Below are 53348 nucleotides of genomic sequence, written 5' to 3'. Positions count from 1 at the left end.
GACGCTGGCGCCGCTGGGGCTGGCGCGGGCGATCGACTTCCGCGGCGAGGCGGAAAGCGCCGCGCTGGCCTACGCCCTCCCCGGCGTGGCCTACCACCCGCTGCCGATCGAGCCGACCGTGGTGCAGCGCGCCAAGGACATGGCGCTGGCCAACCGGCAGATCACGCCCGCCATCGCCGTCGCGCTGATGCAGGACACCTACCGCGCCTTCGTGTCCGACAACGCCGCGCAGTTCGCCGCGCTGTTCGAGCACCTGCTGCAGAGCGACGCGCCGCTGGTCTTCCACTGCACTGCGGGCAAGGACCGGACGGGGTTCGCCGCGGCGCTGATCCTGCTCGCGCTCGGCGTGCCGCGCGACGTGGTGATGCAGGACTACCTGCTCACCAACAGCCTCTACCAGCCGCCGGCCCATTTCACGGGCACTGCGCCGACGGAGGTGATGAACGTGCTCTGGCGCGTGCAGGAGGCGTTCCTGCATGCCGCGCTGGACGCGGTGGACCAGGACCACGGCGGGCTCGACCTTTACCTGGCGGCGCGCCTGGGCGTCGGCCCGGCGGAGCGGGCGCGGCTGGCGCAGATGTACCTGGGCCCGGCGGGCGGATGAGCGCGGCGGCGGCTCCATGAAAAAAGCCGGCATGCGCCGGCTTTTTTCATGCCCGGGGAGCCCGGTCTCAGACCGTGGCGTCCTTGAGCTTCTTCAGCGCGCGGGTCTTGATCTTGACCGATGCGGGCTTGGCGGGGAACCAGCGCTCCTGGCCCGTGAACGGGTCCTTGCCGAAGCGCTTCTTCTTGGCGGGCACTTGCTGCAGGCCGATCTTCATCAGGCCGGGCAGCGTGAATTCGCCGGAGCCCTTCTTGTGCACCGAGCCCAGGATCGTGGCTTCCAGCGCAGCCATCACGGCCTTGGCGGCCTTCGGCTCCACGCCGGCCTGCTCGGCCAGGTGCGCGATCAGCGAGGTCTTGGTGAACGTGGCCTTCAGGGGCTTGAGTGCTGCGGGCGTGGCCTTCGCGGATGCGGGTGCTGCCTTGGGGGCAGCAGCCTTCTTCGCGGGAGCAGCCTTCTTTGCCGGTGCCGCGGCCTTCTTCACCGCGGGAGCGGCCGCCTTCTTTGCCGGGGCGGATGCGGCTTTCTTTGCAGTTGCCATGGTTGGTTTTCTCGTGTTGACGTATTGAGGATTCCAGACGGGCTGGTCGGCGGATTCTATGGCGTTTGCCCGCCTGTGGCGCGGGTTGCACACGCTTTTGGGTCTGCAAGGTGCGCGCGGCCTCGCCCGCGCGGCCTTCGGGCACGCATGCGGGGCCTGCGAAAAGCCTGTAATGGTTGCGTGGATGCAGGGGCTGGCCGCGTTGGTGGAGCGGCGCAATCGCGTTAAGCTGCCACCCACGGGCGCCCGCACGGAACGGTGCCCCGGCGCAACGCAGCGGTATGTTCCGCCCCACCGAAGGAGCCCACGCCATGAGCAGCAACGACAGCCATTCCACGAGCAGCGACACATCTCCCTTCGGCTTCGGCCGGTTCGTGCCGGGCTTCGATTTCCTGCAGAACCTTGCCAAGGGCGCGGCGGCGGGCATGCCGCAGATGCCGCCGCTCTCGGGTTGGGTAGCCCCCACGATCAGCGTGGAAGAGCTGGAAAAGCGCATCAGCGAGCTGAAGGCGGTGCAGTTCTGGCTGGACCAGAACTCCCGCGCGCTCACGGCGACCGTGCAGGCGCTGGAAGTGCAGAAGATGACGCTGTCCACGCTGCAGGGCATGAACGTGGCGATGGGCGACATCGCGAAGGCGTTCACGCCACAGGTCTCGCCGTCCGCGTCCGGGCCGGCGGCGCCGCGTCCCGATCCTTTCGCGCGCGCTCCCCGTGCCGCACCGGCCGAGCCCGCGCCGCCCGTTTCGGAACCCCCCGCGCAGGCTCCGGCGGCATCGGGCCGCGATGCCGAAGGCGACGCCGGCGCACCGCCGCCTGCCGCCGCGCCGGGCGTGGTGGACCCGATGCAGTGGTGGTCCGCGCTCACGGGCCAGTTCCAGCAGATCGCCGCCAATGCGATGAGCGACGTCTCGAAGATGCCTGCGATGGACGCCACGCGCGGCATGGCGGCGGAAGCCCTCAAGACGGCCACCGATATGGCGACGCAGTTCGCCACGCAGGGCATGCAGGGCATGCAGGACGCCGCGCGCCAGGCCGCGGAGGCCGGCACCGGGGGCGCGCGTCCGGCGGGCAAGGCCCGGGACGGCGGCGCGGCCCGCAGCGCGAAGCGCCCGCCGTCCGCGGCGGCTCCTGCGCCGCGCGCTGCCGCCGCCAGGTCCCCTTCCGCAAAGTCGCCGGCAGGCGCTCCGCCTGCAGGCGCCCGCCGCGCCGCCAGCCCCAAGCCCGGGCCGAAGGGCCGTTCCTGACGGGGCGCTGCCTTCGGCTGCGACAGCGGACCACCGATTCTTCCGACCATGAAACTCTTTCCCAACGGCCATGCCACCCACCCGCAATGGCGCATGGCCGCCGCGCTGGTGCTGGCGCAGCTGCGCGCGCAGATGGCCCTGCCGCATTACGCCAGCGCGCCCACGCTGGGCGTGCTCTACATCACGGACCACTACGCGGATGAAGCGGAAGCCCTGCTCGACGTGCTTGCGGCCGGGCTGCCGGAAGTGACCGACTGGAGCGGCACGGTGGGCGTGGGCGTGGCGGCGAACAATGCCGAGTATTTCGACGAGCCGGCCCTGTCGGTGATGCTGCTGGACCTGCCGCAGGACCAGTACCGCGTGTTCTCGGGCGTGGCGCCGCTGTCGCGCGAAGGTGCTTCCGCGGGCGGCTTCGTGCCGCACACGGCATTGGTGCACGCCGACGGCGAGACGCCGGACCTCGCCGAGCTGATCGCGGAGATGTCGGACCGCACCGAGTCGGGCTACCTGTTCGGCGGCATCGCGGCGAGCCGCGGGCGCAGCGTGCAGTTCGCGGTGGGCGGCAACGGCAACATCGCGGGCCAGGGCGCGTCGCGGGGCGTGTTCGGCGGGGGGCTGTCGGGCGTGGCGTTCGGCAGGGGCGTGGGCATGCTTTCGCGCGTGACCCAGGGGTGCCAGCCGGTCGGCCCGTTCGCGCAGATCACGCGCGCGCAGGACAACGTGGTGCTCGCGCTCGACGGCGAGCCCGCGCTGGATGTGCTGCTGGGCACGCTGGGCATCACGCTGGAAGGCGATCCGCAGCCCGCGCTGCGCGCCCTGCGCGCGACACTGGCCGGCCTGGTGGACGAGGGCTCGCAGCCCATGGGGCGCACAGGCCATTTCGGCACGGACGTGCGCGTGCGGCATCTCGTGGGGCTCGATCCGATGCGGCATGGCATCGCCCTCGCCGACAAGGTGGAGGAGGGCATGCGCCTCGCGTTCTGCCAGCGCAACGTGGCCGCGGCGCGCGCCGACCTGATGCGCATCTGCGCGGAGATCCGCGAGGAGTTGGCGCCGGAGCCGCAGGAGCCCGCGGCCACCCCGCCGCCGTCGCACGCCGGCGAGCGCGCGGCGCTGATGCGGGCACTGGCGAATGCCACCGACGGCATGCCGGAGCGCACGATCATGGGGGCCATCTACGTGAGCTGTTCGGGCCGGGGCGGACCGCATTTCGGCGGGCCCGGCGCCGAAATGCAGATCGTGCGGCACGCCCTGGGCGACGTGCCGCTGGTGGGGTTCTTCGCGGGCGGCGAGATCGCCCACCACCGGCTCTACGGCTACACCGGCGTGCTCACCGTATTCACCTGCGCGGGGCCGGGCGAAACGTAAGCCGAGCCCGGGTGCTCAGGCCAGCGCCGGCACGGCGGCGCGGCCCCGCGGCATGCCCGCGAAGGCGAAATCCACTTCGGGCACGAGCCCGCTCACGATGCTGGCGATGGCGCGGCCCGAGCCGCAGGCATGCGTCCAGCCCAGCGTGCCGTGGCCGGTGTTGAGGAACAGGTTGGGCAGCTTCGTGCGGCCGATGAGCGGCACGTTGCTCGGCGTGGCCGGGCGCAGGCCCGTCCAGAACCGGGCCTGCGACGTGTCGCCCGCGCCGGGGAACAACTGCTCCACGCGCTTCACGATGGCCTCGCAGCGCACCGGGTTGAGGTCGCGGCCGTAGCCGTTGAGTTCGGCGGTGCCGGCGATGCGCATCACGTCGCGCGCCGGCTGGCCGCCCCGGGCCGCGCGGGTGTAGCGCGAGAAGACCAGCTTGTATTCGTCGTCCGTCAGGCTGACCTCGTGGGCGGCGGAGGCATCGCGCACGGGCAGCGTCACCGAATAGCCCTTGGCCGGATAGATGGGCAGGCGCAGGCCCAGCGGCTCGGTCAGCAGGGGGCTGAACGAGCCCATGGCCAGCACGTAGGCATCGCCGCGCACGCGCTCGAAGCGGCCTTCCTCGTCGGTGATCTCCACGTGGTCGATGGCCCCGGACGTAGTGCGCAGCGCGGTGATGTGGCAGCCCATGCGGAACCGCACGCCGGCCTGTTCGGCCCGCTGCGCCAGCGCGCGCGTGAAGGCGTTGGCATCGCCGGATTCGTCGGCGTCGGTGTAGGTCGCGCCCGCCAGCCGGGAGCGTATGGAGGCCAGGGCCGGTTCGATGCGCACGGCCTCGTCGGCGCTCACCACGCGGCGCTCGCAGCCGAGCTGGCGCATCTGCTCGGCCGGTGCAAGCGCGCCGTCGAATTCCTTGCGGCTGGTGTAGAAGTGCAGGATGCCCTGTGTGCGCTGGTCGTACTGGATGCCGGTGTCGCGGCGCAGCTGCTGCAGCGTTTCGCGGCTGTAGGTGCCCAGGCGCACGATCTGCTCGATGTTGTGGCGCGTGCGCGCCGGCGTGCATTCGCGCAGGAACTGCAGGCCCCAGAGCCACTGGCGCATGTCGGCGCGCAGGCGGAAGAGCAGCGGTGCGTCCTCCCGGCCCAGCCATTGCAGCAGCTTGAGCGGGGCGCCCGGGTTGGCCCACGGCTCGGCGTGGCTCACCGAGATCTGTCCGCCGTTGGCGAAACTGGTTTCCGCGCCGGGCGTGGCCTGGCGGTCGATCACGGTCACTTCGTGGCCGAGTTGCTGGAGGAAATAGGCCGAGGTGGTGCCGAGCAAGCCGGCGCCGAGGACGATCACGCGCATCTTCAAACCTTTCGAGGGTGAAGCGCCGGGCGCGTGCGTGCAGGCAGCTATGGATTCAATAGCGTGCAGCAGGCGCGTGGCCCGGCTGCCGCTCCCCCTGTCCTTGGTACCTGAGAGATTCACCCCGAGGCCAACACGGCGCAGGGCTTGCTCCTTCGGTGCGCCACAGGCTGTGGCGGCTCTCCAGACGGCATTCGATGGTGTGCAGTACGGTACCTGAGCGTGTATGGGAGTTTGCGCCTTCGGTGGAACGCCAGCAGGGCTGGGCCGTTCGCTCTCCTGCGGGGCGGATCGTAGCAGCGAAACCGCGCCGCGCAAAGCGCCCGGCGCGGCCGCGGGTTCAGCCGGCCTGCGGGAAGACGGCTTCGCCGAGGTTCAGCATCAGCCGGTTGGCCCAGGCGAACAGGGCGGCGGCGTGCAGCGCGTCCAGGATCTCGAGGTCGGACAGGCCGGCCTCGCGCAGCGGCTGCAGATGCTGCGCGCCGAACGTGCCGGGCGTGCGCGTGAGCGCGGCGCTGGCCTGCACGATGGCGCGTTCGCGCGCGTTGGTGCCGGCGGTGTCGGGCTCCTGGAAGATCTGCGCCATCACGTCGTTGCGCTTGGCCAGTTGCTCGAAGCGCTGGGCGTGGACGGAGGCGCAGTACACGCAGCCGTTCACGCGCGAGACCACGGTGCTGGCGACTTCGCGATCGGCCCGTGCAAGGCCGCCGGGCGCATACATGATGGCGTTGAAGGCCTGTGAGCGCTCGGAGAGCACGCGGGGCTGGTGCGCCAGCAGCAGGTAGAAGTCCGACGTGCGGGCCTTGGGATGGCTGAGGTCGAGCACCGCGTTCTGCTCGGGGGTGGCCGCGGCGGGATCGAGCACGGGCAGCCAGGCCTTCCAGTCCAGCGTTTCGCTGGTGTAGCCGTTTACGCGCAGCGGCTCGCCGGGCGCGGGCAGGTTGGCGGGATGGACGAAGGGGGCGGCGTCCGCCGGCTGCGCTGCGGCAGCGGCCGGCGCGGCGCCGGCTTCGCCCAGCTGCGCCAGCGCGGCCACGCCGGCCACCACGCGCAGCTGGTAGGTGACGAAGCCGATCAACTGCGCGAGCAGCACCGTGTCCGGCACCGTGAGGCCCGCGGCGGGCAGTGCCTGCAGGGCGGCCTGGTCGCTTTCTGCGGGATGCGTGGCGAGCGTGCGCGCGAAGTGCACAACGGCCTGCAGGCGTGCGTCCGCGATCGCGGCCTCGGGCGCATCGACGAGCGCCTGCACGCCCGGCGGGGGATGCAGGGGCTGGAGGGCCGCGCGGTAGTGCGCCGCCAGCGCGGGCAGGCTGCTCACGCGGGCGATGTCGTGCGCCACGGCCAGGCGCTCGGCCTGCGTGAGGCCGCCGGGCAGGCCGGGGCCGAAGAGGGCGTCCTCGCAGCCCTGCGTGGCGGTGGCGACCTTGTCGCGCTGGTGGCGCACGGCGTGGGCCGCGCTGCCGGGGGCGAGGCCGGCGATGTGGTCGATGGTGTCGCGGGATGCGGTGGCTGTGGTGGTGGCGGCGGTGTCGGTCATGGGCAATCCGTTGCGGTGGGGCAGGAAGAGAGGGCGGGGCGGCCGGTCAGCCGGGCAGGACGCGCCGGGCAGTGTCCGCGGGCGTCCATTCGTCGCCCAGCAGTTCGGGCTCGGCATAGGCCTGCAGCACGCCGAAGTGGTAGTCCACGTCCTCGCGGTAGAACAGGCTGGCGAGGCCGGTCGCCAGCCGGCGCGCGCCGTCGCTGATGGCGGGGATGTCGCCCGAGACGGTGCCGTGCGACAGCGCGGCGGGGTAGCAGAAGCAGTGCACGCGCTCCAGCCCGGGGCAGTCGCCGGGCAACTTCTCTCGGAACTCGAACACGGGGCCCAGGTCGGGCGAATCGGCCAGTTCCTGGTCTTCGTCGCCCGGCGGCGGCGTGTAGCGCGCGCCCCAGGTGCGCACGTGGGGTGCGATGGCCGCGAACTCGGGCTTCTGCGCCCAGTCGATGGCGAAGCCTGTCGAAACGATCAGGAAGTCGAAGGCGAAGCTGCCGTGCGGCGTGGCGACATGCAGCGCGCCGTCGGCGGCCGGGTTATCCCGCACGCCCTGTACCGGGCAGCCCAGGTGGAAGAAGGCGTTGGGGTGGCGCGAGACGCGCAGCGTGCTGCCATGCGGCGGCGGCACCTGCGTGGTGTTGATGTAGTGGCGGATGCGCCATTTCCAGGCATCGGGCAGGTCGTGGTGGCCGTGCGTGAGGCCGGCCACGCCCGAGCCCTTGGATTTGTTGATGCGGGGCAGGTCGGGGCGGCGCACCAGCAGGTCCACGCTGGCGGCGCCGCATTCCAGCGCCGTGGCGGCGCTGTCCATGGCGGACGAGCCGGCGCCCACCACGCCCACGCGCAGGCCGCGCAGCGCGGCGTAGTCCAGCACATCGGACGAATGCGCCCAGCGGCTGCGGCCTACCCCCTGCATGAAGGCCGGGATCTGCGGACCGCCCAGGCCGTCTCGGCCCGTGGCCAGCACCACGCGGCGTGCGAACCAGGCAGTGGTACCGGCCCCGGTGCGCACCTGCACCTCGACCAGCCCGTCCCCGCGCGGCTGCACGGCGGTGACGGCATGGCCGTTGCGCACGTCGGCCCGGGTGACGCGGCGGTACCAGCGCAGGTAGTCCATCCACTGCATCCGCGGGATCTTGTCGAGCACGGCCCAGGCGTCGTCGCCCCACTGGGCCTCGAACCACGCGCGGAAGGTGAGCGAAGGCACGCCCAGCGCCGGGCCGGTCAATTCCTTGGGCGAGCGCAGCGTTTCCATGCGCGCCGTGGTGGCCCAGGGCCCTTCGTGGTCCTCCGGCGCGCGGTCCAGCAGCACCGCATGGATGCCCTGCTGCGCGAGCGCCATGCTGGCCGCCAGCCCCGCCTGGCCGGCACCGATGACCAGCACGTCGATGACCGGCCGGCCCGCGTGCGTGCGCTGCGGCAGCCAGGCCTTCGCGCGCCAGTTGAGGGTCAGCAGGTCGTGCTGCAGCCGCTGTTCCAGCGCGGCCAGCCCGGCCGCGCCCGGAGGAGAGGAAATAGCCATGGAAAGATCGTTGCAGTAAGCGATGGGGTAATGCAGGTGCTGCCATGGGATTCGATGGCAAAGCTAGTTCGCTTCGTAACGGCGCCTGAAACCGGCGCGGCCCAAAGCCAGCGACCCCCGCGGAACTGGCTCTGCCAGGCCGCTGGGGGTGCCCCCCTTCCCGAGGCGCGCAGCGCCACGAAAGAAGGGGGGAGCGGCGCAAGCCGCTCAGGGGGTTGCCCTCTAGTCCACGCTGATTTTCGCGTCCTTCACCACCTGCGCCCACTTGGAGCGGTCTTTGTGGACGGTCTGGGCGAACTGCTCCGGCGTCTCGATCCGCACCGTGTTGCCCTGCGATTCGAAGCGCTGTCGCACCTCGGGCTGCTCCAGCACCTCGCGCAGTGCGGTGTTGAGCTTGCGCACGATGGCCGGGTCCGTGCCCTTGGGCGCGAAGATGCCGAACCAGATGGAGCTGTCGAAGCCCTGGGTGCCGGGCAGGCCGCTCGCGGCGATGGTGGGCACCTCCTTCACGGCGGCCACGGGCTTCGCGGTGGTCACGCCCAGCAGGCGCACCTTGCCGGCCTTGTAGTGCGGCAGCACGGTCTGCACCTGGTTCATGATGCAGCAGGTCTCTCCGCGCACCACCGACGTGATGGCCTCCGGGCCGCCCTTGTAGGGCACGTGCACCATGTTCAGGCCCAGGCGCGCGTTGAATTCGGCGAACGCCATGTGGGTGCCGGCGCCATTGCCGGTGGAAGCGTAGTTGTACTTGCCGGGGTTCGCCTTCACGATCTCGACGAATTCCTGCAGCGTCTTCGCGTCGATCACGTTCGGGTTCACGGTGAGCACGTTGGACACGTCGATGAGCGTGCCCACGGGCACGAAGTCGGCCTCCACGTCGAAGGGCAGCTTCTTGTAGAGCGCGGCGTTGCTGCCGTGCGTGGCCGCGGTGCCGAAGGCCAGCGTGTAGCCGTCCGGCTTCGCGCGGGCGACGTACTCGCTGGCAATGTTGCCCGCGGCGCCGGACTTGTAGTCGATGATGACCGGCTGGCCGAGCTTCTGGCTGAGCGGCTCCTGCACGGAGCGGGCCACCACGTCCACGCCGGAGCCGGCCGGGAAGCCCATGATGAGCGTGACGGGCTGGCGCGGCCAGTCGGCGGCACCGTGCGTATCCGCCGCGAGGGCAGGGGAGGTGGCGGTCCAGGCCGCGGCGGCGAGCGCGGCAGCACCCAGCCAGGAGAAGGAATCGGAAAGACGGCGCATGCGAGGGTCCCAGGAAAGAACAGGATCCCTGCCCGGACAGGGCCGCCCGGGTGGGGCGGTCCGGTGCGATGCAAGGAATGCGCCATTGTGGGCAAGGCTTCATGCCCGCCCGCCCATATGGTTATGGCCCCCGGCGCCGGCCGGGCGGCAGGGAGATCAGTGCCGGGACGGGTTGTCGGGCCGGCGGTCGTAGCGGTTGGGCACGCCGTCGCCGTCGCGGTCCCAGCCGCCGCGGCGCATCTCCCAGCGGTCGCCCTGCTGCACCCAGCCCGGCTGGCGGTACACATAGCCCGGCCGTGCGCGCAGCCAGTGGCCCGGGACCCAGACGTGCCCGCGGCCTCGCCATTCCCAGTGGCCCTGCTCCCAGACCATGCCGCGGCGCGGGGGTGGCACGCGCTCGTAGCGGGGCGGGGGCGGTGCGGACCAGCGTTGTTGCAGCACCACGGGCGCGGGCGCGACGTACTGCGGGCCGGATTGCACGATGACCGTGGCGCTGGTGGCGGAGTGCGCGGAGGTGGTCACCGTGCCCATGGCGGCGGCCAGCGCGAGCGAGGCAGCCGAGAGGGACAGGGCCTGGCGGTGGGTCATGGAAGTCTCCTGGAAGGCTCGGAATCCCGGTGCCGGGCCGGGTCGGCCCCGGTGGTCCCGGTCATCCATGGCCCCATGCTCGCCGCCGCGCGTCAACGCCTTGTCGCCCCGGTGTCGCCGCCGTGCGAAGCGGTGTGTGCAGGTGTTTCCCGTCCCGCCCCGCGTCCGGGCGTCAGCGCAGCGCACCCAGTTCCGGCCAGATGGAAGCCCAGTCGTGCGGGCGCAGGTCCTTGCGCGTCACCTGGCCGCCCGTGGCCTGCTCGATGGCCACGCAGTTGAGCGGGGAGGGGATGCGCCGCGCGTAACCGTGCTGCCACTGCCGGATCTGCGCATCGCTTTTGATCGGCGAGCCGTACTGCGCCATGCGCAGCCGGAGCTGGCGGACGCTCAGGGCGCCGTGCTGTTGGAGGTATTCGTGCAACGTCATGTCCCGCCCCGTGGAAAGTAGCAATTGCTCTGGATTCTATTTTTGCAAAGTAGCAGAAGCAACCGTAGCGTGTGCTACTTTCCGCACCATGGACGAAACCGCGTTGCAACTGTATCGGCGCCAGCGCCTGGATGAGGCGATTGCCCATCTCACGGCGGGTAACGTCACTGCGTTCGGCCGCCTGCTGGGGTACCGCGACGGGGCTTTCGTGCGGCAGATGCTGTCGGGATCGCGCGCAGTGTCGGACAAGACGGTGCGGGCGATCGAGACGCTGCGGGGCATGCGCGCGTGGTTCCAGTCGGAGGGCGGGCCGCCCCTGCAGGCCGGCGAGCAGGACACGGCCTATCCGGCCGGGCAGGCCGGCACGGGCGGGGACGCCGTGCTGGTGCTGGAGGTGCGCCGCCAGCAGGACCTGGGCGGCGGGCGGCAGGGCCCCGAATCCGCCTGCACGGCGGACGCCGGCATGCGCACCGTCGCGCTCACCCATGAGTGGCTGGAGCGCCGGAGCCTGCGTGCGCGAGACCTGATAGCGGTCGCGGTCAGCGACGACAGCATGCAGCCGTCCCTGCACCCCGGGGACGTGGTGGCGGTGGACACCCATGAGCCATCGCCGGCCGACGGGCAGGTGTTCGTGGTGGACTACGAGGGTGCCTGCCTGGTGCGGCGGGTGGTGCGCGACAGCGGCGCGTGGTGGCTGGCGGCGGAGAACGCGCTGCGGTTTCCGCGCAAGCAGCTGACCACCCCCTCCGCGCGGCTCGTCGGGCGGGTGGTCCACGTGCACAGCGAGACGCTATGAGCCGCCCGCGGCGGCCCCGCCGCCGCGGGCCTCGGGCTGTCTTCAGCCGGGGATGCTGCGCAGCGGCAGGGTGCCCCTGGCCGTCCACACACCCTGGCGCAGCTGCTTTTTCGTGTAGAGGCCCCGCAGGTACTCGACCTGGTAGTCCTCGTGCGCCGGAAGCTCCGCGAACTGGAAGTCGGCCGGGTCCATGAGCCGGGTGGTGTTCGTCGCGGCGTCGTAGCGGCCGATCTGGAAGATCGGCTCCTGCAGGTGCTGGAGGTGCGACATGCCGTCGGTGAGCATGACGAGCGCGCCGTCGGCCACCGCCACGGCCTGCGGGACGATGGCCATGCCGCAGGAGGTGACCAGCTGCAGGTCCAGGGCCCTGGCCTGCGGCCCCAGCGTCTGTGCCACGGTGTTCATGGCGTTCGCCACCACCTGCATGGCGTGGTCCAGGCAGACCTCCAGGCCGACCGCCATCTCGTCCCAGAAAACCAGGTTGTCCAGGTTCTGGTCCGGGTTGAGCTGGAAGCTGTAGGTGGTGGTGGGGTCGAGGTTGGCGTGCCAGTCCTGGGGCGGGCCGTCGATGTGGGAGATGTAGTGCTTCTCCATGAGGATGTAGGGCACGCTGGCATCGAGGCGGGCGCGGCTGCCGCGCAGCATGATCGCGGTATTGAGCAGGTTCATGCGGTGGTCGTCCCGCATCGGCAGCACCGAGCAGACCGTGCCGGCGACGATCACCCAGTCGCGGAACAGCGTCGAGCCCTGGACCACGGCGTAGAGCACTTCGGCCAGCGCATAGCGTGCGTTTTCGGGGTAGGAGCCGAAGCTGGTGTCCCTCAGGAAGCGGTCGCCGGTGGATTCCTCCCGGGAGGCCTTGCGGAAATAGAACTCCGGGGCGATGAACACTTTCAGCGTGCGGCCGTCCTGCATGCCCTCCACGTTCTGGAAGGTGGTGGCCGTCCAGTACAGCACATTGACGAGGCGCTGCGCGCGCGCCTGCAGGTCCGGATCGTCCAGCCGGACGCGGGGTGCGCCCGAGCGGGCATCCACGTTGCCGGGCGGCGTGGGGTAGAAAGTCGGCACCATGTAGCTCAGCGGCAGGACCGAGGTGTAGCCACCGGTCGGCGGGATGTCTTCGATGGTGATGGGCACGTGAACCTCTCTCTCTCTTCTGGGGTGGTGGGAAGGCCGGGGTGTGGCGTGCTCCGCGCCGCGTCATGCGGCCTGCTTGAGCAGCCAGTAGATTTCCTTGACGGTCTGCAGGGCGATGGCCTGGTCCTCCGCGGGCACCTGCGCCAGCGGCAGGCCGCGGGACACCGACAGTCCCGGAAAAACCTCGATGGGCACGCCGTTCGTGTCGGTGGACAGCGGGCGGGGTTCGGGCACGCCGGCGAAAGCGTGGCGCAGCAGCGAGACGGCCATGCCCAGCGCCACGAGCGCGAGCAGCGCGAGCACCGTGACGAGCAGCTTGATGGGCGGAATGGGAATCTTCCGGATCAGGCTGGCGATGAACATCACGGCCATCAGGGCATCGATGTTCAGCGGCGAATTCAGCACGTGCACCATCTCCGTCTGCACCAGCAGGCCGGGCTGCTGCAGGAAATCGACGGCATAGCGGCGCTGGCGCACGACCACCGGCACCGGGACGCTGCGCGTGCCCAGGGTGTTGTCCTCGGCCTGGTAGGCGACGCGACTCCAGCCCGGCGAGATGGCTTCGGGCGCGGACAGCCGCAGCCATCCGAAATCGCTGCGCGGCAGGTCGATGTCCCCGGCCGGCGCCTGCACGATGAAGAAGCCCGCAGGATTGCCGGTGCCAGGCCCTGCCGCCTGCCGGCAGGCCGCGGGAAAGGCGACCACCACCACCTGCTCCGGCAGCGGGCGCCATGCGGGTTCTGCGCGCGCCATGGGCAGCTCGGGTGCGGGTCAGCCGGCGCGGCCCCGCGCCATGGTCGCTTCGTAGAGCGCCAGGCCCTGGACGATCGCGGCGGCGGTGACGGCGAGCGATCCGAAGATCACCGGGGAGGGCTGCTCGCTTCGCAGGGCCTGCGCCATGAGCGCATAGCCCGCCTCGGCCTCCGGCAGGGCGGTCGCGTTCAGCGCGGCGGCCGCGGCCAGGGGCGCATCGACGATCGAGCCGGAGGCTGCCATGTCAGAGGCCCGGGGCCGCCGGCAGGTTGTAGAGCTTGCGGATGCGGTCCAGCACCTTGTTGTTCTCTTCGGTGATGATGCGCATCTGCTCGTCGGCATTGCCCTCCACGCCCAGCAGGGCGATGTTGGTGGCCACCCTGGTCATCGATTCGGCGATGTCCTCCACGGCCTTGCCCAGTTCCTCGATGGATTCCGGCGGGTTCATGCTGTCTGCTCCTTGTCTGCGGTGGTGGCGGCTGCGGCCGGGGCGGGGGCCGGCTTCCAGCCGTCGGATTCGGCCATGCGCGTGACCACGGAGGAATTCACGAACCCGATGCATTGCGCGAAGCTGCCGGGGCCGTGCACGACCTCGTGGTCGTCTTCGATCGTGCTGGATGCGAGCACCGAGAGCACGCCCGTGCCCTGGTTGCGGATCACGTAGCAGGCTCCGCTGTCCAGCGCGGCGCTGAAGCCGCTGCGCAGCCGGCCCTCGATCTGCTGCATGAGCAGCCGGTTGTGCTGCTCCATCGGCGCCACGGTGCGGGAGAGGGACTCGTCCATGCCGCGCTCCTCAACGGGTGGGCAGTGCGCCGAGCACGGCCTTGAGATCTGCCAGCGCCTGCGCAACCTCGCCGCCGCTGAGCACCTCCGTGCCGGAGCGTGTGGCGGCGGGCTGCAGGTCCTGCACCTGGTTCACCGCCTGCGCCAGGATGGAAAGGTGCAGCCGGTTCATGGCGTCCTGCCGGGCCACCTGGTTCTGCGCGCTCAGCTGGTTGCTCGTGACCTGGTTCGCGTAGGCCTGGCTGGACAGGGCCGACGGTTGGTGGGCGGTGGCCATGCCCGACAGGGCCACGGCTTCGATCACCGCGGCAGGCAGGCCGTCGCCGCCGGTGATGTCCTTGATTTCAATGCGTCCCATGTTTCCTCCCTCGTCGAGAAAATGCGGGGCGGCACCCGGGCCGCCCCGCCTGCGCCGCCGGTATTACCGGCGGATGCGGGTCACCTGGATGACCACCCCCGGCTTCTCGATGCCGATCTGGATGTCTTCCTTGGCGATGTTGCCCGGGATCAGGATCGGCGTGGCCCCGGGCGGCACGACGAGCATGCCGTCCTGCACGCGCAGGCCCAGGTCCACCAGCGCCTTGAAGTCCTTCAGCAAGCCCTTCGGCGGGATTCCGCCGGGGGAGCCCATGAAGGCCTGCAGCACGCTCTTGAGGTCGGCGATGGTCTGCGCGAGCTCGTTGCTCGTCAGCACATCCACCGCGGAGCGCGCCTCCAGCGGGCCGATGTTCGCGATGGTGTTGGTGGCCTTGGCCACCAGCGGCAGCCCGAGTTCGCCGACCGCGCGCTGGTTCGACACCGCGTTCTGCTGCCCCAGGTTGCTGGTGCTCACCACGTTGGAATAGGCGAGGTTCGACAGCATCGCCGGCTGCTCCGAAATCGCTTTCAGATTGCCGATCGCCACCGCGCTCACCACTTGTTCGTCAAGCATGTTCTGCCCTCCGTTTCAGGCCCTGCGGCGCAGGGCGTCAGCCCTTGAAGGCCTGCAGCGTGGCCTTCATGTCGGCGATGGTCTGCGCCAGCTCGTCGTTGGTGAGGATGTCCACCGCGGAGCGGGCTTCCAGCGGGCCGAGGTTGCTCACCGTGTTGGAGGCCTTGGCCACGATGGAGATGCCCAGCTCGTTCATGGCCTGCTGGTTGGCGACCGCGTTCTGCTGCGACAGGTTGGTGTTGGCCACCGTGTTCGAGTAGGCCAGGTTGGACAGCATCGCGGGCTGCTCCGAGATGGCCTTCAGGTTGCCGATGGCGACGGCGCTCACTACTTCTTCGTTCAAAGCCATGGTTTCTTCTCCTCGTTGGTCAGGTTGTTGAGATGTGACATGGCGGCTTGCCTACCGCCGCCCCGGAATGGGGAGGATGGCTTGCGCCCGGCCGGGGGCCGTGCGCGAACGCATGCGTTGTCCGGGCCGCGCGGCCGGTCAGCCGGCGGGGCTCCGTCGGTTCTGCATCATGTCCATGTCCCGGATCAGCTTCTCGATGTCCCGGGTCAGCTGGTCGATCGTGTCCTGGTTCTTGCAGTTGTCGATCATGGCGATGCTCTTGGCGGTGGCGGCCATCTGCACCTGGTTCATCGCCTGCTGCTGGCTCAGCGCGATCTGCTGCTGCATGTTCTGGTTGAAGATCTGCTGCGCCAGCGCGAGGTTGGCCAGGATCGCCGGCTGCTCGCCGATGGATTTCGCGTTCGAGATCGCGATGGCCTGTATGACATCGGACGGAAGCGAATCTGACATGGAGCCCTCCAGTGGTGTGGTGTGTGCCGCGGTGTGGCCGCGTGTTGGATGGCATCTTATTTTTGGGCGCCGTGGCCCGGAAGTATCGTTACGGTTAAGCCCGCCGCCGCGTTACCGTAACCGTGCGGGCCCGGCGCAGCGGCGCCGGGCCGGGCGCTGCACGCCGCCCACGTAGCACCGCGCGTATCAGCGCTGCCACGGCTGCCGGCCGGGCCCGTCCCGCTGTTCCTCGATTCGTGCGAAGCTTTTCGCGGGGAATAAGAACGAACAGACGAATGAGGGAGCTGACTGTGAAAGACGGTAACGAGGACATCAGGGAGGAGGACGTCCGCGCCGCATGCGATGCGATCGTGCGGAGCGAGTCTTTCGCGAAGGCACACCGGATGCAGCGGTTGCTGCGTTTTCTGGTGACGCAGGCGATCGCGGGCGACAGCCGCAACACCAGCGAGTACGCCATCGGCATCGAGGTGTTCGGCCGGGACCCGGCCAGCTTCCTGCCGTCGGAGGACCCGATCGTGCGCGTGCAGGTGGGCCGCCTGCGGCAGCGGCTCGACACCTACTACGCGGGCAACGATCCGCCGCACGGCATCGAGATCCATATTCCCGTCGGCACCTACATGCCGGTGGTCCGGCGCCGCGGCGCCGCGCTGCGCGATGCGGGGTTCGCACACCTGCTGATGCTTCAGCCGCTGCACTGCATCGCCGAGCGGATGGACGGGCAGGCGTTCGCCTACGGCCTGCACGAAGAGCTGCTGGAACAGCTCTACAAGTCGTTCGGCGACGTGCTCATGGCGTCGGGGCCGCCGCTGGCAACCGTGGCCGCGGCAGGGCCGGCGGCGCGTTGCGCGCAACGCCTGGTGGCGCGGCATTCGATCGAAGGCAGCGTCCGCATCGATGCGGAGCGCATCCGCGCGTCGATACGGCTGGTGGACTCCTCGCTGCGCCGCATCACCTGGGCGCGCAATTTCGACCGCTCCGTGCAGCTGGGCATCGAGCAGCAGGAGGAGCTCGCCGCCTGCATCTGCAGCGCGCTGCGCCAGATATTCCGGCGCTGAGGATCAGCGCCGCATCGCGGTGAACGCTTCGAACTCCCAGCGCCGCATCGCCAGCAGCACCGTGTAGCCCTCGCGGTCGCGCTCGGGCATGCGCTGGTCGGCGAGGTGCTGCTGCGCGAAGTCGTGCGCCACCCGCTGCAGGCGCTCCTGGAAGGCGGGGGCGAGGCTGCGGCCGATGGCGCCGTGCACCATGAGAACGCCTTCGCCCGGGCCGTCGAAGCCGCCCGAGAAGTAGTCGAGCAGGGCATGGTCGCGGAAGTAGTGCATTACCGGGCCGTGCGCGCGCCAGCGGAACGTCTTGGCGAGCTTGAGGCGGTAGCGGTTGAGCGGGCGCAGCTCGATGATGCCGATGCGGTCGAGCTGCGCGAGGTACTTGACGCCTTCCGCGTCCGAGAGCCGGTAGGTACCCAGGATCTGCTCCAGCGTCCACTGGCTCAGCACGCAGATGGCCATGAGCAGCAGCTTCTTGTCGGCCACCACGGCGCGCTCCTGTTCCAGCGAGAGCTGGTCGAGCAGGGGCTGGCTGTCGGCCACGCGGCGCGCGAGGTCGGCGAAATCCAGCCGCAGGGCGCGGCAGATGGCGTCGATGCGCGACAGCGGCATGTCGCCCCGGGCCAGCATGCGCTTGACGCTGGATTCGGCCATGCCCAGGGCCTGCGCGAGGTCGGCGTACGTCATGTGCGCGGCCTTGAGTTCCTTCTTGAGGGCGATGACGAGGTCGGCGGTGGTGCTCATGGGTATCGATTATGGAGACTGCGGGTGGCCGGCGGCAGTGCTGGTGGCGCTGGGCGATGCTGCAGGCCGGGCGCGGCACGAAACTGCCCGGCACATCCACTGCACGCGCCTTCCATGCACTCCCTCGCTTCCTCACGCTGCACCGCACCCCTGTCGCCGTCCCGCCGCGAAGGCATGCTCTGCGCCGCCCTGCTGGCCGGCGTGGCGCTGGCCCTGGCGGGCCCGGTCGTTCCGCCCGGGCCGCAGGCGTACGCGTATGCCGACCAGCGCACGCTCTGGGGCCTGCCGCATGCCATGGACGTGCTCACCAACCTGCCGTTCGCCTTGCTGGGGCTTTTCGGGCTGGCACGGCTGGCGGCCCGGGTGCGCGAGGGCGCGCTGCGCGCGGCTGGCGCGGCAGCGGCGGGCCTGTTCTTCGCGGGGCTGCTGCTGACCGCCGGGGGCTCGGCGCTCTACCACTGGCAGCCCCACGGCATCACGCTGCTGGCGGACCGCGCGGGCATGCTCGTGGCGTTCGCCGGCATGCTGGCGCTCGCGGCGGACGAGCGCATCGGCGCGCGGGCCGCCGCCCTCCTAGGGGCTACGGTGCTGGCCGGCGGCGCGGCTGCGCTGCGCACCTGGGGTATCACCGGCGATCTCTGGCCCTGGGCCGTGCTGCAGGGCAGTGGCATGCTGCTGCTGCTGGCCCTGGCGGCCGATGCATGGCGGTGCCGGCGGGCCGGCCGGGCGCCGCTGCCGGGGCGGCTGGGTGTCTCCCTGGCCGCGGTGATCGGCTGGTACGGCCTGGCGAAACTGCTGGAGGCCGGCGATGCGGCGGTGTTCGCCGCCACGGGGCACCTGGTGTCCGGCCACAGCCTCAAGCACCTGGCCGCGGCGATGGCGGCCTGGCCGGTGCTGGCGGCGCTGGCCCCGGGCCGTTATTTCGCGCGCTGCGAGCGCGGCACGCCCTGGCGCGGGCGCCGCGAAGGCACAATGCCCGCCGGCGCGAAGTCGAAATGACGCGATTTCCACACACTCCCCAGGAGCAGGGCATGAGCCAGGAACAGATCCGCATGGCGGCGACAGAGTTTTCCTCCCCTTCGGGCGGCGGGCACGAGAGCCATCCCAACCAGTTCGCGCTGCTGCGCCAGCGGCGGTTCGCGCCGTTCTTCTGGACGCAGTTCGCCGGGGCGGCGAACGACAACCTCTTCAAGTTTGCCTTCACCGTGATGGTGACCTACCAGCTGAGCGTGTCGTGGATGCCACCGTCGATGGCGGGGCTGGTGATCGGCGCGCTCTTCATCCTGCCGTTCCTGCTGTTCTCGGCCACCTCGGGTCAGCTCACGGACAAGATCGACAAGACGCGCATGATCCGCTTCGTGAAGAACCTGGAGATCGCCATCATGTTCGTGGCGGCCTGGGGCTTCGTGGCGGCCAGCCCCGTGGTGCTGCTGGGCTGCACCTTCCTCATGGGGCTGCATTCCACGCTGTTCGGCCCCGTGAAGTTCGCCTATCTGCCGCAGGTGCTGTCCGAGCGCGAGCTCACGGGCGGCAACGGCATGGTGGAGATGGGCACTTTCGTGGCCATCCTGCTCGGGCAGGTCGCCGGCGGGCTGCTGGTGGCCATGCCCGGCGTGGGCCATGCCTGGGTGGCGGGCGCCTGCGTGCTCGTCGCTCTCGCGGGGCGGGCGGTGGCGCAGTTCATCCCGAGCGCGCCGGCCACCGACCCGGGCCTGGTCATCAACTGGAACCCGGTCAGCGAGACTTGGCGCAACCTGAAGCTGGCGCATGGCAATCCGGTGGTGTTCCGCTCGCTGCTGGGCATCAGCTGGATGTGGTTCTTCGGGGCGGTATTCCTCTCGCAGTTCCCCAGCTTTGCCAAGGAGGTGCTGCACGGCGACGAGCACGTGGCCTCGCTGCTGCTGGTCGTGTTCTCCGTGGGCATCGGCATCGGCTCGCTGCTGTGCGAGGTGCTCTCGCGCCGGCAGGTGGAGGTCGGCCTGGTGCCCCTGGGCGCCATCGGCATGAGCGTGTTCGCCATCGACCTGTACTTCGCCTCGCGCGGCCTGCCGCCCGCCCCCGCCATGGGCCTGGGCACCTTCCTGGCGCAGCCCGCGCACTGGCGCGTGATGGCGGACCTGCTGCTGCTGTCGCTGTTCGCCGGCCTCTACAGCGTGCCGATGTACGCGCTCATCCAGATGCGCAGCCAGCCCACGCACCGCGCGCGCATCATCGCGGCCAACAACATCCTGAACGCGCTCTTCATGATCGGCAGCTCGGTCATCGCGGGCGCGCTGTTGTCGGCCGGCTGGAGCGTGCCGCAGGTGTTCCTGTTCACCGGTATCGCCAATGCCCTGGTGGCCGGCTACATCTTCCTGATCGTGCCGGAATACCTGCTGCGCTTCGTGGCCTGGGTGCTGTCGCGGCTGGTGTACCGCTTCCGCGTGCGGGGCGATGCGCACATCCCTGCGCAGGGCGCGGCCGTGCTGGTTTGCAACCACGTGAGCTTCGTCGATGCCGTGCTGCTCATGGCCGCGAGCCCCCGCCCGATCTATTTCGTGATGGACCACCGCATCTTCCGCGTGCCCGTGCTGGGCTGGCTGTTCCGGCTCGCCAAGGCGATCCCCATCGCTCCCCAGAAGGAGGATGCCGCCATTTACGAGGCCGCCTTCGAGCGTGCGGCGCAGGTGCTGCGCGAAGGCGACATGCTGGCCATCTTCCCGGAGGGCGGCATCACCCGCGACGGGCAACTGCAGCCCTTCAAGGGCGGCATCATGAAGATCCTGGAGCGTGCGGCGGCCGAGGGCGTGCGGCCTCCGGTGGTGCCGGTGGCGCTCACCAACCTGTGGGGCTCGTTCTTCAGCCGGGTGGATGGCGCCGCGATGGCGCGCCCGTTCCGTCGCGGCCTGTTCAACCGCGTGGGGCTGAACGTGGGCGCAGCGGTGCCGGCGGAGGCGGTGCAGCCGGAACTGCTGCAGGCGCGAGTGGCGCAATTGCTGGACCGGTGATGCAGGACGAAGACAGCGCCGCGCTCGCGCTCGCGATGCACATCCTGGACTTCCTGCGCGGCATCGGCCTGCCGGTGCGCGAGGCGCCGCTGCCCGACGGCTCCTTCCTGCCCGGCGTGCGCATCGAGCGCGGCGGGCTCTGCGTGGACCGTGCGCGGCTGGCGTGGCCGGGCGACCTGCTGCACGAGGCAGGTCACCTGGCGGTGGTGCCCGCCGCGCTGCGCGCGGGCATGGACGATGCGCTGCAGGATCTTCCGGCCGTGGAGCATGGCGGCGAGATCGAGGCCACGGCCTGGGCCTGGGCGGCCTCCTGCCACCTCGGGCTGGATGCCGCCGTGCTGTTCCACGATGGCGGGTACCACGGTCAGGGTCAGAGCCTGCGTTTCACCTTCGGCATGGGCGTGTACCTCGGCCTGCCGGGACTCGTCGCGGCGGGCATGGCGCTGTCGCCCGCGCAGGCCGCGGCGCAGGGAGGCGAGCCTTACCCGCACATGCAGGTCTGGCTGCGCCCCTGAGCCGGGTTGGAAGGTTTCCCGGCCGCGACAGGGCTCATTCCGCGCGGATATTGGCGCGCTGTGCGATGGCACGCATGCGTGGCAGTTCATCCTCGATGCGCGACAGCACCGCATTCGCGGGTTCATAGGCGGGCTCCAGCCCGCTGGCGATGAGCTTGCTGCGGACTTCGGGCGCCGCCATCGCCTCGCCCAGGGCCTCGTGCAGCCTGGCCCTGGCGTCGGCCGGCAGTCCGCGCGGCGCGACGATGGCCAGCCCGGAGTCCGCCGCGAAGCCCGGGAAGCCGCTTTCCGCCACCGTGGGCACGCCGGGCAATTACGTCGCGCGCGTGGCGCCCATGACCGCGATGGCCTTGATCTTGCCCGCCTTCAGCTGCGGCAATGGGCGTGCGCTTGACCGCGGCGGTCACCTCCGCCAGGTTGCGGGCCGGCACATCGCGGTGGGCCAGCAGCACGAGCGGCACGCGCGCCACCATGCCGATGGGTTCGTAGCTGCGCAGCGATCAGCAGCGTGTAGCCGTCGGCCGGCGCGTTGGCGACGAAGGCTGCCCCCACGAGGGTGCCCGCACCGGCCTTGTTCTCGACCACCAGCGGCTGACCCAGGCCGTCGCCCAGCGGCTTGCCGATCAGCCGGCCCACGATGTCCACGGCCCCGCCGGGAGGTAAGGGCACGACGAGCTGGACGGGCCTGGCAGGGTAGCCCTCGGCGTGCGCGGCAGGCCAAGGGCCCGATGCCGCGATGGCCATGAGGAGTGCGGCACCGGTGCACCGCAGCGCCGGCAGGTACATCGTCATATCGGGGCTCTTTCCGGCGGGGAACGTGGGTCAGGCGCGGGGCCCCGGCGGGCTCAGCCGTTGCGAAACAGGAAGCTGTAGGCGTTGAGCGCCGGCACGCCGCCCAGGTGGGCGTAGAGCACGCGTGAGCCTTCCGGGAATTCGCCGTTGCGCGCCATGTCGATCATCCCGTGCATGGATTTGCCCTCGTACACCGGATCGGTGAGCATGCCCTCCTGACGCGCGCACAGGCGGATGGCTTCCAGCGTGCCCTCGTTGGGCAGTCCGTACTCGGGGCCGCCGTAGCGCGTGTCGAGCACGACGTCGGCGTCGGTGATCTCACGGCCCAGTTCCACGAGTTCCGCCGTGTTGCGTGCGATGCGCAGGACCTGCTCGCGCGTCTGCTCCGGCTTGGCGGAGGCGTCGATGCCGATCACGCGGTCCGCGCGGCCGTCGGCGGCGAAGCCCACCACCATGCCGGCCTGCGTGCTGCCGGTGACCGAGCACACGACGATGTAGTCGAACTGGAAGCCCAGTTCCTTCTCCTGCTGGCGCACTTCCTCGGCGAAGGCGACGAAGCCCAGGCCGCCGCGCGGATGTTCGGAGCAGCCCGCGGGGATGGGGAAGGGCTTGCCGCCGGCGCGGCGAACGTCCTCCATGGCCTGCTCCCAGCTGGGGCGGATGCCGATGTCGAAGCCCGCGGCGTCCAGCCGCACGTCGGCGCCCATGATGCGCGACATCTCGATGTTTCCCACGCGGTCGTACACCGCGTCGGAGTAGTTCACCCAGTTCTCCTGCACCAGCACGCACTTCATGCCCAGGTGGGCCGCCACCGCGGCCACCTGCCGCGTCTGGTTGGACTGGATGCCGCCGATGGACACCAGCGTGTCGTAGCCGCCCTCGATCGCCTCGGGGATCAGGTATTCGAGCTTGCGGGTCTTGTTGCCGCCGAACGCGAGGCCGGAGTTGCAATCCTCGCGCTTGGCGTACAGCTCCACCTTGCCGCCCAGGTGCGCGGACAGGCGCTTGAGCGGATGGATGGGCGTGGGGCCGAAGGTGAGGGCGTGGCGGGGGAATTTCTGCAGGTTCATGGATGCGGAGCCAGGGGCGGAAAGATGGGCGGGAGGCGGGCCGGGGCCCAGGTCCGGCGTGGCCTCCGAGGCCGTGCGCCGTTGACTGCATCGTAGGAAAATGCGCGGGAAACAGGGTTGCAAATACAGTCGAAAAATCATTCGAAGAATGCATGGATGACTGCAGAATGTATTGCTTCATTTCATGAAATCGAATATGTGCGCAACAAAATTACGCAGGCCCGGCGCCGCCGCCGAGCTGCCGCCCGCACCCCCGGCCCCGCAGCCGGCCGATGTCGACCGCACGGACCGCGCCATCCTGCGCGCGCTGCAGCGTGATGCGTCCGTGTCGAACGTGGCGCTGGCGGCCAAGGTGCATCTCAGCCCGCCCGCCTGCCTGCGCCGGGTGGAACGGCTGAAGCGCCTGGGCCTGATCGACCGCACGGTCGCGCTGCTGCATCCGCGCGCGGTGGGCGCGGGCATGCTGGTGATGATCGGCGTGGTGCTGGACCGCTCCACGCCCGAGTCCTTCGCCGCATTCGAGAAGGCCGCCGCGCAGATCTCGGGCTGCATGGAGTGCCACCTCGTCACGGGCGAGTTCGACTATTTCATGCTGGTGCGCACGCGCGACAGCGACAGCTTCAACCGCCTGCACGCGGAGCAACTGCTCTACCTGCCGGGCGTGCGGCAGGTGCGCTCGTTCATGGCACTGCGCAACGTGGTGTCCACCACGGAGCTGCCCCTGGCCATCTGACGGCAGCGGCCGGCCGCCGCTGCGCCGTCGTCAGGGCTGGCGGACCATGTGCGGGTAGATCAGGCCGTAGCGGCCCGCCAGGCCCGCCGCGACGCCGGGATTGCTGAGCTTGATGAACGCGGCGCCGGTCACCGGCAGGCCGGCGGGATCGGGGATCTGCAGCGTGGCCCAGCCGGACTGGAAGCCGTTGCGCAGCGGGGCGCGCGCGACGGTGCTGGACAGCGGGGAGACGCCGTTGAAGGCCGCCACCGACACGGCGCCGCACAGGCGCGGCACCAGGGGCAGCGCGGAGGGGATCGCGGCGCCGTTCGTGGACACGGAGGCCTCGCGCGAGAACACCAGGAACGACCAGTTGCCGTTGGTGCTGCACACCTGGTTGCCGGACACCGCCGTGTTGTCGGAGTGGAAGAACTGGTCGCCCGTGCCGGCCGGCGGCACGATCGAGAACGTGCGCGCACCGGCCGCGTAGTCCATGGCCACGCTGTAGCGCTTGGTGGGCATGGCGAACACCCAGTCCGTCTGCGCGGTGATCGAGGATTCGAGCGCGTACTGGTTGCGCACCTCGCGCGCGTTGAGCAGTTCCGAGACTTCGGTGGCCGTCCTGCGGGCATTGGCCTCCGAGGCCGCCAGGTGGTAAGGCGTGGAAAGGTCGGGCAGGTCGTAGGCGCGCGCCTGGATCACGGCGCTCAGGGTCGGCACGGTGGACGTGCCGTCGATGTCCTTCTGCCGCGAGGCGAAGCCGGCCGACACCAGCAGCGGGTCCGCCGTGAAGCGCTCGGGCTGGACGATCGCCTGGTCGGTGGGCGGAAAGAGCACGTAGTTGCCGCGCCCCGGCTGGCCGGCCGCATTCACGGCCTGCAGCGTGGTCATCGGGGAAGAGAACGTGGTCGCGCCGGGCACATCGATGATGTACCAGGTGCCCCCCACACTGCCCGATGGCGTGGCGAAGCCGCGGGCGGCGGCGGTGGCCTCGTCGCCAGCGTCCTGCTGCAGGGCGGCATCGATGGCCGAGCCCGTGCACGGCGCCGCTTCCGACACCTGGCGGATCGCCGTGAAGAGCGCCGAGCGCTCCTGGCCGCTCGTGCCGTACACCGCGGCCGAGGGGATGTCGGCGGCGACGATGGCTTCGATGGAGCCCTCGCGCGTGTGGCTGGCGCGGTCGGCTGCGCCCAGGGCGGGGTCGAGCCGGTCGGTGCCGAACGGCTGGGAGACCCCGGCCGCGAGCTGCGGCGACGTGCAGGAGCCGTCCGCGGTGGTGATCTGCGCGCGGCCGTCGGTCCCGGCCGTGATGGCCCCGGTCCACATGTCGCCGGGCGAGAGCAGCAGCGTCATGGTGAGCAGGCTGTCGCCGTTGGCAGCGCCGCGCACGCGCAGCTTGATGGCCTTGCCGTTGGAGAGATCCGTGTTCGCCAGGTGCAGCACGGTCATCTGGCCCTGCTGCGCGGTGAAGTAGGGCACCAGCAGCACGTGCCCGAGCTGGTTGGTGGCGGGCTGCAGGGCGACCGCATCCGTCGCGCCCAGCTGGGTGCGCGACGGTGCGCTGCCGGTGCCGGCCACCACGCCGGCCAGGGTGGGCGCGGCGAATCCGCAGCCGCAGAGCCATAGAACACCCGCGGCGCGGGCGAAGTTCGGTGCGGGCATGGGCTCCTCCTTGGGTCTTGTCCGATGGAAAGGCTGCAGCCTAACCGATGGGATCGGGGTTGACCATGCCAGCCGCCGGCCGCGCCTGCAACTCCTGCAGCGTCTTCAGGGATGGGCGGCCATGTGCGGATACATCAGGCCGTCGCTGGCGGCTACGCCGGGTGCCGCAACGGGATCGACGAGCTTCGTGAGCGAGCCGCCGATCACGGGCATCCCTGCAGGGCCATTGATGGTCAGTTTCGACCATCCCGAGGTGTCCGCCGAGGGAACCTGGCTGCGCAAGAGCGCCACAGAGGCCGCCAGCATCGATGGCACCCTGCTGCCTTCTCCGGCCGGGGGCACGGCCGAGAAGTTCATCTGTCCCGACGCATAGTCCAGCCCCACGCTGTAGCGCTTCGGCCGCCGGACGGCGTGGCGGACCCGGTGGTCGCGGCCGTACGCTCGTCCGTGAAGTCCTGCAGCAGAACTTGTTCCACGGCCTCGCTGTCGCAGCGGGAAACTCCCCGTCGCTCCATAAACCGCCATTCTGACGGCCAGCCATCCCGGAGCGAGGGCCGGGTCGAGACGGTCCAGTTGGTGTCGTCCGATGTCGTGATCTGCGCACGCCCATCGGGCCCGGCCGTGATCGCCACCGTCCATAGGGAGGCGGATGGAAGATTTCGTAAAAAAGTATCGCCTGGCGAGACTTGTATACCTAGCGAACCCTAACAAGTCTCGATATTTGCAGCTTTCCCCTAGTCCTTCGGCGGTTGAGGCGGCGGGGATTTTGCTGGCTTGGGTGGTGTGTTCAAGAGCCGCCGCAGAACATCCTGTTCTTCCCTGGAAGATGCCGGAGCTAAAAATTCTTTCATCTTTGGTTGTTACCTAGGTTATGATCGGCCCCATGAAGATTCCTGAGCCCGTAAAAACCGCAGCGCTGACGCACTGGAATGATCTGTGCGCCCGCCGTGATTCCATCGTCTTGGAAATCAAGGAGCTTGAGGAATTCATGAGGGGGCATGGGATTCTGACCCATGCCAATGAGAACGTCGAGCGCCCTGACGCTGGGCAGTCGTTTTCTTCTGTTGTGAGGAGTATCGCTGCACAGATGATTGTCCCGGGTGCATACGTGAAGACCGAGGAGATCTACGAAGCGGTGAAGGCGAGCGGGGTAACTATGCCGCCGCGAGAGGAAGGCAAGCCGGACACGGCACGTATCACCCGTATTCTTTCCAGCTCAGGGGCGTTCAAAGGTCACAAGAGCAAGGGATGGTCCGTAAAGAGCGAACCCTCGGAAGAGTTGCGATCTTCCGAGGGTTCTAATGCAACAACGTCTGAACAGGACGACAACATCTGAAAGGAGCCGCTATGAACCACGTTTCCACTGACGTGTCGCGGTCGGGGATCGGATCCCGACCATCAGTGGTCAGATAGAACACATTTCACCCACACCAACCCACATCAAGAAAGGAGGATGCTATGTCCAGAAAGGCGGATGCTATGCGGCGGACTTTCAGTCTCTAGCGTTGCGAACTAGAGACGGGTAAATTTTCGCACTTAAGGCGTGGCTTGTCCACGCCTTTTGCTTTTGTGAGACAGCATTTATCAAGCGTAGGCGCCCTTGCGCGAGGAGAAGAATGCGGTCACAAGCGCAACGGCAAGAAGGCCGAAGAACCATGCCAGGCTAACGCCGTCCATAAGGAAGAACGCCAGCACCGGGGATAGTGCGAGCGTGGGGACGGAGGCCAGTCCTCCAAGGAACGCGCCAATCAATCCCCATTTCTGGTAGCCCAGCGCGATGGCTAGGAAAACCCATTGGGCGACGGCAACTGTGAGAACGATCTGAGATGTCCTGAGAAGGAAGCGGTTCATGGTTTCTGCTTTGACTGGCACTATAGGGTCTGGCACTATAGGGCTAGCGAACGCATCATGACAAGGTGCAGTCCGCAGAAATCCACTTCGGCAAGCAGCTCAAGTTGCTCAGGGCCAACTGCGGCATATCGCAGGAGGAGCTAAGCCATTTGGCGGACGTGCACACGTCCTATGTCAGCAAGTTGGAGCGGGGCACCAAGTCCCCAACGCTGGGCGTTATTCTTCGGATGGCGGCAGCGCTTGGGGTCTCAGGGGCCAATCTCATTGACCGGGTCGAAAGATCCATCGCCGAGCATGCAGAATGACCAACGACGTAGAGAAGCAAGAGATATCGCCTGAGGTGAAGCGCTTCTATGAGCATGTGCTTTCAGCCGGCCCGCTGATGTGCACCAAGGAGCTTGAGATGCTCCATGAGAAAGCGGAAATGCTTGAGCGCGCACACCGGCCGCACAAGCCGGCGTCACCTAGAGATCAGCAGGGCCAGGACGTCATTGAATGACGGGAACTGGCGTGCAACTAACCCGCCGATAGGTCAGTCGCTTCCCTGAGATCGCCTTAAGCACGATGGCGGAGCGCATTGCGTCATCGACGCCCAGGGCAACGCGGTTGTTGTACCTGAAGGCGAATTCTTCGCTGTAGCGCTGGAGGTGCTTGGGCGCTACATGGTGGAACGTTCCAATGAGCCCGCGCTTGAACAACGAGAAGTAGCCTTCTACGGTGTTGGTGTGGGCCTTGCCGCGGACGTATTCGCCCTTTGAGTGGTTGACCTGTTCGTAGGCGGCGAAACCGTGCTCTCGCTTAAGAAGGTTGTAGCGCGGGCTGGAATCGGTCATCAGGTGGGTCGCAGGATGGATCTGTGACTCAATCACCAGCTTGAGATTTTGCCCAGTCACACTCGGCACGTGGAAGGTGCGAACCTTGCCGCCACGTTCAACCAAAGCAACAACCTTGTTGGAATCCTTGAGGGCGCTGCCTGGCTTGCGGTCGCCTGACTTCTTGGCTGCCGTCTTGGAGCCCGACTCAGAACCCCAATAAGTCTCGTCCGCCTCAACGACTTTTCCCTCGCCGCCCATTGGGCCGGCTTGTTGTTCGGTCATTGCTTCGCGGATGCGATGCGCCATGAACCATGCGGTTTTATAGGTGACGCCTAACATTCGGTGCATCTGGTGCGCACTAATGCCCTTCTTGCTAGAGCACATGAGGTGCACAGCCTGGAGCCAAACATTAAGCGGTACCTTGGATCGCTCGAACACTGTCCCAACCGTCACAGTGAATTGGTCATAGCAGTCCCTGCACTTGTAGAGGCCGGGACGGTAAGACTTACCCACCAGGGCAAGAGGCTCCCTCACCGACCCACAGTGAGGACAAACAGGTCCGTTCGGCCAGCGCAGCCGCTCAAGATGGACGCGTGCGCGGTCCGGATCTTGGAAGTGCGGTTGGTTGAGCGAAGAACTGGACATGATGTGCCTTCCTATTGAGAGCCGATCATCCCACACCTGTTAGGGTTTGCCAAGTATACAATTCTCGCCTGGCAATACCTGTCGTCCGAGCCGCTGCCACTGCGTCGCTTCGTGAAGCCCGCCTGCCGGCGCGTTGCCCATGATGCCGCCCATGTTCCACCACGGGCCGCAAGCCCCCGCTTCCATGCCGCGTCCTTCCGCCTCCTCCCCATCGTCTTCCATTCCCCTGGTCCAGCGCGATACGGCCGCCTGGCAGCTGCAGGTCTGGGTGTCGTTCGGCATCGCCGCGTTCTGCTGCGCCGTGGGCCTGGCCTGGCTGCCGGGCGAGCGGCTGGAACAGATCTTCATGGTGATGGGCTACGTCTTCTGTCTCTCCGCGGTGTTCATGCTCGCCAAGTTCGTGCGCGACAACCAGGCTGCCACGCGGCGCGGCGTAGGCGATACGCCGCTCTTCAAGCTGGTGGTCTGGGGCGGCTTCGCCGTGGCGGTGGGGCTGACGGGATGGGGCCTGCTGGACATGGATATCTCCCCTGCCTACAAGGCCTTCCTGGGCGTGAGCTGGCTCTACCTGCTGACCACGGCATTCACGCTGGCCAAGATGCTGCGCGACCGCCACGAGGCCGACCTGGCCGAAGCACGGCTGCTGGGCCGCCGCGAAGCGATGCAGGCTCCGGTCGCGGCCTCTCCCCTGCATCAGGCACCCACTGGCGAAGCGCGTCCTGACCGCGCCGTGAACTGAACCCGGGAGACCGCTGCCATGTCGCGTTTTTTATACCGGCCCTTGCTACTTCGGGTCACAACTTCCCAAGGTGTGTGGGGGGCTGCGCGTTGGCTGGCGGGGCTGGCCCTCGCCAGCGCCGCCATCGTGCCAGTGCCGCCAGCGTGGGCGCAGAGCGAGGCTTCCGCCGCGCTGTCGATGCTGCCCGTGGCGTCCGTCGTGGGAACGGCGTCCGTCGGATCCGCGGCAGTCGGCGCGGTGGCCACCGTGCCCGCGGCGCTCTCGGTGGCCGGCGCGGTGCTCACGGTGCGCGCCGTGGAGGCGTCGGCAACGGGCACGGTCTATGTGCTGGAACGTGCTTCCGACGGCGCCCGCGTGAGCGTGGAGGCGGCGGGCCGCGCCGCCTCGGGTATCGCGGCGGGCGTGGGCACCGTCGTCACCTGCAGCGTCATTGGCACGGGCGTGGTGCTGTCGGCGGCGGGGGAGGTCCTGGCCTTCGTGCCCAATGCGCTGGGCCGGGCGCTGCTGCACAACGAGCGGTTGTGAGCGTGCCGGCCATGGTCCATTCCCGCACCGTCCTGCGCGCTGCCGCCATGGGCGCCGCCCGGCTCCTGCTGGCCGCAGCGCTGGCGATGGGCTCCACCGCGCACGCCGGCCGCTCCTGCGAGGCGCGCAAGACCACGCCGCAGGCCATCGAACGCGGCATGCAACTGGCCGAGCGCACCGCGCGGGCGCTCGACGCTGAGCACCAGCGTTCCGGCGCGCGCGTCGTGCTGCTGGCCCGCGCCGGGCAGGACCTGTCGAAATACGGCGTGCATTACTCGCACATGGGCTGGGCCTACCGCACGCCCGAGGGGGCCTGGCGCGTGGCGCATAAGCTCAACGACTGCGGCACTGCGGTGGGCTCCCTCTACCGCCAGGGCCTGGGCGAATTCTTCCTGGACGACCTGTGGCGGCACGAGGCCGTGTGGCTGCTGCCCGCGCCCGAGGCGCAGGCGCGGCTGGCCGCGGTGCTGGCCGGGCGCCCGGGCATGCTCGCGATGCACCAGCCGGCCTACAGCATGGTGGGCTATGCCTGGGGCACGCGCTACCAGCAGTCCAACCAGTGGGCGCTGGAGACCCTGGCGATGGCCATGGAGCCCGGGGCCGTCCGCACGCGTGCCCAGGCGCAGGCCTGGCTGCGTGCCCGGGGGTACGAACCCGCCGTGCTGCGCATCGGGCCGCTCACCCGGCTGGGCGGGCGGGTCACCGCGGCCAACGTGGCCTTCGACGACCATCCGCCCCGCGACCGCTTCGCCGACCGCATCGCGACCGTCACCGTCGATTCCGTGCTGGCGTGGCTGCCCCGGGCCGGGCTGGGCTCGGACGTATCCACGCTCGCGCTGGACCGCTCTCCCTGAGCACCGCATGATCGGTGCCCTCTTCGAACGAATGGATCAACCAAAGGAGTCCGACATGGGCAAATCCCTGCGCCTGTCCGAAAAGTGGTTCCGCCGCGGCCTGTGGCTGGTGTCGCTGGTATTCGCCAGCTTCCTCATCGGGCTGGGCGGCACGCTGGTGGGCGACCTGCCGCGCGTGGAAGCGCCGCTGCAGCTCGATGATTTCCTGGACCGGCCCGCCGCGGAGGCGCTGCGCAACGAAGTGCGCGCGTCCGACGGGGCCGAGCGGCAGGCGCAGGCGGCGCTGGAGCAGGCCCAGCTGCAGCGCAGCAAGGCGCGCAGCGAGAGCCAGGCGGCGCACGAGAGCTTCAACAACTGGATCGCCACGCGCAGCGCCACCCAGCAGTCGGAGCACAACCCCGAAGTGGTGGCCCGCACGCAGGAACTGGATGCCTTGAAGGCCCGCGAGCGGCAGGCGCAGCGGGCGGTGGAGGCCCAGCAGCAGGCCGCGCTCGATGCCCGGCAGGCCGCGGCGGCCGCGCGCCAGCGCCTGGAGCAGATGGAGGCGGCCGGCTACGAACGGATGCGGGTGGCCCAGCGCAAGGTGGAGTTGCGGGTGTTCCTCTACCGGCTCGCGCTCACGCTGCCGCTGCTGCTGGTCGCGGGCTGGCTGTTCGCGAAGAAGCGCCAGAGCACGTGGTGGCCGTTCGTCTGGGGCTTCATCTTTTTCGCGCTGTTCGCGTTCTTCGTCGAACTCGTTCCCTACCTGCCCAGCTACGGCGGCTACGTGCGCTATGCCGTGGGCATCGTGGTGACCGTGCTGGTGGGGCGCTACGCCATCCTCGCGCTGAACCGCTACCTCGAGCGACAGCGGCAGGCCGAGGCGCTGCCCGACGCGCAGCGGCGCGAGGAACTGAGCTACGACGTCGCGCTCGCGCGGCTGGCCAAGGGCGCGTGCCCCGGCTGCGAACGGCCCGTCGATCTGAAGAACGAGGCCATCGACTTCTGCCCGCACTGCGGCATCGGGCTGTTCGACCGCTGCGGAAACTGCCGCACGCGCAAGAGCGCCTTTGCGCGGTTCTGCCACGCGTGCGGAACCGGCAGCATGCGGACCGCAGGACAGGCGGCCGGGAAGCCGTAGGACGGATGGGGAAAACGGCGAAGGAAGACGGCTATAAATGATAAAAATAAACAATGAAATAGGGGAATACAAAAGAATGGTTCCACGTAAATTGATGTTTTCTTGAATAATTCGGGCCTGACTGCATCAATTTTTTTCTTTTCTCTCCAAAGACTGCCCCATGTCCACCCTGCCTGACTCCGCTTCCAGCGACATGCTCGTCCCCTTCGCACAAGCCATCCGGGCGCTGCAGCCTTTCATCGAACTGGATGCCCGGGGGCATGTGGTGGCGGTGCATCCCGGGTTCCTGGAGATGAGCCAGCATTCGCAGGAGGACGTGGTGGGCCACCACTACCGCGCCTGCTTCCCCCGTGCGGCGGAATGGCTGGACGCCTGCTTCGCCCCGAATGCCTCCGAGCCGGTACAGACCGTCACCGGCCGCCATTTCGGCAGCTGGAAGCGGAACTGCGTGACCCGCACGCAGGCCTTCATGCTGCGGGACGGGGACGGTGCGCCGAGGCAGGCCATGCTGCTGCTGGAAGACGTGTCGGACCAGCGCGCCGCCCTGCGGGAGCACGAGGGCCACATGAATGCCATCAACCGCTCCATGGCCGTCATCGAGTTCGACCTGAAGGGCCACGTGCTCAAGGCCAACCGGAACTTCCTGGACACCTTCGGCTACTGCGCCGAGGAGATCGAGGGGGTGCACCACCGCATCTTCTGCGACGCAGAGCATGTGCGCAGCCTCGAGTACCGCGAATTCTGGGAGCGCCTGGCCGCCGGTGAATTCCAGAGCAACGAATACCGCCGCATCCGCAAGGACGGGCAGGACGTGTGGATCCAGGCGTCCTACAACCCCATCCTCGACGAGGACGGCCGCCCGGTGAAGGTGGTGAAGTACGCCACCGACATCACCGAGGCCAAGCAGCGCCATACCGAGAACGCCGGCCGCGTGGAGGCCATCGGCCGCTCCACCGCGGTGGTCGAGTTCGCGCTCGACGGCACGGTGCTGGCGGCCAACCCGCTGTTCCTCGACACGATGGGCTACACGCTGGACGAGGTGCAGGGCCGGCACCACCGCCACTTCTGCCAGCCCGAACACGCCGCAAGCCCGGCCTACCGGGACTTCTGGCGCAAGCTGGGCGACGGCGAGTTCGAGGCCGGCGTGTACCGCCGCGTGGCCAGGGACGGGCGCGAGGTGTGGCTGCAGGCGTCGTACAACCCCATCTTCGACGGGGAGGGCCGGCAGGTGAAGGTCGTCAAGTACGCCATCGACATCACCGCGGAGCAGATGCGCAACGCCGAATACGAGGGCAAGGTCAACGCCATGTCCCGCGCGCAGGCCGTCATCGAGTTCGACCTGGAGGGCAACGTGCTGCATGCCAATGCCAACTTCCTCGACGCGATGGGCTACACCCTGCGCGAGATCGTGGGGCAGCACCACAAGATGTTCTGCGAGCCGGAGTTCGTGCGCTCGTCGGAGTACCGCGATTTCTGGGCCCGGCTCAGCCGCGGCGAGTTCTATTCGGGCCTGTACAAGCGCATCAGCAAGCACGGCTATCCGGTGTGGATCCAGGCGACCTACAACCCCATCATCGGGCCCGACGGCAACCCGGTGAAGATCATCAAGTATTCCGTGGACGTGAGCGACCAGGTCGAGCGCGAGCAACTGGTGCAGAGCCGGGTGGCCGAGATGGGCCGCTCGATCCAGCAGCTGACGGAGACCATCGGCGAGATCGCGCGCACCACCCGCCACTCCACCGAGCTGGCTGCGGTGACGCAGGCCGAGGCGCGGCGCGGCAGCCAGACGCTGCTGCGTTCGCTGGAGGCCACCAAGGCCATCCAGGAGTCATCCGACGACATCAACGCCATCGTGCAGGTGATCGGCGACATCGCCAACCAGACCAACCTGCTGGCCTTCAACGCGGCCATCGAGGCCGCGCGGGCGGGAGAGCACGGGCTGGGCTTCTCGGTCGTGGCGGACGAAGTGCGCAAGCTGGCCGAGAAGTCGTCGCAGGCGACGCGCGAGATCACCAAGCTGATCGCCGAATCGGTGGGCCGCGTGCGCCAGGGAGGCGACATCTCCTCGCAGGCGGCGGAGAACTTCGAGCGCATCGTGCAGGGCGTGGACCAGACGACCGCATCCATCGCGGGCATCCACACCGCGACCGAGGCGCAGACCGCCGCCACGCGCAGCGTCGCCCAGCTGCTGCATGAACTGACCCGGGTCTCGATGCGTGCCGGCGTCGATCCGGCGGGCGCTGCGACGCCTGCGGCGCGGGTGGGTGCGTGACGGCCGGCGCGGCGGTTCTGCACTTCGGCGTCGTCCGCGCCGCGGGCCAGGACATTGCCATCGCTTCCAGCGAACTGGTCGAGGCGGTGGACATGCCGGAGCAACTGCTTCCGCTGCCCGGGCCGTCCCCGCTGATGGCGGGCATGCTCCTGCTGCGGGGGAGGCTGGTTCCGGTGCTGGATCTGCAGCGGCTGATGGCCCCTGCAGCGCCTCCCGGCCCCGCTCCCGCTTCTTCGGCCGCAGCCCCCGCCGCCACCGCTGCGGCAGGCCGGCGCCGCCAGGTGGCAGTGGTCGCGCATGGCGGCCGCCGCCTGGGCATCGGCGTGGACACCATCGCGGGCGTGCTGCGCGTGCCCCCTTCGGCCGTCACGCCCCTGGGCGGCGCGCAGGACGGCCTGTTCGGCCACTGGGTGATCACGCAGGAGCCCGTGAGCCGCGCCCTGCCGGTGCTGCAGGTGCCGGCCTTGCTGGAGTGCACGCCGGGCGTGACGCCTGCGATGGACCCTCCCGCGGGAGCCGCCGGCACGGCCCCTGCCGCGGCGCAGGCCGCCACGGCGACGCGCCGGTATACGCTCGCGTCTTTGGAGGGGCTGGTGCTGGCCTTCGATTTCACCGATGTGCCCGACATCCTGCCGATGCCGCCCATGCGCGCCTTCTTCGCCGCTGGCGGTCCGCTGCGCGGACTCGTGCCATGGCGCGGCTGCGACGTTCCGGTGGTCGATCTGCAGCAGCTTCTCGGAACGGAGCGCGGTGCGCCGGACGGGGCCCGGGGCCCGTTCCCGGGCGCATCGAAGCCTCTGCTCATGGTGCTGCAGCGCGGGGACCGGCGCATCGGCGTGCAGGCGGACGCCGTGCTGGGCATGGAGACGGCAACGCCCGACGCCACGGTGCCCCTGGGTGCCGGCGCCAGCCTGAACCCCGGGTGCTATGCCGGTGCCATGCGCACCTCGGCGCACGGCATCGCCGCCGTGCTGCGGGTGGAGGGGCTGCTGGCGCATCCGGTCGTCTCCGCGTTCCTGGACAGCCGGCCCGCTGCCGCCGCAGGCGCTCAGGCCGGACCGCAGGCGGCGCGTGGCGGCGGTGCCCGCACCACGTTCCTCGTCTATCGGGCCGGGGGCGACTGCGCCACGCCCCTTGCCGAGGTGGAGGAAATACTCGACTACGCGGTACCGGCCGTGCGGCTGGACGCCGCTGGCGGCGGCATGTGCGGCCTGGTGGAGCGCAGGGGCCGGCCGCTGGAGGTCTTCTCCCTGCGCACCCTGCTGGGCAGCGCCGCTGCGGAGGCCACGGCGCAGTCGCGGGTGCTGGTGGTGCGGCACGGCGAGCGGCTGCGCGGTTTCCTGGTGGACAGCCTGGTGTCGCTGGTCGCGGCCGATGCCACGGCGGAGATCGGCCAGGAGCCATCCAGACCTCCGGAGGGCACCCGGCGCTCGGGCAGCGGCCTGGGGCGCATGCTGACCGTGGGAACGGGCGCCGATGCCGTCACCTGCCGGAAGGTGGGGCTGCGGGCGCTGCTGGAGCAATCGTTCCACGATTTTCCGTAAGGCATTTTCTCCTGGTAACCCAGGCCGGGACAGGAAGCGCTTTCTCCTACATCCTGGGGCCTGCATGCTTTTCAGACTGGGGGCCGAAAGCATCGCAGGAGAACCCATGCCCCTAGACCCCCGCACCGCCGGCCCCCGGCCGCCCTTCAAGGACCAGCAACCGCTCACGCCGCCCGGCGCCGAGACCGACATGCAGCCGCAGCCCGACTACGGTGCCGCGTCGTACCAGGGCTCGGGCAGGCTCCAGGGGCGCCGCGCCGTCATCACGGGCGGCGACAGCGGCATCGGCCGCGCGGTGGCACTGGCCTTCGCGCGCGAAGGTGCCGACGTGCTCATCGCCTACCTGCCCGAGGAGGAGGGCGACGCGCGCAAGACCCTCGAGCTCGTCACGGCGGAAGGCCGCCGCGCGGTCGGCGTGCCCGGCGACATCCGCGAAGAGGCCCACTGCAACGCCATCATCGAGCGCGCGGTGAAGGACCTGGGCGGCATCGACATTCTGGTCAACAACGCCGCCTACCAGATGGCGCACGAAAGCATCGACGAGATCTCGGCCGAGGAATTCGACCGCACCTTCCGCACCAACGTCTATGCCACGTTCTACCTGAGCAAGGCGGCCGCCCGGCACATGCCGCCGGGCAGCGCCATCATCAACACCGTCTCGGTCAACGCGGACAAGCCCAACAAGACGCTGCTGGCCTATGCCTCCACCAAGGGCGCGCTGCAGAACTTCACGGGCGGGCTCGCCCAGTTGCTGGCCGACAAGGGCATCCGCGTGAACTGCGTGGCGCCCGGCCCGATCTGGACGCCGCTCATCCCGTCCACGATGCCGATCGAGCGCGCGCGCGAGTTCGGCAGGCAGGTGCCGCTGCAGCGCCCCGGCCAGCCCGCCGAAGTGGCGCCGGCCTACGTGATGCTGGCGTCCGACCAGGCCAGCTTCATCTCGGGTGCTACGGTGGCCGTCACGGGGGGCGTGCCCATCATCTGAGACCGGAAACTCCCGCCGGCGCCGGTGGGGCTTCGCCGCGCTTCAATCGACCCTGATTCCCGCGGCGCGGATCACGGCGGCGAGTTCCTTCCGTTCCCTGGCCAGATAGTCCGCGAACCGGGCCTGCGTCATTTCCATGGGCTGGAAGCCCGCGTCGGACAGCCGGCGGACCACCTCCGGGTCGGCCAGCACGGCGTGCATCTCCGCCGCGAGGCGCCGGGCGATCTCCGGCGGGGTGCCGGCGGGCAGCAGCAGGCCCTGCCAGGCCTCGATGTCCAGCGACCGGAATTCCGGCATCTCGGACAGGCTGGGCACCTGGGGCAGCGTGGCGGCACGCCGCCGGGAGGTCACGCCATAGGCCTGCACCTTGCCCTCGCGGATGAAGCCCTGGGCCAGCGCCACGGGCAGCACCGCCAGGTCGATCTGGCCGCCGGCCAGCTCGGTCAGCACCTGCGGACCGGATTTGTAGGGAACGTGGACGATGTCGAGCCCCGCCTGCTGCCGGATCATCTCGGCAGCGATGTGCAGGCTGGTGCCGACGCCATCCGTGCCGAAGTTGATCCGGCCCGGCTGGCTGCGGACGAGGCGCAGCAGTTCCGCCGTGTCCGCAGCCAGGTGGGGCCTGCCGATCAGCACGAAGGCCGAGGATGCCACCGGCACCACCGGCTGCAGTTCCCTGAGTCCGTCGTAGGCGAAGCGTGCCGGCGAGACCAGCGGCGCGACCGTGACCGGGCTGGCCACCCCGAAGAGCAGGGTGTAGCCGTCGGGCCTGGCCCTGATCACCCGCTGGACGGCGATGGTGCCCGATGCCCCCACCGTGTTCTCGACGACCACGGGCTGCTTCAGCCGTTCGGCCAGCCGGGGCATCAGCAGCCGCGCGGCGACATCCACGCTGCCGCCGGCCGAGAACGGCACGACCGCGACGATGGGCTGGGCGGGCCAGGCAGAGGAAGGGCTGTCGGCGCGGGCCGGCGATGCGGATGCGGCCAGCGCGGACAGCGCGGCCAGGGCGAGCGCCCTCGTGGTGTGGGTCAGGCAGCGGATGGAGGTCATGGCACGGGCCGGCGAGGCAGGAGTGGGTGGACGGTGGAGCAGCAGGGCAGGCCGGGCGCTCAGGTCTTCAGCCAGGGCAGGGCCGACGCCGGGTAGCGGAAGGTCTGGAAGACGCTGTTGAGCCGTCCGGGGCCGGTCTTGCGCGCCGCGGCGTCGGGGTATTCGGCGAACCACGGCAGGATGTATTCCCACACCACTTCGCCGGCCGGCGTGACCTCGAAGAGGCGGCCCGTGGCGGATTCGGTGATATGGGTGTTGCCGTTCCACAGGCGCTGGGCGTTGCCCATGAAGGCCGTGTAGAAGGCGTTGACCATCTCGTCCTGGTAGCTCCAGACGACGCGCTGGCTGGCGGGGTCGATCTCCACCACGCGCGAGAAGGCCACATGCGCGCCTTCGCGGAAGTTGCCGTTGTCGAATGCCAGGATATGGCCGCCCGGCAGCGGCACGGGCGCGTGCTGGTGCGACACCAGCGAGGGCGGCAGGTGCAGCCGCACCGCCCCGCTGGCCTTGTCCACGCCGATGATGCCGGCCGTGGTGCGCAGGCTCATCAGCACGGTGCCGTCCGCCGCCATGCCCAGCCCGTTCACCAGGGGCCAGTGGTAGCGGCCGAAGCCGGGGTGTATGGGAAAGGCCGCCGGGTCGAGGTGTTCCCAGGCCTTCCATTCCCAGACCCGTTCGCCTGCGCGGTTGACCTCGCGGATCACGTCGCCGTACATGGTCTCCTGCGGGCCGTGGGCGGTGCCTCCGGGCACCTGTTCCGCAAATCCTTCGGGGACCGGTTCGCAGGCGGCATAGAGCAGGTGGCCGTCGGGCAGCCATTGCGCATCGTGGTGGTGGGCCGGATCCTCGTAGCGCCATACCACCTCGCCGGCCGGGGTCACTTCGTAGAAGTCGCCGCCATGCCACATGGACCAGGGCGGGTAGCGGTCGGGCGACTGCGCATGGCTGCCGTTGTAGCCGAGGTTGCCGTTGGGCAGGATGACCGCATGGCGCCCCGGGCGCACGGGCAACTGCCATTCGTGGACCACGGCGCCGCCGATGTCGATGAGATAGACGCGGCCGCCGGCGGTCTGCGGGGCGATGAGCGTGTAGCCCCCGGCGGAGAGATGAGGGTCGTGGGCGATCAGCCCCACGCCGCGGCGGCGCTGGGTGACCTGGTCAACGGTGGTGGCCATCGGGAATACTCTTTCGCTTCAGGAATTGGTCGTGGTGTCGTGCCGTGCTGAAAGCGACTCTATGCAGGTGCTACTGTCAGGGATAGCTGAAAGTTTCTGCAGGGGTGTCAGGTATTTCTTTACACTCGCCGACCATGTCCTCCGTCTCTCAGGCTTTTCGCTGCTTCGACGAAGTGGCACGGCGCGGGTCGGTCCGCAAGGCGGCCGAGACCCTGCATCTCACGGCGGCCGCGGTCAACCAGCAGGTGCTGAATTTCGAGGCGCAGGTCGGCATACCGCTGTTCGACCGGCTGCCGCGGGGCATGCGGCTCAACCTGGCCGGGGAGATCATGCTGGCCGCGGTGCGGCGCAGCCAGCGCGACTTCGACAACGCGCTGAGCCAGGTCGAGGACCTGCGCGCGCTGCGGCGCGGACACGTGAACGTGGGCGTATCGAACGCCACCGCCGAATACGTGCTGCCGCAGGTCATCCTGGCACTGCAGCGCAGCCATCCCGGCATCACCTTCGGCGTGCGCACCGGCAACGGCGAATCCCTGCTGCACTGGGTGGCTCAAGGCGAGATCGACATCGCCTGCTGCCTGCGGCGCACGCCGCCGCAGGGGGTGGAGGAAATCCGCAGCTTCTTCCAGCAGCTGGGGGTGGTCACCGCCCCGGGCCATCCGCTGGGCGCCCCCACGCAGCGGCTGCGCCTGCGCGACTGCCTGGGTTACCCGCTCGCCATGGTGTCGCCGGACATGGAGCTGCGCAGCCTGCTCGATCGCATCGATCCGCGCCTGGCGCGGCTGGGCCGCCCGCGGGTGGAAACCACTTCGGTGGCCATGGTGCGGCGGCTCGTGGCGGGCAGCGATGCGGTGGCCTTCCTGGTGCCCGACAACGTGGCCGAAGACGTGGCGCAGGGAACGCTCGTCTGGAACGGCCTGGAGGATGCGGGCGCCCGGCTGCAGGGCGGCATCTACCAGCGCTCAGGGTATTCGGCCCCCTCGGCCGTCGGGTTGTTCCTGGCGGCGCTGGAGGCGGAGATCGAAAGCATCCATGCGCGGTTCGAGTCGCGGATCGCGCTGCAACTGGGCGCTTTCGCGACCTGAGCCGCCCTCCGCAGGGACGATGCGGCACCGGGCGGGCGGCGCCCGTGTTGTCAGGTGCCCATCACCACCGGGCCGCCCTGCGCGATCGCGCGCTGGTAAGCCGGGCGGGCATTGATGCGTTCGCGGTAGGCCTGCACGGCAGTGAACTCGACCGCGCCGCTCGCGCGCGAGATCGCGGCCTCCACCGCGAAGCTCATCTGGAAGTCGGCGATGCTGATCGCGTCGCCCGCGAACCAGGTGTTGTGCGAGAGGTGCTTTTCCATGAAGGCGAGCGCCGTGGCGAGGTTCGGGTCCACCAGCTTCTTCTGCGCCTTGCCGCAGATCGCGTAGGCGATCGGCCGCACGAAGAACGGCATCGGCTGCAGGGGCAGGGTCTTGAAGACCAGCTTCATCACCAGCCAGTTCATCAGCGAGCCCTCGGCGTAGTGCATCCAGAAGCGGCACTCCCGGTGCTCCGGCGTGCCCGGCCGGGGCACCAGGTTCGCGAGCTCGCCCGTGGCCTGGGCGCCGTAGCGCTCGGCGATGTGCTCGATGATCGCGCCGGACTCGGCGATGATCTCGCCGCCGTCGTCGATCACGGGGGACTTGCCCAGCGGGTGGATGCGCTTGAGCTCCGGCGGCGCGAGGCGGGTGCGCGGGTCGCGCGCGTACCGGCGGATGTCGTAGGCCACGCCCAGCTCCTCCAGGAGCCAGAGCACGCGCTGGGAGCGGGAGGTTTCGAGGTGGTGGACGGTCAGCATGGGGCGCATGGTAGGCCATGCCCGCGCGGGCGGGCGTAGGCCGCCGCCGGCGCCGCGCTGCCGCCGGCCATGCCGCCGTCAGACACCCCGTGCGCGGTCCGCCGCGAAGCGGCTGCGGAATTCGCCGAAGCGGCCCGCGTCGAGCGACTCGCGGATCTCCCGCATGAGGTTCAGGTAGTAGTGCAGGTTGTGCACGGTGGTGAGCATGGGGCCCAGCATCTCGCCGCAGCGGTCGAGGTGGTGCAGGTACGCGCGGCTGAAGCCGCCGCGCCCGCCATCGGCCCAGGCCACGCCCTCGGTGCCCGCGCAGGCGTGGCAGGTACAGGTGGGGTCCAGCGGCTGGTGGTCTGTCTTGTGCCGGGCGTTGCGGATCTTCAGATCGCCATGGCGCGTGAAGATGGTGCCGTTGCGCGCATTGCGCGTGGGCATCACGCAATCGAACATGTCCACGCCGTCGGCCACGCCCTGCACGAGGTCTTCCGGCGTGCCCACGCCCATCAGGTAGCGGGGCTTGTGGGCCGGCAGGCGGTGGGGCGTGTGGGCCATGATGTCCAGCATCTCGTCCTTGGGCTCGCCCACGCTCACGCCGCCCACGGCGTAGCCGGGGAAATCCATCTCCACCAGCCGCTCCAGCGATTCCTGGCGCAGGTGCTTGTACATGCCGCCCTGCACGATGCCGAAGAGCGCGTTGGGGTTGCCCAGGCGGTGGAATTCGTCCTGGCTGCGGCGCGCCCAGCGCAGGCTCATCTCCATCGACTTGCGCGCCTCGGCCTCCGTGGTCTTGTGGCCCTTGGTCTCGTAGGGCGTGCATTCGTCGAGCTGCATGACGATGTCGGAGTTGAGCGTGGTCTGGATCTGCATGCTCACCTCGGGCGACATGAAGAGCTTGTCGCCGTTCACCGGGCTCGCGAAGGTCACGCCTTCCTCGGTGATCTTGCGCATGGCGCCCAGCGACCAGACCTGGAAGCCGCCCGAGTCGGTGAGGATGGGCTTGTTCCACTGCTCGAAGCCGTGCAGGCCGCCGAAGCTTTGCATCACGTCCAGGCCCGGGCGCATCCACAGGTGGAAGGTGTTGCCCAGGATGACCTGCGCGCCCATCTCGTGCAGGCTGCGCGGCATCACGCCCTTGACGGTGCCGTAGGTGCCCACCGGCATGAAGATGGGGGTCTGCACCACCCCGTGGTTGAGCGTGAGCGCGCCGCGCCGCGCGTGGCTTGCGGGATCGGTCGCGAGAAGTTCGAATTGAAGCATGATCGGGCGATTGTCCCAGACGGCCGCCTGCGCGCCGGCACTACACTGGTCCGCAGCGGCGCCGCGTTCCGCGGCCCTCCGGCCGGCCCCCAGAAGAAAGGACATTCCCGAACATGCTCAAGATCCTCGTCGCCGTCGATGGCTCCGAACTCTCGCTCGATGCCGTGCGCCACACGCTCGCGCTCACGCGCCAGGGCCTCGCGGCCTCCGTCGTGCTCGCGCACGTGCAGGAGCCCGCCACCCTCTACGAGATGGTGGTCTCGCGCGACCCCGACCTCATCGCCGCCGCGAGTCTGGAGGCCGGCCTGCACCTGATGGCTCCGGCGCGCGCCCTGGTCGATGCGGCCGGCGTGCCCTGCGAATCCGAAGTGGGCGTGGGCGACGTCGCCCCCACGCTGGCGGACATCGCCGAGCGCACCCAGTGCGGCCTCGTCGTGATCGGCGCCCGCGGCCAGGGCGCCATCGCCAGCGCCCTGCTGGGCTCCGTCTCCCAGGCCCTGGTGCATGCCAGCCCCGTGCCCGTGACCATCGTCAAGCACCCCGACACGCCCGCCGCCATGCAGCCGGCAGACCTGCCCGGCGACGGCGGCGAGCCCGATCCGGTGTGAAAGAGGAAAGCTGGAAGTGACTGCCAGGCGGTAGAAGCGAAAGCCGCTGAGCCCGGCTGCCAGCAGACGCCGCGGGACTGGCGTCGCCAGACCGTCGGCGTCGTCCCCCTTCCCGCCGGGCGCAGCACGGCGAGAGAAGGGGGAAGCGGCGAAGCCGCTCAGGGGGATGCGCGCATCAAGCCGCTTTCCGGAACCCCTCCGAATGCGCGCTGCCGCCGCGTTGCAGCTTGCCGTGCGGCAGGCTTGCCAGGCGCGAGAACATGCGGCGGCAGTAGCCGGAGATCCAGAGGCATTTGTTGAGTTCGTCCACGGGCAGCGGGCCCGAGACGACGACGATGTCGTTGGCGGCCTGCAGTGCGCCCGCGGCGCGCAGGCGGCGGCGGGTGTTGTTGGCCCAGGAGGTGATGCGCGAGGGCGTGCCGTGCTGGTGCACTTCGCCGGTGTGCTGGTCGAACGCGATGGCCACGGTCTCGGTCCTGAGCTTGAAGCGGCGCTCGCCGGTGACGGCGCTGGGTGCCTCGCGCATGTCGTACAGATAGTACGCGCCGGCCTTGAGCTGATATTGCATGTCCATGATGACGACCTCCGAGCGGGCATTGTCGAGCGGCCCCGGACAGGCAATCGCGCGGAAAAAGGCCGGAAAACCGTTCTTATCCGCGCCGCGGAAGAAGGCCGGACTGGCCTTCGGCGCGGGGGCTCGGGCTGCGGCGGAGAAGTGACACAGAAAGGCCAGGGAATGCCGTGCGCCGCGCGTGCCATTGTGTCGGCACGCCCCGGCCGCTTCAACCCGCTGGCCCTGGCAAAGGGTAACGGGTTGTGAGGCGCGCGGCCGCCGGCCGCGCATTGCATCAGAAGTCCACGAGGCTCAGGCCCACGCTGAGCACGGTGCGCCGGCGGTTGTAGTCGGTGATGGTGTCGCCGTAGCCGCTGAAGAGCGCGGTATGGAACCGCAGGTTGCTCTTGATGCCGCCCAGGTCATTGCCCACTGCGCGCAGCCATTCCAGCCGCACGGCACCACGGCCGGTGGAGCCGAAGGCGCTGCGCGCCATCAGCGACAGGGTGTTGTCGCGGTCGTAGTTCCAGCCGAGCTGCACTTCGCCGCGGCCCATGTAGTCGACGATGTCCGGGTTGTCGTCGTCCGCGGCGCTTTCCTTCAGGCGCTTCCAGACGCGCGCGCTCACGGTCCAGCGGTTGTCCAGTTCCATGCCGGTCATCAGGTAGACGCGGTTCCAGCTGCGCGACAGCGGCAGGTTCTGGCCGTTGGACTGGTGCACCAGCCCGATGCCGCTGTAGCGCCAGCGCCAGCCGAAGGGCAGCTTCGCGTCGGTGGGATAGACGTACATCACCTCCGGCTCGTGGTCGGTGGCGCGGAACGGCCGCGAGATGTCCGGGCTGAAGAGCTGCCAGTACGACTGCTGCGTGTAGCCGACCCAGAGCGAATCCTTGAGCGTCGGGTGGCCCTGCGTGAGCAGGCCCTGCGCGATCTTGGTGCGCACCGAGAGCTGGATGCGGGTTTCGGTGGTGCGGTAATCGACCTCCGAAGTCGCGGTGTGGTCCGCGGCGGGCGAGGTGGGCCGGCGGTTCACGGTGTCGGACGCCACCACCGAGACAGAGATCGGCCGGTAGCCGCGGAAGCGGAAGGTGCCGCAGTCGCTGCCCGATTCCAGTTCCCAGAAGCGCGAGAGCGTGCTGTATTGCTCGTCGCGGCAGCCCTCCACCTGGGCCACGTCGATGACGCGCGTGGCCGGCAGCGTGGTGTCCACCGGCGGGGGCGGAGAGTTGTCGCCGGCGGAGGCCGCGGCGGACTTGCCCGTGCCTGTGCCCGTGGACGGCGCGGCGGCCACGGCCGGCGCCTGCTGCCAGGTCTGCTGCCCGGCCCACTGGTCGAAGCAGGCCAGCCGCGCCTCGCCGCTGCCCATGGCCGTGCAGCGGCGCCAGGCCTCGCCCGCGGCGCCGGAGGGCGCGGGCGGCTGCTGCGCCAGGGCGGCGCCGGCGGGCGCGCAGAGGGCGAGCGCCAGGGCGCCCAGGCGCACCGGGCGGGTGGCTGCGGGCCGGCCTGCCTGTGCGGCGCGAACGGAAGGCTTCGGTTGTCGTGTGCGTTGGTCCATGGTCCGCGGATCTCCTTGCCGCAACTGCCCCACGCCCGCCGGCCCATCCGGTTGGCGTGGGTGATGATGAAGTGCTTCTGCCTGCCGCTCGCCGCATGCCCGGGGCCGGCCCGGGGTGGATGGCGCGTCAGGCGGGTTCATGGCGCCGTCGGGGCGGGGGACTTGCGCGCCGCGAACTCGGCGCGCAGTGCGCGCAGCTTCTCGCGCGGGTCTTCGCGGGCGGTGTTCTTGTCCAGGCCCATCTCGGCGATGAAGCGGCTGGGCTGGGCGGCCACCATCTCGCGGCCTTTCTTGCGGCGCTTGGTCCAGCTCACGGCCAGGCTGCGCTGCGCGCGGGTGATGCCCACGTACATCAGGCGGCGCTCTTCCTGCAGGCGCTGCAGGGTATCGTCGCTCACCTTCTGCTGGCGGCCCTCGTCGTCGTCGAGCTTGAAGGGCAGCATGCCCTCGGTCACGCCCACCAGCATCACGTGCGGCCACTCCAGGCCCTTGGAGGCGTGCAGCGTGGAGAGGGTGACGAGGTCCTCGTCCTTCTCGCGCTCGCTGATGGTGGACAGCAACGCGATGGTCTGCGCCACTTCGAGCAGGCTCTTGGTTTCCTTCGCCACCACGGCACCGGCCGTGTCCTCGATCTGCCCGCCCGCGCGCTGGCTCATCCAGTCGCAGAACTCGAGCACGTTGGTCCAGCGCGCGCCGGCCACGGTCTCGCTGTCCTCGCTGTCGTAGAGGTACTGCTCGTAGCCGATTTCCTTCAGCCATTCGGTCATGAAGGTGCGAGCATCTTCGGCGCCATGGGTGTGGCGTGCCTTGTATTCCAGGTAGTTGATGTAGCGGCCGAATTCCATCACGCTCTCGTGCGCCTTGCGCGGCAGCACGGCCTCGAGCATGTGGTTGAAGAGCGCGCCGAACATGCTCACCTTGTGCTGCGTCGAGAACTCGCCGAGCTTGGCCAGCGTGGTGTGGCCGATGCCGCGCTTCGGCGTGGTGATGGCGCGCAGGAAGGCCGGATCGTCGTCGTTGTTGATCCAGAGGCGGAACCAGGCGCACAGGTCCTTGATTTCCGCGCGGTCGAAGAAGCTGGTGCCGCCCGAGACCTTGTAGGGCACGTTGGCCTTGCGCAGGGCCTTCTCGAACGGTTTGGCCTGGTGGTTGGCGCGGTAGAGGATCGCGAAGCTCTTCCAGGTGGGCTGCGGGTTCATCGTGGCGCGCAGGCTCTGGATGCGGGCCACGGCGCGCTCGGCCTCGTGCTCCTCGTTGTCGGCGTCCACCACGCGCACCGGCTCGCCCTCGCCCAGCTCGGAAAACAGCGTCTTCGGGTAGAGCTTCGGGTTGGGCTGGATGACGTTGTTGGCCGCGCGCAGGATGGCGCTGGTGGAGCGGTAGTTCTGCTCAAGCTTGATGACCTTGAGCTGCGGGTAGTCCACCGGCAGCTTCTTGAGGTTGTCCAGCGTGGCGCCGCGCCAGCCGTAGATCGACTGGTCGTCGTCGCCCACCGCGGTGAAGCGGCCGCGCTCGCCCACCAGCAGCTTGAGCAGTTCGTACTGCGTGGCGTTGGTGTCCTGGTATTCATCGACCAGCACGTGGCCCAGCGACTTCTGCCACTTGGCACGCACCTCGGGGAAGTCGCGCAGCAGGCGCAGCGGCATGCCGATCAGGTCGTCGAAGTCCACGCTCTGGTAGGCCGTCAGCCGCTCCTCGTAGCGCTGCATGATGACGGCGATGCTGCGCTCGTTGTCGTCCTTCGCCTGGGCGAGGGCCTGGGCGCTGTCGAGGCCGGCGTTCTTCCACGCGCTGATGGTCCACTGCCACTGGCGCGCGGTGGCGATGTCGGTGGTGCCGCCGGCCGCGTCCTTGATGATGCCGGTCACGTCGTCGGCATCGAGGATGCTGAACTGGGGCTTGAGGCCCAGCACGTGTCCGTCCTCGCGCACCATGCGCACGCCCAGGGCGTGGAAGGTGCAGACCAGCACGTCCCTGGCCGCGCGGCCGATCAGGTGCTGCGCGCGTTCGCGCATTTCGGCGGCGGCCTTGTTCGTGAAGGTGATGGCCGCGATGCGCCGCGGCTCCAGGCCGGTCTCGATCAGCCGGCCGATCTTCATCGTGATCACGCGCGTCTTGCCAGAGCCGGCGCCGGCCAGCACCAGGCACGGGCCCTCCGTGTAGTGGACGGCCTGGAGCTGGGCGAGATTGAGACCGGCGGACATGCGGCGAGCGGAAGCGGGAGGGGGCTGGACAGCGGGGGCGAGGACGGCTGCCGACCCGGGCGTATGCGGCCGGGCCGGCAGGCGGGTGCAGATGATAACGGGGCGGTCCACTGCCGGATTGCGCAGGGGAATGCGGGCCGGGCCGATGCGGCGGCGTCCTACAGGCTGCGCGCGCTGCGAGAATGCCGCGTGCTCTCCGTGCTCTCCGTGCTCTCCGTCACCTTCCCCTTCTTCGCGCTGGTGCTGTGCGGCTATCTCGCCACGCGCGCAGGGTGGTTGCCGCTGGCCGCGATTCCCGGTCTGAACGCCTTCGTGCTGTTCTTCGCGCTGCCGTGCATGCTGTTCCGGTTCGGCGCACGCACGCCCATCGCCGAGCTGCTGGATCCCGCGGCCGCGGGCGTGTACCTGGCCTGCGGCCTGGCGCTGGTGGCCGCGGCCGTCGTGCTCACGCGGCGCCGGCTGGGCTGGAACGACGCGGCCTTCGGCGCCCTGGCCACGGCCTTCCCCAATACCGGGTTCATGGGCGTGCCGCTGCTGGTGGCGCTGCTCGGCCCGGCGGCCGCGGGGCCGGTGATCCTCACGATGTTGCTGGACATGGTGGTGACCACGGCGGTCTGCGTCGGCCTGTCGCGCCTGCGCGGCGGGGATGCGCCCGGCACCGAGGGCGCGCGGGCGGCGCTGGGGCGCGCCCTGCGGGGCATGGCAGCCAATCCCATGCCCTGGTCGATCGCGCTGGGCGCGCTGGCCTCGGGGCTGCAGGTCGCCCTTCCGGGGCCCTTGGACCGCACCGTGGGCCTGCTGGCGGATGCCGCGGCGCCGGTCGCCCTGTTCACCATCGGTGCGGTGCTGGCGCGCGCGGGCATGGCCGCGCATCCGGGCGGAGCCCTGCGCCCCCGGGACGGCCTGGGCGCGGCGCTGGCCAAGCTGGTGGTGCATCCGCTGCTCGTCTGGGGCGCGGGCCATGCGGCGATCGCTGCGGGCGCGCCGCTGTCCGCCCCGGCGCACACTGCGCTGATCCTCGCGGCGGCGCTGCCGAGCGCCAGCAACGTCTCGCTGCTGGCGGAGCGCTTCGGCGCGCACACGGGGCGCATCGCCCGGGTGATCCTGGTGTCCACGGTGCTGGCATTCCTGAGCTTTTCGGCCGCGGTCGCCCTCCGGACCTGACCGCTTCGCATTCCTGGGACCGGCTTCGGCCCGGTCATCGGGGTGTTACGTGATTTCACGACATTGGCGACGTTGCAGGCGCCCCGTGCGGTGCCTTCGTGAATCAGGAGTTCCACCATGACCCCCCCTTCCGCTGCCCCGGAGCAGCCCGACTCCGTGGCCGCACGGACGTATCTTTCGCAGGTAGGGACCCATCTGGGCGTGCCCCCCGACCTCCTGCCATCCCTGCAGTCCGGCGAGCCGTTCGTGGGGCCTTCGGGCCTGCTGTGCCGCATCCACGTCCGCCGGGACGAGGACCGCTGGGCCGCCTACCCCGAAGTCCTGCTGCCGCTGGTCGCCGCCGAGCTGGGTGGTATGGACGTGCCGCGGCTGCTGGGCGTGCAGGAGCAACTGCTTGGCGGCGAGGGCTGGCTGCTGGGCCTGATGGAGAACGGCGGGCTCCTGGGCCTGCGGCCGCTGCAGGCGCGGCATGACGCCGCCCGCGTGGCGGCCGACATGGACCGCGGCCACGTGCTGGCGCGGGCCGCGCTGGATGCGCTGGTGCCGCCCGAGGGGTCCGGGATGTCCACAGCCGCGCAGGACGATGGAGCCGCACCATGATCCGCGGCTCCGAACAGGCGCTGCTGCGCGGCACGCAAGGCCGGTCCGACCGGTTCCAGGAGGCCGGAGAGTCTTCGGCTCGCGCGCAGGGGCGGGAGGCCGGGGCCTCGTCCCGCAGCCTGGCGCCCCCCCAGGCGCTGGCGATGCTCTCCGCCGAAAGGCATGCCCGCGCCGCCGGCACCGATGCCTCGGCCTCCCACCGGCGGGCCGCCCTGCCATCGGAGCGCGGCGGCAGCTCGCGCTATTTTTCCGCGCGGCTGGATCCGTCGGATCTCGCAGGGTACACCGACCTGTCGAGCCTGCGGGGCTCGCAGCTGGAGCGGCCGAACGTCGAGGAGTTCTCCCGCAGCAACTCGGGGTCATCCCTGGACCTCGACACGGTGGAACGGCGCGGCGTGGACCGCGAGGCCGCGGCCCAGGAGGCCAGCGGCGACGAAGGCGACGGAGCGGATGCGGCCGTTGCCCGCCTGCGCATGCAGGTCATGGCCCACCTCGGTCCCATGCCGCTGGCCGCGGACGTGCAGGACCGCGCGGAGGTGCAGGCCCAGATGGAGACGGAATACGTCCAGTGGGCCGCGGACCGCCTGCTGGAGCGCCAGAAGGCCTACGGCGCCACGGAGGGCTACCACTTCCGCGAACACATGGAGCCCGTGGGATGGCAGCGGGCCTCCGTGGCCATCGCCTACGAAAGCCTCAAGGGCTTCATGACCTCGGCCACGCGCACGCCGTCGGGCGGCGCGATCTCGACGCTGCGCGACAACGAGGTCGGGGATACCGCCTCCAAGATCTGGCCGGCCGTGTACGGCGGCATGATCGCGGGCATGGTGAACTACCTCACGGAGTCCATCGTGGTGCCGGCCATGGACCGCCGGTCGCGCGTGGCGAACATGCCGGGCTTCAAGGCGGTGGACCCGAAGGTGCTGGTTCCCGACCCGGCACCCGTGCAGCTGGAGTTGACCGCAGAGGGCGCCAAGCGCTTCTGGCGCCCCGCGCGGGACTCGGAAGTGGGCCGCACCTCCACCACGGAAGACGTGGTCCGCTCCACCCGCAATGCCCTGCGCGGCGCCGCGTTCGACCACCGCAAGCTCGTGGAGACGCGCCAGAAGCTCATGGACGGCAAGGCCGAGGCCGCGCTGCTCAAGCCGATGCTCACGGCCATCGCCAATGCCACGCGCCGCGGCCTGAGCAGCGAGGAGACGCTGGCGTCGCCCCTGCGCGCCCTGGGCTTCGGCGCCGTGGCTTCGGGTACCGCGTCGGCAGTGAACAAGGCGGTATTGGAAACGACCAAGGCACTGCCGCGCACCGGACAGGTGGCGGTGTCCGACCTCGTGGGTGGTACGCAGCGCGTCAACCTGTTCCGGCTGGCGCGGCCCGACGACACCCAGGCGCCGCTGCAGTGGAGCGATGCCCGGCGGCTGCCCGGCTTCGCCCTGAATGTGGCGCAGGAATCCGTGTCCCTGCTGGGCGAGGCGTTCCGCACCAGCGCCGGAGCGTTCCATGCCGCGCGCGACTTCTTCGTGCGCAGCGTGGGCGGCAACGTGGTGATGGGCGCGGTGGCTTCCGCGGCCGGCCTGCAGTTCGCCTCGATCGTCCGCGGCCGCTACGGGGTGCCCGACGGCGACGAGCCGCCCAACTCCCGGGGCGGGGTGATGCAGCAGGCCGGGCAGAGCTTTTTCAGCGAGCTGGGCTGGAGCGGCTGGAAGGCGCTGATGGGCGACATCAGCGGCGAGCTGACATCGCGCCTGGACCGCCGGCGCGACCAGAAGCAGGAGCGTTTCTGGCGCGAGGCCCGCGGGGAGATGCGCGCGCTGGACCCGGTGCTGGAATCCCTGCTGAGCACGTCGATGCGCTCCTTCGTGCCCCCCGCCCGCCGGCCTGCGGCGGCAGCCGCGCAGGGTGCGGGGGCCGCGGAGTCCTCCGACGCCGCGCTGCGCCGCGCCGAGGAGGGCCGTGCCCCGGCGCCTGCTGCCGGGAGCGACCCGGCCGTGAGGGCACAGGTGACCCGGGCGCTCGAGCGACTGGTGGATTTGATGCGGGCGAGCCCGCAGGGCATCATCGAGCATGGCGCCGTGGCAGCCGCCGCGGACACTCTGCGCCAGCTGACCGGCGCGTACGGCGAGGACGTCCTGCACCTGCACGGCGTGGACCGCGCCCGGCTGCTGGACGCGCAGGCCTGCCTGGAGCGCGTGGTGCGCCACCTGGAGCAGCGCGAGGCGCTCATCGCCTGGCGGGAGGGGCCCCGGCCGCACGCGGACTGACCATCGGCCCGCTCAGATCGCCAGCGGATCCACGTCCACCAGCCAGCGCACCAGCCCCCGGTGCGCCGGGTCCGCGCGGCAGGCATGCAGCAGCGGCTGCCAGGCCGCCAGGAAGCGCTGCAGCGCCGCGCGGCTCGGGCTCTCCAGCAGCATCTGCGCGCGCTCCACGTTGGCCACGCGCTGAATCGCCAGCGGCACGGGCGGGAACACCGTCACCTGCTCCATGCCCGGGAGGCCCGCCTGCCGGGCCGCCTCGGCGCAGCCGGCCAGGAAGGCCTGCGCCACCTCCTGCGTGCGCGCGTCGGCACGCACCAGCGCCTGGAAAGCGAAGGGCGGCATGGCGGCCTCGGCGCGTTCGGCGAGCTGCCGCGCAGCGAAGGCCGGGTAGTCGTGCCGGCGCAGCGCCGCATACACCGCGTGGTCGGGGTGGTAGGTCTGCACCCACATCTCGCAGGCGCCGCCCTGGGCGGCCACATAGCCCGCGTCCCGGCCCGCGCGGCCCGCCGCCTGCATGAGCAGTGCGAACAGCCGCTCGGGCGCCCGGAAATCGCTGGAGAACAGCGCGCCGTCCGGCTGCACCGCCGCCACGAGCGTGATGCGCCGGAAGTCGTGTCCCTTGGCCACCATCTGCGTGCCCACGAGCACGTCCACCTCGCCAGCATGCACCTGGGCCAGCTGTTCTTCCAGTGCGCCCCTGGCTTTCGTGGTGTCGGCGTCGATGCGGGCCACGCGCGCGGCGCGGCGCTCCGGCGTGATCACGTTGCGAAGCAACGCGGCCAATTGCTCTTCCAGCTGCTCGGTGCCGCGCCCGATCGGGGCGATGTCCGGGTTGCCGCAGCCCGGGCAGGCATAGGGCACGCGCTGCGCGAAGCCGCAGTGGTGGCAGCGCAGCGAGCGGTCGATCTTGTGGAACACCTGGTGGGCGCTGCAGTGCGGGCAGTCGCTCTTCCAGCCGCATTCGGTGCAGTGCAGCACCGGGGCGAAGCCGCGGCGGTTGAGCAGCACCAGGCACTGCTCGCCGCGCTCCACGCGCTCGGTGATGGCGGCCACGAGCGGCGGCGAGAACACGGCGCCGCGCGGCTGCTGCGCCATGTCCACCAGCCGCACGCGCGGCAGCGCCCCCGCGCCGATCCGGCTGGGCATGTGCAGCCGCAGGTAGCGTCCGCCCGGGTACCCGTCTGCGGGCGGGCGGCTCGCGTGCCAGCTCTCGAGCGACGGCGTGGCCGAGCCGAGGATCACCTTCGCGCGCTGCTCGCGCCCGCGCCAGATGGCCAGGTCGCGGGCGGAATAGCGCGCGCCCTCCTGCTGCTTGTAGCTGGCGTCGTGCTCCTCGTCCACCACGATGAGCGCCAGGCCCGGCAGGCTCCCGAACACCGCCATGCGCGTGCCGAGCACGATGCGCGCCTGGCCGGAGTGCGCGGCCAGCCAGCTTTTCAGCCGCTGCGGGTTGGTCATGCCGCTGTGCAGCGAGACCACGCTGTCCGCCCCGTAGAGCGGCGCGAAGCGCGCCAGGAACCGTGTCTCCAGCTGCGGCGTGAGGTTGATCTCCGGCACCATCACCAGCACCTGGGCGGCAGGATCCGCGGCCAGGGCCTGCTGCACGCAGCGCAGGTACACCTCGGTCTTGCCGCTGCCCGTGCTGCCGTAGAGCAGGAAGGGCCCGGGCTGCGCGGCGATGGCGTCCGTAGCCGCCTGCTGCTCGGCGCTCGGCGCATGGGGCCCGGGGGCGTAGGGCGCAGCGGCTTCACCGGCGGTGGCGGCCGGTGCGCGGCGCAGGCGCCGCGCGAGCTGCGCGGGCGTGAGGTCGCGCAGCTGCGGCGGCAGGGCGGCGAGCGCCACTTCGCCCAGCGCCCGCTGGTAGTAGCGCGCCGCGAAGGCCACCAGCCGCCGCCAGGCCGCGTCCAGCGGTGCCAGCCCGTCCAGCACGCCGGCCACCGGCCGCACCGCCGCGCCGCGCGGCAGCTCCGGCGCATCGGCGGGTGCATCCCACACCACGCCCAGCACCTCGCGCGTGCCCAGGGGCACCCGCACCAGCGTGCCCGGCTCCAGCGGCTGCGCGCTCGTGTAGCTCAGCGGGCCGCCCACGGCGCTGTGCGCAGGCGTCTGGACGGCGACCGAGACGATCACGCCGCCGGCGGCCGCCGTGGACGGCGAAGCGGAGGAAGGGGTGCCGGACAAGGCGCTGGAAGGGGGCTGGGACACGGGAGGGCAGGGCGGCAAGGACCAGGGCGGCGCCCGAGTCTGCCGCAAGCGGCCACCGGGTGCACGGAAGGATTTTTGGGAACCTCTCAAAACCCGGCCACTCCCTTGTTCACCGACAAGACCTGAGCCGTCCTCCTCACCATGATCTCTCCTCGCAGCGCCTTGAAGTTCGATCTGTTTGCCGAGGCGTCGCGCCAGCATAAGAGAGATGAAGTGGGCGATCCGTTGCAGGTAATCGCGCGGCACATCGACTTCGCCGAGCTGGCGCGGCTGGTGGATGCACTCATCGAGCGCGGCGATGGCCGCAAGGGTGGTCGGCCGGCCTATCCCGTCGAGGTGATGGTGCGCATCCTGGTCTTGAAGCGCCTGTACAACCTGTCGGACGAGCAGATGGAATACCAGTTGCTGGACAGGGCGA

General features: G+C 69.9%; 56 protein-coding genes, 1 pseudogene and 1 riboswitch (1 of these 58 running past the window's edge). Of the genes and pseudogenes, 27 read left to right on the top strand and 30 right to left on the bottom strand.

The features are described 5' to 3' along the window. Positions 1-604: the 3' portion of a tyrosine-protein phosphatase gene (locus BLR05_RS16925; RefSeq protein ID WP_092836310.1), read on the top strand. The gene continues 149 nt to the left of window position 1, outside the view; the window shows 604 of its 753 coding nt (coding positions 150-753); its start codon lies off the left edge, out of view; the stop codon is at positions 602-604. A gap of 67 nt (positions 605-671) precedes the next feature. Here the strand turns inward: BLR05_RS16925 and BLR05_RS16920 are convergent, their stop codons facing one another. Continuing rightward, positions 672-1145 carry an HU family DNA-binding protein gene (locus BLR05_RS16920; protein WP_092836300.1) on the bottom strand — a complete coding sequence of 158 codons (474 nt, stop codon included), beginning with the start codon at positions 1143-1145 and terminating at the stop codon, positions 672-674. A gap of 311 nt (positions 1146-1456) precedes the next feature. Between BLR05_RS16920 and BLR05_RS16915 the strand changes: the two genes are divergently transcribed. After that, the gene (locus BLR05_RS16915) at positions 1457-2389 is read left to right on the top strand and encodes a PhaM family polyhydroxyalkanoate granule multifunctional regulatory protein (protein ID WP_092836297.1); all 933 of its coding nucleotides are present in this window, start codon (positions 1457-1459) and stop codon (positions 2387-2389) included. 48 nt (positions 2390-2437) lie between these two features. Next, a complete protein-coding gene (locus BLR05_RS16910) occupies positions 2438-3757 on the top strand; it encodes an FIST signal transduction protein (protein WP_092836294.1) in 1320 nt (439 codons plus the stop codon). Between the two features lie 15 nt (positions 3758-3772). Here BLR05_RS16910 and BLR05_RS16905 read toward each other — a convergent pair whose 3' ends face one another. From BLR05_RS16905 to BLR05_RS16880, 6 genes are all read right to left on the bottom strand, one after another. Then, positions 3773-5092 (bottom strand): D-amino acid dehydrogenase, encoded by a 1320-nt coding sequence (locus tag BLR05_RS16905; RefSeq protein ID WP_092836392.1) that lies wholly within the window; start codon positions 5090-5092, stop codon positions 3773-3775. 87 nt (positions 5093-5179) lie between these two features. After that, positions 5180-5289: riboswitch (glycine riboswitch) on the bottom strand. 143 nt (positions 5290-5432) lie between these two features. Then, complete coding sequence (locus BLR05_RS16900) at positions 5433-6629, bottom strand: CMD domain-containing protein (RefSeq protein WP_092836292.1); 1197 nt, start codon at positions 6627-6629, stop codon at positions 5433-5435. A 46-nt stretch (positions 6630-6675) separates the two neighbouring features. After that, entirely contained in the window at positions 6676-8148 is a 1473-nt protein-coding gene (locus tag BLR05_RS16895; RefSeq protein WP_092836289.1) for a SidA/IucD/PvdA family monooxygenase, read from the bottom strand. A gap of 222 nt (positions 8149-8370) precedes the next feature. Continuing rightward, complete coding sequence (locus BLR05_RS16890; protein WP_092836286.1) at positions 8371-9390, bottom strand: Bug family tripartite tricarboxylate transporter substrate binding protein; 1020 nt, start codon at positions 9388-9390, stop codon at positions 8371-8373. A gap of 156 nt (positions 9391-9546) precedes the next feature. Continuing rightward, positions 9547-9978: a YXWGXW repeat-containing protein gene (locus tag BLR05_RS16885; protein WP_092836283.1), complete on the bottom strand. Its 432-nt coding sequence runs from the start codon at positions 9976-9978 to the stop codon at positions 9547-9549. A 172-nt stretch (positions 9979-10150) separates the two neighbouring features. After that, on the bottom strand, positions 10151-10405 hold the full coding sequence (locus tag BLR05_RS16880; RefSeq protein ID WP_092836280.1) for a transcriptional regulator: 255 nt from the start codon (positions 10403-10405) through the stop codon (positions 10151-10153). 88 nt (positions 10406-10493) lie between these two features. Between BLR05_RS16880 and BLR05_RS16875 the strand changes: the two genes are divergently transcribed. Beyond that, a complete protein-coding gene (locus tag BLR05_RS16875; protein WP_092836278.1) occupies positions 10494-11201 on the top strand; it encodes a S24 family peptidase in 708 nt (235 codons plus the stop codon). 42 nt (positions 11202-11243) lie between these two features. On the opposite strand, the gene BLR05_RS16870 is transcribed toward BLR05_RS16875, so the two are convergent. The 9 genes from BLR05_RS16870 to BLR05_RS16830 form a co-directional block, all read right to left on the bottom strand. Next, on the bottom strand, positions 11244-12338 hold the full coding sequence (locus BLR05_RS16870; protein WP_092836276.1) for a hypothetical protein: 1095 nt from the start codon (positions 12336-12338) through the stop codon (positions 11244-11246). A 63-nt stretch (positions 12339-12401) separates the two neighbouring features. Then, positions 12402-13091: a hypothetical protein gene (locus BLR05_RS16865; RefSeq protein ID WP_092836272.1), complete on the bottom strand. Its 690-nt coding sequence runs from the start codon at positions 13089-13091 to the stop codon at positions 12402-12404. Positions 13092-13109: 18 nt separating this feature from the next. After that, on the bottom strand, positions 13110-13334 hold the full coding sequence (locus BLR05_RS16860; protein ID WP_092836270.1) for a hypothetical protein: 225 nt from the start codon (positions 13332-13334) through the stop codon (positions 13110-13112). A gap of 1 nt (position 13335) precedes the next feature. Then, positions 13336-13539 (bottom strand): Ras family protein, encoded by a 204-nt coding sequence (locus BLR05_RS16855; RefSeq protein ID WP_092836268.1) that lies wholly within the window; start codon positions 13537-13539, stop codon positions 13336-13338. Next, a complete protein-coding gene (locus tag BLR05_RS16850; protein ID WP_092836266.1) occupies positions 13536-13874 on the bottom strand; it encodes a hypothetical protein in 339 nt (112 codons plus the stop codon). The genes BLR05_RS16855 and BLR05_RS16850 overlap by 4 nt, the downstream gene beginning before the upstream one ends. A 10-nt stretch (positions 13875-13884) precedes the next feature. Further along, positions 13885-14232: a hypothetical protein gene (locus BLR05_RS16845; RefSeq protein ID WP_092836264.1), complete on the bottom strand. Its 348-nt coding sequence runs from the start codon at positions 14230-14232 to the stop codon at positions 13885-13887. 63 nt (positions 14233-14295) lie between these two features. Then, positions 14296-14805 carry a hypothetical protein gene (locus tag BLR05_RS16840; RefSeq protein WP_092836262.1) on the bottom strand — a complete coding sequence of 170 codons (510 nt, stop codon included), beginning with the start codon at positions 14803-14805 and terminating at the stop codon, positions 14296-14298. A 37-nt stretch (positions 14806-14842) separates the two neighbouring features. Then, a complete protein-coding gene (locus BLR05_RS16835) occupies positions 14843-15154 on the bottom strand; it encodes a hypothetical protein (RefSeq protein ID WP_013596746.1) in 312 nt (103 codons plus the stop codon). Positions 15155-15292: 138 nt separating this feature from the next. Beyond that, positions 15293-15604 carry an FAD-binding monooxygenase gene (locus BLR05_RS16830; protein ID WP_092836258.1) on the bottom strand — a complete coding sequence of 104 codons (312 nt, stop codon included), beginning with the start codon at positions 15602-15604 and terminating at the stop codon, positions 15293-15295. Between the two features lie 290 nt (positions 15605-15894). Between BLR05_RS16830 and BLR05_RS16825 the strand changes: the two genes are divergently transcribed. Beyond that, a complete protein-coding gene (locus BLR05_RS16825) occupies positions 15895-16659 on the top strand; it encodes a hypothetical protein (protein WP_244160120.1) in 765 nt (254 codons plus the stop codon). Positions 16660-16662: 3 nt separating this feature from the next. Here the strand turns inward: BLR05_RS16825 and BLR05_RS16820 are convergent, their stop codons facing one another. Next, positions 16663-17394, bottom strand: coding sequence for a helix-turn-helix domain-containing protein (locus BLR05_RS16820; protein ID WP_092836254.1), 732 nt, complete (start codon positions 17392-17394; stop codon positions 16663-16665). Positions 17395-17508: 114 nt separating this feature from the next. Here BLR05_RS16820 and BLR05_RS16815 point away from each other — a divergent pair, with 114 nt between their 5' ends. From BLR05_RS16815 to BLR05_RS16805, 3 genes are read left to right on the top strand one after another with little or no spacing between them, the layout of a single operon-like run. Beyond that, positions 17509-18393 carry a hypothetical protein gene (locus tag BLR05_RS16815; RefSeq protein ID WP_092836252.1) on the top strand — a complete coding sequence of 295 codons (885 nt, stop codon included), beginning with the start codon at positions 17509-17511 and terminating at the stop codon, positions 18391-18393. 53 nt (positions 18394-18446) lie between these two features. Next, positions 18447-20381 carry an MFS transporter gene (locus BLR05_RS16810; RefSeq protein ID WP_377777392.1) on the top strand — a complete coding sequence of 645 codons (1935 nt, stop codon included), beginning with the start codon at positions 18447-18449 and terminating at the stop codon, positions 20379-20381. Next, positions 20381-20896 carry a hypothetical protein gene (locus BLR05_RS16805; RefSeq protein ID WP_092836247.1) on the top strand — a complete coding sequence of 172 codons (516 nt, stop codon included), beginning with the start codon at positions 20381-20383 and terminating at the stop codon, positions 20894-20896. Before BLR05_RS16810 ends, BLR05_RS16805 begins: the two co-directional genes overlap by 1 nt. Positions 20897-20930: 34 nt before the next feature. Here the strand turns inward: BLR05_RS16805 and BLR05_RS16800 are convergent. Then, a pseudogene (locus BLR05_RS16800) lies at positions 20931-21688 on the bottom strand (Bug family tripartite tricarboxylate transporter substrate binding protein). A 53-nt stretch (positions 21689-21741) separates the two neighbouring features. Continuing rightward, entirely contained in the window at positions 21742-22758 is a 1017-nt protein-coding gene (locus tag BLR05_RS16795) for a 1-aminocyclopropane-1-carboxylate deaminase (RefSeq protein WP_092836244.1), read from the bottom strand. Between the two features lie 196 nt (positions 22759-22954). Here BLR05_RS16795 and BLR05_RS16790 point away from each other — a divergent pair, with 196 nt between their 5' ends. After that, complete coding sequence (locus BLR05_RS16790; protein WP_092836237.1) at positions 22955-23491, top strand: Lrp/AsnC family transcriptional regulator; 537 nt, start codon at positions 22955-22957, stop codon at positions 23489-23491. Positions 23492-23521: 30 nt separating this feature from the next. Here the strand turns inward: BLR05_RS16790 and BLR05_RS16785 are convergent, their stop codons facing one another. Then, entirely contained in the window at positions 23522-25132 is a 1611-nt protein-coding gene (locus tag BLR05_RS16785) for a surface layer protein NpdA (RefSeq protein ID WP_092836234.1), read from the bottom strand. Between the two features lie 229 nt (positions 25133-25361). Here BLR05_RS16785 and BLR05_RS26615 point away from each other — a divergent pair, with 229 nt between their 5' ends. Both BLR05_RS26615 and BLR05_RS16780 read left to right on the top strand, forming a co-directional pair. Then, positions 25362-25505 carry a hypothetical protein gene (locus BLR05_RS26615; RefSeq protein WP_167361282.1) on the top strand — a complete coding sequence of 48 codons (144 nt, stop codon included), beginning with the start codon at positions 25362-25364 and terminating at the stop codon, positions 25503-25505. 510 nt (positions 25506-26015) lie between these two features. Next, positions 26016-26468 carry a hypothetical protein gene (locus BLR05_RS16780; protein WP_143015942.1) on the top strand — a complete coding sequence of 151 codons (453 nt, stop codon included), beginning with the start codon at positions 26016-26018 and terminating at the stop codon, positions 26466-26468. Between the two features lie 248 nt (positions 26469-26716). Here BLR05_RS16780 and BLR05_RS16775 read toward each other — a convergent pair whose 3' ends face one another. Further along, entirely contained in the window at positions 26717-26983 is a 267-nt protein-coding gene (locus BLR05_RS16775) for a hypothetical protein (protein WP_092836228.1), read from the bottom strand. Positions 26984-27048: 65 nt separating this feature from the next. On the opposite strand from BLR05_RS16775, the gene BLR05_RS16770 reads away from it, so the two are divergent. Further along, positions 27049-27288 (top strand): helix-turn-helix domain-containing protein, encoded by a 240-nt coding sequence (locus BLR05_RS16770; RefSeq protein ID WP_092836225.1) that lies wholly within the window; start codon positions 27049-27051, stop codon positions 27286-27288. Then, positions 27285-27482 (top strand): hypothetical protein, encoded by a 198-nt coding sequence (locus tag BLR05_RS16765; RefSeq protein ID WP_092836219.1) that lies wholly within the window; start codon positions 27285-27287, stop codon positions 27480-27482. Before BLR05_RS16770 ends, BLR05_RS16765 begins: the two co-directional genes overlap by 4 nt. On the opposite strand, the gene BLR05_RS16760 is transcribed toward BLR05_RS16765, so the two are convergent. Then, a complete protein-coding gene (locus tag BLR05_RS16760) occupies positions 27472-28443 on the bottom strand; it encodes an IS1595 family transposase (protein ID WP_092836216.1) in 972 nt (323 codons plus the stop codon). The genes BLR05_RS16765 and BLR05_RS16760 overlap by 11 nt on opposite strands. A gap of 184 nt (positions 28444-28627) precedes the next feature. Here BLR05_RS16760 and BLR05_RS16755 point away from each other — a divergent pair, with 184 nt between their 5' ends. The 7 genes from BLR05_RS16755 to BLR05_RS16725 all read left to right on the top strand — a co-directional run bounded on the left by BLR05_RS16755 (position 28628) and on the right by BLR05_RS16725 (position 36482). Beyond that, positions 28628-29182 (top strand): YiaA/YiaB family inner membrane protein, encoded by a 555-nt coding sequence (locus BLR05_RS16755; protein WP_092836390.1) that lies wholly within the window; start codon positions 28628-28630, stop codon positions 29180-29182. Between the two features lie 177 nt (positions 29183-29359). Further along, complete coding sequence (locus tag BLR05_RS16750; RefSeq protein ID WP_434802841.1) at positions 29360-29707, top strand: hypothetical protein; 348 nt, start codon at positions 29360-29362, stop codon at positions 29705-29707. 11 nt (positions 29708-29718) lie between these two features. Continuing rightward, the gene (locus BLR05_RS16745) at positions 29719-30561 is read left to right on the top strand and encodes a DUF2145 domain-containing protein (protein WP_092836386.1); all 843 of its coding nucleotides are present in this window, start codon (positions 29719-29721) and stop codon (positions 30559-30561) included. Positions 30562-30616: 55 nt separating this feature from the next. Then, a complete protein-coding gene (locus tag BLR05_RS16740) occupies positions 30617-31681 on the top strand; it encodes a zinc ribbon domain-containing protein (RefSeq protein ID WP_092836385.1) in 1065 nt (354 codons plus the stop codon). 160 nt (positions 31682-31841) lie between these two features. After that, complete coding sequence (locus BLR05_RS16735; protein WP_092836213.1) at positions 31842-33953, top strand: PAS domain-containing methyl-accepting chemotaxis protein; 2112 nt, start codon at positions 31842-31844, stop codon at positions 33951-33953. Continuing rightward, the gene (locus tag BLR05_RS16730; RefSeq protein ID WP_092836210.1) at positions 33950-35497 is read left to right on the top strand and encodes a chemotaxis protein CheW; all 1548 of its coding nucleotides are present in this window, start codon (positions 33950-33952) and stop codon (positions 35495-35497) included. Before BLR05_RS16735 ends, BLR05_RS16730 begins: the two co-directional genes overlap by 4 nt. 106 nt (positions 35498-35603) lie before the next feature. Then, positions 35604-36482 carry an SDR family oxidoreductase gene (locus tag BLR05_RS16725; RefSeq protein WP_092836383.1) on the top strand — a complete coding sequence of 293 codons (879 nt, stop codon included), beginning with the start codon at positions 35604-35606 and terminating at the stop codon, positions 36480-36482. Between the two features lie 42 nt (positions 36483-36524). Here BLR05_RS16725 and BLR05_RS16720 read toward each other — a convergent pair whose 3' ends face one another. Both BLR05_RS16720 and BLR05_RS16715 read right to left on the bottom strand, forming a co-directional pair. Beyond that, a complete protein-coding gene (locus BLR05_RS16720) occupies positions 36525-37535 on the bottom strand; it encodes a Bug family tripartite tricarboxylate transporter substrate binding protein (protein ID WP_092836207.1) in 1011 nt (336 codons plus the stop codon). A 59-nt stretch (positions 37536-37594) separates the two neighbouring features. Further along, positions 37595-38710, bottom strand: a complete 1116-nt coding sequence (locus BLR05_RS16715; protein WP_092836202.1) for an aryl-sulfate sulfotransferase — start codon at positions 38708-38710, stop codon at positions 37595-37597. Between the two features lie 134 nt (positions 38711-38844). Between BLR05_RS16715 and BLR05_RS16710 the strand changes: the two genes are divergently transcribed. Then, positions 38845-39795: a LysR family transcriptional regulator gene (locus BLR05_RS16710; protein WP_092836199.1), complete on the top strand. Its 951-nt coding sequence runs from the start codon at positions 38845-38847 to the stop codon at positions 39793-39795. A 50-nt stretch (positions 39796-39845) separates the two neighbouring features. On the opposite strand, the gene BLR05_RS16705 is transcribed toward BLR05_RS16710, so the two are convergent. Together BLR05_RS16705 and tgt are read right to left on the bottom strand one after the other, a co-directional pair. Further along, positions 39846-40535: a glutathione S-transferase family protein gene (locus BLR05_RS16705; protein ID WP_092836198.1), complete on the bottom strand. Its 690-nt coding sequence runs from the start codon at positions 40533-40535 to the stop codon at positions 39846-39848. Positions 40536-40613: 78 nt separating this feature from the next. Beyond that, positions 40614-41786: a tRNA guanosine(34) transglycosylase Tgt gene (tgt, locus tag BLR05_RS16700; RefSeq protein ID WP_092836197.1), complete on the bottom strand. Its 1173-nt coding sequence runs from the start codon at positions 41784-41786 to the stop codon at positions 40614-40616. A gap of 113 nt (positions 41787-41899) precedes the next feature. Here tgt and BLR05_RS16695 point away from each other — a divergent pair, with 113 nt between their 5' ends. After that, the gene (locus tag BLR05_RS16695; protein WP_092836196.1) at positions 41900-42394 is read left to right on the top strand and encodes a universal stress protein; all 495 of its coding nucleotides are present in this window, start codon (positions 41900-41902) and stop codon (positions 42392-42394) included. Positions 42395-42569: 175 nt separating this feature from the next. Here the strand turns inward: BLR05_RS16695 and BLR05_RS16690 are convergent, their stop codons facing one another. Then, positions 42570-42968 carry a hypothetical protein gene (locus BLR05_RS16690; protein ID WP_092836194.1) on the bottom strand — a complete coding sequence of 133 codons (399 nt, stop codon included), beginning with the start codon at positions 42966-42968 and terminating at the stop codon, positions 42570-42572. Between BLR05_RS16690 and BLR05_RS26610 the strand changes: the two genes are divergently transcribed. Further along, a complete protein-coding gene (locus tag BLR05_RS26610; RefSeq protein ID WP_167361281.1) occupies positions 42967-43113 on the top strand; it encodes a hypothetical protein in 147 nt (48 codons plus the stop codon). The two genes, BLR05_RS16690 and BLR05_RS26610, sit on opposite strands and share 2 nt — an antisense overlap. Before the next feature lie 129 nt (positions 43114-43242). On the opposite strand, the gene BLR05_RS16685 is transcribed toward BLR05_RS26610, so the two are convergent. Next, a complete protein-coding gene (locus tag BLR05_RS16685) occupies positions 43243-44502 on the bottom strand; it encodes a phospholipase A (protein ID WP_092836192.1) in 1260 nt (419 codons plus the stop codon). 137 nt (positions 44503-44639) lie between these two features. Continuing rightward, positions 44640-46706 (bottom strand): ATP-dependent helicase, encoded by a 2067-nt coding sequence (locus tag BLR05_RS16680; protein WP_092836190.1) that lies wholly within the window; start codon positions 46704-46706, stop codon positions 44640-44642. Between the two features lie 198 nt (positions 46707-46904). Between BLR05_RS16680 and BLR05_RS16675 the strand changes: the two genes are divergently transcribed. From BLR05_RS16675 to xopF2, 3 genes are all read left to right on the top strand, one after another. Beyond that, the gene (locus BLR05_RS16675) at positions 46905-47870 is read left to right on the top strand and encodes an AEC family transporter (RefSeq protein ID WP_092836382.1); all 966 of its coding nucleotides are present in this window, start codon (positions 46905-46907) and stop codon (positions 47868-47870) included. A 117-nt stretch (positions 47871-47987) separates the two neighbouring features. Then, a complete protein-coding gene (locus BLR05_RS16670) occupies positions 47988-48470 on the top strand; it encodes a hypothetical protein (RefSeq protein ID WP_092836188.1) in 483 nt (160 codons plus the stop codon). Further along, positions 48467-50728 carry a type III secretion system effector XopF2 gene (xopF2, locus tag BLR05_RS16665; RefSeq protein ID WP_092836185.1) on the top strand — a complete coding sequence of 754 codons (2262 nt, stop codon included), beginning with the start codon at positions 48467-48469 and terminating at the stop codon, positions 50726-50728. Before BLR05_RS16670 ends, xopF2 begins: the two co-directional genes overlap by 4 nt. Positions 50729-50740: 12 nt before the next feature. Here the strand turns inward: xopF2 and priA are convergent, their stop codons facing one another. Beyond that, positions 50741-52855: a replication restart helicase PriA gene (gene priA, locus BLR05_RS16660; protein WP_092836379.1), complete on the bottom strand. Its 2115-nt coding sequence runs from the start codon at positions 52853-52855 to the stop codon at positions 50741-50743. Positions 52856-53074: 219 nt separating this feature from the next. Between priA and BLR05_RS26800 the strand changes: the two genes are divergently transcribed. Further along, a partial coding sequence (locus BLR05_RS26800) for a transposase (protein WP_244160119.1) occupies positions 53075-53348 on the top strand: 274 nt, incomplete at its 3' end.

The organism is Paracidovorax cattleyae, assembly GCF_900104515.1.
GTDB lineage: Bacteria > Pseudomonadota > Gammaproteobacteria > Burkholderiales > Burkholderiaceae_C > Paracidovorax > Paracidovorax cattleyae.
The sequence above is the reverse complement of the archived record's forward strand: the minus strand, read 5'-3'. Positions and strand labels throughout refer to the sequence as shown.

Bases quoted from the DNA above. Each gene is read 5' to 3' on its own strand.
- BLR05_RS16920 (WP_092836300.1), bottom strand. From the start codon at position 1,145: ATGGCAACTGCAAAGAAAGCCGCATCCGCCCCGGCAAAGAAGGCGGCC.
- BLR05_RS16915 (WP_092836297.1), top strand. From the start codon at position 1,457: ATGAGCAGCAACGACAGCCATTCCACGAGCAGCGACACATCTCCCTTC.
- BLR05_RS16910 (WP_092836294.1), top strand. From the start codon at position 2,438: ATGAAACTCTTTCCCAACGGCCATGCCACCCACCCGCAATGGCGCATG.
- BLR05_RS16905 (WP_092836392.1), bottom strand. From the start codon at position 5,092: ATGCGCGTGATCGTCCTCGGCGCCGGCTTGCTCGGCACCACCTCGGCC.
- BLR05_RS16900 (WP_092836292.1), bottom strand. From the start codon at position 6,629: ATGACCGACACCGCCGCCACCACCACAGCCACCGCATCCCGCGACACC.
- BLR05_RS16895 (WP_092836289.1), bottom strand. From the start codon at position 8,148: ATGGCTATTTCCTCTCCTCCGGGCGCGGCCGGGCTGGCCGCGCTGGAA.
- BLR05_RS16890 (WP_092836286.1), bottom strand. From the start codon at position 9,390: ATGCGCCGTCTTTCCGATTCCTTCTCCTGGCTGGGTGCTGCCGCGCTC.
- BLR05_RS16885 (WP_092836283.1), bottom strand. From the start codon at position 9,978: ATGACCCACCGCCAGGCCCTGTCCCTCTCGGCTGCCTCGCTCGCGCTG.
- BLR05_RS16880 (WP_092836280.1), bottom strand. From the start codon at position 10,405: ATGACGTTGCACGAATACCTCCAACAGCACGGCGCCCTGAGCGTCCGC.
- BLR05_RS16875 (WP_092836278.1), top strand. From the start codon at position 10,494: ATGGACGAAACCGCGTTGCAACTGTATCGGCGCCAGCGCCTGGATGAG.
- BLR05_RS16865 (WP_092836272.1), bottom strand. From the start codon at position 13,091: ATGGCGCGCGCAGAACCCGCATGGCGCCCGCTGCCGGAGCAGGTGGTG.
- BLR05_RS16860 (WP_092836270.1), bottom strand. From the start codon at position 13,334: ATGGCAGCCTCCGGCTCGATCGTCGATGCGCCCCTGGCCGCGGCCGCC.
- BLR05_RS16855 (WP_092836268.1), bottom strand. From the start codon at position 13,539: ATGAACCCGCCGGAATCCATCGAGGAACTGGGCAAGGCCGTGGAGGAC.
- BLR05_RS16850 (WP_092836266.1), bottom strand. From the start codon at position 13,874: ATGGACGAGTCCCTCTCCCGCACCGTGGCGCCGATGGAGCAGCACAAC.
- BLR05_RS16845 (WP_092836264.1), bottom strand. From the start codon at position 14,232: ATGGGACGCATTGAAATCAAGGACATCACCGGCGGCGACGGCCTGCCT.
- BLR05_RS16840 (WP_092836262.1), bottom strand. From the start codon at position 14,805: ATGCTTGACGAACAAGTGGTGAGCGCGGTGGCGATCGGCAATCTGAAA.
- BLR05_RS16835 (WP_013596746.1), bottom strand. From the start codon at position 15,154: ATGGCTTTGAACGAAGAAGTAGTGAGCGCCGTCGCCATCGGCAACCTG.
- BLR05_RS16830 (WP_092836258.1), bottom strand. From the start codon at position 15,604: ATGTCAGATTCGCTTCCGTCCGATGTCATACAGGCCATCGCGATCTCG.
- BLR05_RS16820 (WP_092836254.1), bottom strand. From the start codon at position 17,394: ATGAGCACCACCGCCGACCTCGTCATCGCCCTCAAGAAGGAACTCAAG.
- BLR05_RS16815 (WP_092836252.1), top strand. From the start codon at position 17,509: ATGCACTCCCTCGCTTCCTCACGCTGCACCGCACCCCTGTCGCCGTCC.
- BLR05_RS16810 (WP_377777392.1), top strand. From the start codon at position 18,447: ATGGCGGCGACAGAGTTTTCCTCCCCTTCGGGCGGCGGGCACGAGAGC.
- BLR05_RS16805 (WP_092836247.1), top strand. From the start codon at position 20,381: ATGCAGGACGAAGACAGCGCCGCGCTCGCGCTCGCGATGCACATCCTG.
- BLR05_RS16795 (WP_092836244.1), bottom strand. From the start codon at position 22,758: ATGAACCTGCAGAAATTCCCCCGCCACGCCCTCACCTTCGGCCCCACG.
- BLR05_RS16790 (WP_092836237.1), top strand. From the start codon at position 22,955: ATGTGCGCAACAAAATTACGCAGGCCCGGCGCCGCCGCCGAGCTGCCG.
- BLR05_RS16785 (WP_092836234.1), bottom strand. From the start codon at position 25,132: ATGCCCGCACCGAACTTCGCCCGCGCCGCGGGTGTTCTATGGCTCTGC.
- BLR05_RS26615 (WP_167361282.1), top strand. From the start codon at position 25,362: ATGGTCAGTTTCGACCATCCCGAGGTGTCCGCCGAGGGAACCTGGCTG.
- BLR05_RS16780 (WP_143015942.1), top strand. From the start codon at position 26,016: ATGAAGATTCCTGAGCCCGTAAAAACCGCAGCGCTGACGCACTGGAAT.
- BLR05_RS16775 (WP_092836228.1), bottom strand. From the start codon at position 26,983: ATGAACCGCTTCCTTCTCAGGACATCTCAGATCGTTCTCACAGTTGCC.
- BLR05_RS16765 (WP_092836219.1), top strand. From the start codon at position 27,285: ATGACCAACGACGTAGAGAAGCAAGAGATATCGCCTGAGGTGAAGCGC.
- BLR05_RS16760 (WP_092836216.1), bottom strand. From the start codon at position 28,443: ATGTCCAGTTCTTCGCTCAACCAACCGCACTTCCAAGATCCGGACCGC.
- BLR05_RS16755 (WP_092836390.1), top strand. From the start codon at position 28,628: ATGCCGCGTCCTTCCGCCTCCTCCCCATCGTCTTCCATTCCCCTGGTC.
- BLR05_RS16750 (WP_434802841.1), top strand. From the start codon at position 29,360: ATGCTGCCCGTGGCGTCCGTCGTGGGAACGGCGTCCGTCGGATCCGCG.
- BLR05_RS16745 (WP_092836386.1), top strand. From the start codon at position 29,719: ATGGTCCATTCCCGCACCGTCCTGCGCGCTGCCGCCATGGGCGCCGCC.
- BLR05_RS16740 (WP_092836385.1), top strand. From the start codon at position 30,617: ATGGGCAAATCCCTGCGCCTGTCCGAAAAGTGGTTCCGCCGCGGCCTG.
- BLR05_RS16735 (WP_092836213.1), top strand. From the start codon at position 31,842: ATGTCCACCCTGCCTGACTCCGCTTCCAGCGACATGCTCGTCCCCTTC.
- BLR05_RS16725 (WP_092836383.1), top strand. From the start codon at position 35,604: ATGCCCCTAGACCCCCGCACCGCCGGCCCCCGGCCGCCCTTCAAGGAC.
- BLR05_RS16720 (WP_092836207.1), bottom strand. From the start codon at position 37,535: ATGACCTCCATCCGCTGCCTGACCCACACCACGAGGGCGCTCGCCCTG.
- BLR05_RS16715 (WP_092836202.1), bottom strand. From the start codon at position 38,710: ATGGCCACCACCGTTGACCAGGTCACCCAGCGCCGCCGCGGCGTGGGG.
- BLR05_RS16710 (WP_092836199.1), top strand. From the start codon at position 38,845: ATGTCCTCCGTCTCTCAGGCTTTTCGCTGCTTCGACGAAGTGGCACGG.
- BLR05_RS16705 (WP_092836198.1), bottom strand. From the start codon at position 40,535: ATGCTGACCGTCCACCACCTCGAAACCTCCCGCTCCCAGCGCGTGCTC.
- tgt (WP_092836197.1), bottom strand. From the start codon at position 41,786: ATGCTTCAATTCGAACTTCTCGCGACCGATCCCGCAAGCCACGCGCGG.
- BLR05_RS16695 (WP_092836196.1), top strand. From the start codon at position 41,900: ATGCTCAAGATCCTCGTCGCCGTCGATGGCTCCGAACTCTCGCTCGAT.
- BLR05_RS26610 (WP_167361281.1), top strand. From the start codon at position 42,967: ATGATGACGACCTCCGAGCGGGCATTGTCGAGCGGCCCCGGACAGGCA.
- BLR05_RS16690 (WP_092836194.1), bottom strand. From the start codon at position 42,968: ATGGACATGCAATATCAGCTCAAGGCCGGCGCGTACTATCTGTACGAC.
- BLR05_RS16685 (WP_092836192.1), bottom strand. From the start codon at position 44,502: ATGGACCAACGCACACGACAACCGAAGCCTTCCGTTCGCGCCGCACAG.
- BLR05_RS16680 (WP_092836190.1), bottom strand. From the start codon at position 46,706: ATGTCCGCCGGTCTCAATCTCGCCCAGCTCCAGGCCGTCCACTACACG.
- BLR05_RS16670 (WP_092836188.1), top strand. From the start codon at position 47,988: ATGACCCCCCCTTCCGCTGCCCCGGAGCAGCCCGACTCCGTGGCCGCA.
- xopF2 (WP_092836185.1), top strand. From the start codon at position 48,467: ATGATCCGCGGCTCCGAACAGGCGCTGCTGCGCGGCACGCAAGGCCGG.